The organism is Streptomyces typhae (genome assembly GCF_009755605.1).
In the GTDB taxonomy this organism is placed as follows: domain Bacteria; phylum Actinomycetota; class Actinomycetes; order Streptomycetales; family Streptomycetaceae; genus Streptomyces; species Streptomyces typhae.
Genome location: NZ_WPNZ01000008.1, coordinates 57672 through 114011 on the forward strand (window position 1 = coordinate 57672; position 56340 = coordinate 114011).

Below are 56340 nucleotides of genomic sequence, written 5' to 3' on the forward strand. Positions count from 1 at the left end.
CGCACGGGGTATCACGGACGCTTTCCGGCAGGTCCAGTTGCTCGTCGACTGCGTCGGCGACGGACTGCACGACCCGCGGCTGCTCGGCGGTGCGCTCGACAGCTTCGCCGTGCTCCGCGACGACATGCTGATCACCGACTACCGCAACACGCTCACCACCGCCGCGCTCGCCGCGAGCAGACATCAGATCGATCTGCTCCGGGTGATCGCCGGCAGCGCCGAACTCACCGACCGCTACTTCTCGGCGATGTCCGGGGCCTGCCCGGCGGACGAGTTCGTCACGCCCGAGCTGCTCGACCTGCTGGCATCGGGGTGAGAAGGGGCCCGGCCCTCCGGGAGCCGGGCCCCTCCTGCCGCAGGAGGCAGGAGGGGCGCGGGGAGCAGCGCCCCTGTCGGCGCCAACGGCCCGGACCGGCGTCCCCGACACCCTTTTTTGGAGCGGACGGACCTTGATCCATAGGATCCGCTGATGATCACCAGAAAACGGTTCGCGGTGGGGCTCAGTGCCCTCGTCGCGGCCCTGAGCATGGGGCTCGCGCCCGCGGCGGCGTACGCGGCCGACACCCCCGACGACTCCGAGACCGCCGAGGGCGGGGCGAAGCCCAAGGTCGAGCTCGTGCTCGACGTGAGCGGTTCGATGCGGGCCCGCGACATCGACGGCAAGAGCCGGATGGCCGCGGCGAAGCAGGCCTTCAACGAGGTGCTCGACGCCACCCCCGAGGACGTCGATCTTGGCATCCGCACCCTCGGCGCCAACTACCGCGGCGAGGACCGCAGGACCGGCTGCAAGGACACCGAGCAGCTCTACCCGGTGGGCCCGCTGGACCGCGGGGACGCCAAGACGGCCGTGGCCACGCTGTCGCCCACCGGCTTCACGCCGATCGGCCCGGCGCTGCTGAAGGCCGCCGACGACCTGAAGGGCGGCGAGGGCTCCCGCCGCATCGTCCTCATCAGCGACGGCGAGGACACCTGCCAGCCCCTCGACCCGTGCGAGGTGGCGCGGGAGATCGCCGCCAAGGGCATCAACCTCACCATCGACACCCTCGGCCTGGTCCCGAACACCAAGATGCGCGCCCAGCTGAGCTGCATCGCCGAGGCCACCGGCGGCACCTACACCTCCGTCCGGCACACCGACGAACTCACCGACCGGGTGGGCCAGTTGGTGGACCGGGCGGCCGACCCGGCCGTCAACCCCGTCGCCGTGACGGGCGCCGACCGGTGCTCCGCGGCTCCGCAGCTGAAGCCGGGCCTGTACACCGACCGCGCCGGGTTCGGCGAGCACCGCTGGTACCGCGTGGACGTGGCGCCCGGCGAGGAGCTGCGTGCCTCGGTCAGCGTCGGCGCCGACCGGGCCGTGAACAACGACTACGGCGTGCTGTTGCGCGCGGTCACCCGGCACGACCGCGAGATCGTACGCGGCTCCGCGGCGGGCGACGGCCGGACGGACGTCCTCTCGACGGGCCTGCGCTACCCGAAGCCGGAGCGCGACGACGACAACGACTCGGGCGGCTCGGGCGACGACAAGGAGATCGTCTGCCTCCAGGTGTCCCACTCCTACTCGCCCGCCGCGGGAGCCGCCGCCAAGGGCAAGCCCGGCCTCCCCGTCGAGCTGGCCGTCGACATCGTGGACGCCCCCGACGGCCCCTCCGACGTGGCGGCCTTCGGCCTCGGCCGCGGCTGGTGGCTGCTCGGCGCCCTGGTGCTCACCGGTTTCGTGGGCGGTCTGCTGTGGGGCTGGCTCTCGCGCTGGCGCTTCGCTGTCTGGAGGACGAACTGATGCGTACCACACGTCTCGCGGCGCTGGCCGGGCTGCTCGGCCTCGGCGCGCTGCTCACCTCCGGTGCGGCGTTCGCGGCCCCCGGCGACGGGGACGGCAAGGACGGCAAGCGCGCCGACGCGGGCACGTCCTTCCGTACGGCGACCGGCATCGAGCAGGGCCAGAAGGGCACGGCGAGCGCCTCCACCGGCGACTACCTGTACTGGTCCTTCCCCGCGGACGCCGGCCGGCGGCCCACCGTCGAGGCGACGGTGAAGCTCCCCGAGTCCGCGTCGGGCGCGTCCGGCGCGAAGTGGCGGATCGACGTGTACGACGGCCTGAGGCGCCGTCAGCCCTGCATGTACGGCATGCAGGCGCGCACGGCCACCGGCTCGGGACCGGTGGAGCTGGCCTGCACCCTGCGCACGGTGCGCGCCTGGTCGGACACGTGGGCCGACGACCCGCTGCCCGGCACGTACTACATCCGCCTGACGGCGACCGGTCTGCGCACCGCGGACCTCGGCCAGCCGGTCACCGCCGAGGTCGAGGCGACGTCCAAGGACATCGGCGGCTCGGCGGCGGTGGACGGCACCCTGGGCGCCCCGCTCGTGCCGGGCTCCCAGCCGTCGGCCGGTGAGCCCGAGGACGGCTGGGCCTCCGGCTGGTGGACGGACCGCTGGATCTGGACGGGAGCCGGCGGCGTACTCGCCGCCCTGGCGGGCGTCGGGGGCTACACCCTGACCCGGGGCAGGGGCCAGGTCTCCAGCCCGTCCGGCGCTTGAGGCCGAGCGGGACAGGCCGCCGCTCCGCGGCGGTCTTTCCCCACCCACCCACCCTTCTCTCCCGCCCGTCGAAATCCCAGCCTGTCCGGCGCTTGAGGACGAGCGCGAAGCGCAATTCCAGCCCGTCCGGCGCCTGAGGACGAGGCGCGGAGCGCCGACAAGAGCGGGGGTCCAGGGGGCGCGGCGCCCCTGGTTACGGTGAAGGGGTGGGCCCGGGGCGCCCCGCGAGGGCACAGGCCCACCCCTTCACCCCGCCCGCAGCACCTTGGCCAACGCACTGTCCCCGCTGACAGCGATCCGCCCGCCGCGAACCCCCTCGGCCACCCCCAGAACGCCACGCCCGAGCTCGACGGCGGTCCCCGCGTCCAGGACCATCCGCGCGTCGGGCACCTCGGGCGCGGGCCCGTCCCCGTACGAGACGGCCCCGTCGCCCCCCACCCGCACATGGAACTCCCCCTCCGGCAGGTGCACCTCCAGCACACCGGCCTCCAGGCCGACGACGCCGAGGAGCGGCAGCGCGAACCAGTGCGCCCGCACCGCGTCCGTAGGGGTGCGCTCCCCGAGACCCTCGGCCCCCCACTCGGCGAGCGCCCGCAGCACGGGCAGCAACTCCCGCCCGCGCGGGGTGAGTTCGTACACGTACGCGGAGACGGGCGCGGGCATGCGCCGCCGCTCGGCGAGACCCCCCTGCTCCATGTCCTTGAGCCGCGAGGCGAGCACGTCCGTGCTGACGCCGGGCAGATCGGCGTGCAGATCCGAGTAGCGGCGCGGCCCGGCGAGCAGCTCCCGGACGATCAGCAGGGTCCAGCGGTCGCCGACGGCGTCGAGGGCGCGGGCGGCGGCGCAGTACTGGTCGTAGCTTCGGCGCTGTCGAGGTGGCATGCGTCGCAGTCTAGACAAGTTGTTGGACTTTCCAAGCGGCAGCTTGGTAAAACCAAGTAACGCACGCCACGGGAGGCACACCGCATGGAGTTCCGGCAGTCGAGCAAGCTCAGCGAGGTCTGTTACGAGATCCGGGGCCCGGTCATCGAGCACGCGGACGCCCTGGAGGAGGCGGGCCACAGCGTCCTGCGCCTCAACACGGGCAACCCCGCGCTCTTCGGCTTCGAGGCGCCCGAGGAGATCGTCCAGGACATGATCCGGATGCTGCCGGGCGCGCACGGCTACACGGACTCGCGCGGCGTCCTCTCCGCCCGCCGCGCCGTCGCCCAGCGCTATCAGGCGCTCGGCATCGAGGACGTCTCCGTGGACGACGTCTTCCTCGGCAACGGCGTGTCCGAGCTGGTCACGATGGCCGTGCAGGCGCTCCTCGAAGACGGTGACGAAGTCCTGATCCCGGCGCCGGACTTCCCGCTGTGGACGGCCGTGACGACCCTCTCCGGAGGGAAGGCCGTGCACTACCTGTGCGACGAGCAGGCCGACTGGTACCCGGACCTCGACGACATGGCGTCGAAGATCACCGACCGCACCAAGGCCGTCGTGATCATCAACCCGAACAACCCGACCGGCGCGGTCTATCCGCGCGAGATCCTCGAAGGCATCCTCGACCTCGCCCGCAGGCACGGCCTGATGGTGTTCGCCGACGAGATCTACGACCAGATCCTGTACGACGACGCGGTGCACCACAGCGTCGCCTCGCTGGCGCCGGACCTGGTGGTCCTGACCTTCTGCGGCCTCTCCAAGACGTACCGGGTCGCGGGCTTCCGCTCCGGCTGGCTGGTGGTCACGGGCCCCAAGCAGCACGCGCGCGACTATCTGGAGGGCCTGACGATGCTGGCCTCCATGCGCCTGTGCCCCAACGCGCCCGCCCAGTACGCGATCCAGGCGGCCCTCGGCGGCCGCCAGTCCATCCACGAGCTGACGGCCCCCGGCGGCCGCCTGTACGAGCAGCGCGACCGCGCCTGGCAGAAGCTCAACGAGATCCCGGGCGTCTCCTGCGTGAAGCCGCGGGGCGCGCTCTACGCCTTCGCGCGCCTGGACCCGAAGGTGCACCCGATCCACGACGACGAGAAGTTCGTCCTCGACCTCCTGCTCCGGGAGAAGATCCAGGTCGTCCAGGGCACGGGCTTCAACTGGCCGCGCCCCGACCACTTCCGCATCCTCACCCTCCCGTACGCTGACGACCTGGACGCGGCGATCAGCCGCATCGGCCGCTTCCTGAGCGGATACCGCCAGTAGCCCGGCCCACGGTCCGGCCGGTGGCGCCGCCCGCCGGTCCCGGCCGTCACGTCGGCAGTCGAGGAGTGCGCGAGTGACCCCCTGCACCACCTGTCACGCCCCGTCCCTGACCCAGTTCGCCTCGCCGGACCTGGTCGGGAGGATCGTGTACGAGGGCCACGACCCGGCCGACGACCCGGCCTGGCGGGAGTCGGGCGCGGCCACTTCGGAGGACTACGCGCGCTGGTGCAGCCATCTGTGCGGACTCACCTGTCTGCGGATGGCGCTCGGCCCGTCGGCGCCCTCGCTGTTCGAGCTGCGGGACGGCGCCCTGAAGTACGGGGCCTACACCGAAGACGCAGCGGACACCGCGGACGCCGGGGGCACGATCCGCGGGCTGATCTACGCGCCGTTCGCCGAGTACGTGCGCGAGGTGCACGCCGTGGACGCGACCGTGCACCGCCACCTCACCGTCGAGGAGATCGCCGAACTCCTGGACGCGGGCCGGACGGTGATCGCGTCCGTGCACTTCGAGATCCGCCGCCCTGAGCACCCCGCGCCCGGCAGGGGCGGGCACCTGGTCCTCCTCACGGGGCGCACGGCGGACGGCGCCCTGCACTTCCACAACCCCTCGGGCATCGATGCGCGCTCCCGCACGGCGGACCTCTCCCCGGCCGCCTTCGAGCCGTTCTTCGCCGGTCGGGGCGTGTCCATGGCGGTCGGGGGCGCACCGGGCACGCGCTGAAATGTGCTCATGACAGAACGTCACCGGTCCTGTCAGGATGGCGCGATGATGCATTCGGGCAGGGTCGCCGTCGTCGGCGGCAGCGTCGCGGGCTGCGCCATGGCGCTGGCGGCGCACCGCGGCGGCGCGGACGAGATCACGGTGTACGAGCGGGCCTCGGGCCGCCTCACGGAACGCGGCGTCGGCCTCGGGGTGCACAACTCCCGCTACGCGGAGCTGGAGTCGGCGGGGTACATGGACGCGGACATGCCGTGGGTGCAGCTCGTCAGACGCCGCTGGTACGTCCGCGACGAGCGCGCCGCGGGCCCGCTGGGACGCGAGATCGGCACGCTGCCGTTCCCGTTCCGCACCTACAACTGGGGGCCGCTCTGGGGCGAGCTGCGGCGCCGGTTGCCGGAGTCCGTGGAGTTCCGCACCGGCACCTGTGTCGAGGCCGTGCGCGCCGGGGCCGCGGGCGCGGAGGTGGACACCGCCGCGGGCACCGAGCGGTACGACGTCGTGATCGGCGCGGACGGCTACCGCTCCGTGGTCCGCGCCGCCGCCCACCCAGGCCTCGACGCGCGGTACGCGGGCTATCTGGCCTGGCGCGGCGCGTATCCGCACGACCGGCTCGCCGATCCGCACCTGTGGGCCGAGGAGGACTGCGTGTACGTCGTCTTCGACGGCGGGCACGCGGTCGTGTACCGCATCCCGGACGGCGCGGGCGGCCACCGCGTGAACTGGATCCTGTACACCGCGCCGCCCGAGGGCCCGGACGCGGGCCTCGGCTTCACAAGACCCACGAGCCTGCCCCCGGGCGGTCTCACGGACGCCCTCGCCGCCCACCTCGCCCATGTCGCCGACGCCCTGATGCCGCCCTACTGGGGCGCCCTGGTGCGCGCGACCCGGCCGGAGGAGCTGTTCCTCCAGCCGATGTACGACTTCACGGCGCCGCGGTACGCCCGGGACCGGGTGCTGCTCGCGGGCGACGCGGCGACCGTCGCGCGGCCGCACACCGGTGCGGGCGCGGTGAAGGCCCTCCAGGACGCCACGGTCCTGGAGTCCGCCATCGTCACGGCGACGACCTGGCCCGAGGCCCTCCAGGCCTACGACACCGACCGCACGGTGGCCGGACGCGCCATGGTCGACCTGGGCCGCCGCCTCGGCCACGCCCTGGTCGAGGACACCCCGCGCTGGCGCGGCCTGGACCAGGCGGGCCTGGAGTCCTGGTGGAAGCAGGCGGACGGTACGGGCGCGTTCGGGGGCCGGGAACTGCGGCCGGCCTGAGGGGTGCGGGGCGGCCGGAGCGCCGAGGCTGTCGGCGCCGCCCCGGCGCTCCGGCCGGCCGTCAGGCGGTACCGCCGCCCCGGCGGTAGTGGAGGATGCCCCACGTGATGTGCCCGTCGCGTCCGGCGGCGACCCAGCGGGCGAGGCCGAGCTTCATCTGGGTGAGGTAGTCGTGGCTGACGAGCCGGGCGAGCCCGTCGGCCTCCTGGCGCTCGGTCTCCTCCAGGACCCGCGCGTAGTGCGTGACCAGCTCCGCGCGGTGCTCCTCGAACCCCTCGCCCGCCGGTGCGAACCCGAGCCGGGCCAGCTCGCGCGCGTAGAACCCCGGTGACCCCATGTCGTCCAGGTGGATGCGGTCGAGGATCGGCTGAAGGACTCCGGGCGGGCAGTCGTCGTCGGCCATCGGGTCGGTGAAGATCACCTGCCCGTCGGGCCGCAGCACCCGGGAGACCTCCTCCAGGACCCGCGCCCGGTTGCCGCTGTGCAGGAACGCGTCCTGCGACCAGACCACGTCGACCGCGGCGTCCGGATAGGGGATGTCCTCGAAGGACCCGTCGACGACCTCGATCAGCCCGGACAGGGACCGGCGCCGGTTCAGCTCCTTGTGCCGCTGGTTCTCCACCTCGCTGAGGTTGAGCGCGAGGACCCGGCAGCCGTACGTCGACGCCAGGTACCGGGCGGAGCCGCCGTACCCGGAGCCGAGGTCGAGGACGACGGAGTCCTCGGTGAGGTTCAGCTTGGCGGCCATCGCCTCGACGGTGCGCCGGCTGGCGTCGGCGATGGGCTCGCCGGGGCGCTCGTACAGGCCGATGTGGATGTCCTCGCCGCCCCACACCTCGGCGTAGAAGGCGTCGGCGTCGGCGGAGTTGTAGTAGGTGCGGGCGACACCGACCGCGCCCGAGTAGCGCTCGTCCTGCTGCTCGTCGTCGCGGTACTCCTTCTCCGCGACGTGGACGAAGAAGTCGGGCTGCTCCCCCCGGTAGGTGTGCTGGAAGTCGCCGTAGGTCTCCACGTTCTGGAAGCCGACCTCGGACATCAGTCTGCGTGTGTAGTCCTTGCGCAGCGGGAACATGTTGAGGTGGTAGACGGAGTCGTCCGGGAAGCTGTACCGCATCCGGACGAGTCCCTCGTCGACGTACTCGGGTTCCACGGAGACGTCTTCGCCGCAGTAGTAGTACGTGTGCTTGCTGGTGTAGCCGTCGTCGAGGATCGCGTCGTAGTTGCGCTGGTCCAGGACGAGGATGCCGTCGTGCTTGAGCATCGCGTAGAACTCGGCGAGCGCCCTGCGGCGGTCGCGCTCCGAGAACAGGTGCGTGAAGGAGTTGCCGAGGCAGACGATGGCGTCGTACTCGCCGTGCACGTCGCGGTTGAGCCAGCGCCAGTCCGCCTGGACGACCCGCATCACGTGGCCGTCCTCCATGCCGTTGGCGAAGGCCGCCGCCAGCATGTCGGCGCTGCCGTCCGCGCTGACGGTGTCGAACCCGGCGGCCAGCAGCCGCACCGAGTGGAACCCGGTGCCGGTCGCGACGTCGAGCACGCTCTTCACGCCCCGCTTGCGCAGCAGGTCGATGAAGAAGTTTCCCTCGCTCTGCGCCCTCCTCTCCCAATCTATGAGTGAGTCCCACTTTTCGACGAAGCTTGGTACGTATTCCTCCGTGTAGTGGCCGGTTTCTCGTACTTCGACAGGGTTGTCGCCGAATTTCTGAGCCGGATGCACGATGAACACCCTTCGACTTCAATGAGGGATGGCCAGAGGTGGCCTGGGCACATCGCTATCCAAAGCCGGGGACCGCCATACATGCGAATCTCGTATACATACGCGGAACTGACGTTCCGCCCGTCAGAACAGGACCGTCGACACCATGGGTGATCTTCTCCTCGTCCGGCACGGCGAGACCGAGTGGTCGCTGTCCGGGCAGCACACCGGCTGGTCGGACATCCCCCTCACCGACCGGGGCCGGGAGCAGGCCCGTTCCATCGCCTCGCTCATCGGGAAGTACCGTGTCGACGCCGCCTTCACCAGTCCGCGGTCGCGGGCGCGGGAGACGGCGGAGCTGGCCGGCTGCGGGGACGCGCGCGTGGACCCCGACCTCGCCGAGTGGGACTACGGGGCGTACGAGGGGGTCACCACCGTGGAGATCCACCGGGCCCGTCCGGACTGGTTCCTGTTCACGGACGGCGTGGCTCCCGGGCCGTCCGAACACCCCGGTGAGTCGCCCGAGCAGGTCGGGGAGCGGGCCGACCGGATGCTCGCCAAGGTCGACGCGGCGCTCGCCAACACCGAGGGCAGCGTCGTCCTCTTCGCCCACGGCCACTTCCTCCGCGTCCTCGCCGCCCGCCGCCTCGGCTTCCCCCCTGCGGCGGGCGCCCACTTCCAACTGGCCACCGGCACGGTGAGCCGCCTCGGCTACGAGCACGGCCGCCCGGTCCTGGCCACGTGGAACCTGCGGCCGTGAGGGCGCTTTTCAGCCCCTCCGGCGTTTGAGGAGCGGGGTCCGGGGCGGAGCCCCGGTTCGGGAAGGGGCGGGACCGGGGCGCACCGCGAGGCACCCCGCCCACCCCCCACCCCCATCCACCCGCTCACCGATCAGGAACACTGACCCGCATGCGATACGGCGTCAACCTCCTGAACTTCGGCCCCGGCACCACCCCGGAAACCCTCACCGCCCAGGCGAGAACGGCCCGCCACCTGGGCTTCACCTTCGCGATGATCAGCGACCACATCGCGGTGACCCCGGACGTCCACGAGGCGTACCCGGCCCCGTTCTACGACCAGTTCCTCCTGGCGGCCCACCTCGCGGGCAGGGTCCCGGGCCTCCGCCTGGGCACCACGGTCACGGTGATCCCGTACCGCCACCCCCTCCAGACGGCCCGCCTCGCGGCGAACATCGACCGGATGCACCCGGAGGGGTTCGTCCTGGGTGCGGGCGTCGGCTGGTCGAGGCCGGAGTACGAGGCGCTGGGCATCCCCTTCGAGGAGCGCGGCGCGATCACGGATGAGTACCTGGCGGCGATACGCGCGGCGTGGACGGACGACCCGACGACGTACCACGGCCGGTACGTGTCGTACGCGGACGTCCGCACGGCCCCCGCCCCGGCGACGAAGCCCCACCCCCCGGTGTGGGTGGGCGGCAACTCCCCGGCGGCGGTGCGCAGGGCGGCCCGCCTCGGCGAGGGCTGGCACCCGTTCATGCCGACGCTCGCGCACCTGCGCAAGGCACTCCCCCACCTCGCCGCCGCGGCCGACGCGGCGGGCCGGGCCGTCCCGGACCTGGTGCCGCGCCTCCAGATCAGGCTCGCCCCGCACCCGGACACTCCCGAGCGTCCGCTCGGCCACGGCGACGCGGACCAGCTCCGCGCCGACCTGAGCGCCCTGGAGGAGCTCGGCGCCACGCACGTGCTGCTCGACACCTACCCGGGTGATCCGGCGGAGCGGCAGGACGCCGACGCGGACCGTGCGGTGCTCGCGCGGATCGCGGAGAAGGTCGTGGACCTGGCGTCGGGCGAGGTCCGCTGACCGACGCCGGACCGACGGCACGGCGGGTTGCCCTCGGGGCACCCCTCGGCTGCCCCGAGGGGTGCCTCAACGGCACTGCCGCTCCCCGCCGGGGGCGGATAGAACGGCTGGAGGCCCGTATCGGGTTCGGGCCCTGCCGACCGGACGGGACGAACCATGCGGGCTCACGAGGAAGCACCCGGCGAGCGGGCCGGGGACGGCGCCGGACGGGTGCCGCGCGCCCTGCGGCCCGCCACCGCGTCGCACGGCGCGGACCGCGCGGCCCTTCCCCCGCGGCCGGTGGCGGGTCCGCGGCCGGGCCCCCTGGCGAGCCCCTCGGCCGTCACCGCGCTCCAGCGTTCCGTCGGCAACCAGGCCGTCGCCCGCTTCCTCAAGGAGGACGGGGGCCCGGACCAGCACGTCCACGGTGCCGGCTGCGGGCACGGCGGCCTCCCGGACACCGCGCCGGAGGCGCGGAGCGCCCTCGTGGCCGACGCCATCGGATCGTCGCACCGTCCGCTGCCGGACTCGATGCGCAAGAAGGCCGAGCCGTTCTACCAGACCAATCTGTCGGCGGGCCGCCTGCACGACGACGCGGTGGCGCAGCGGGCCATGGCGGCGATGGGCGCGGAGGCCATGACGATCGGCCACCACGTCTTCCTGCCGCCGGGCGCGAGCGAGAAACTCATCGGCCACGAACTGGACCATCTCAGGAACAACCTCCAGGGCGTCCCCGAGACGGCCAAGGACAACGGCCCCGGGCCGCGCACGACCGACCCCGGCCAGAAGTCGGAGGTCCAGGCGGGGATCAACGGCGACGCCTACGCCGCGGGGCACGAGCTCGCGCCGTCCATCGTCGCGCAGCGCGCGGCGGCGGGGACGGCCGAGCGCGAGCACGAGGACCGGCCGGAGGGTTCCTGATCCGGACGGCTCCCGATCCGGGCCGCTTCCGATCCGGGCGACACAGTGCCGTTGTCAGTGGCGCGAGGCACTATCGGAGCATGGCGAAGCCGACGACACCCGCGCAGCGGCGGATCATCGCGGCGGCCGACCCGGTCACGGGCCGCCTGGCCGGGACGGAGGCGCAGCTTGCCGCCCTGGTCCGGTTGCGGCTCGCGTTCCGGCACCCGCGCCCGCCGCACGCGTATTTCCTGACCCCGGCGGGACACCGGGTCCGTGACGAGCCCCAGGGGGCCGCTCCGGAGACGGCCCCGGTGGAGCCGGTGCCCGGCGTGTTCGCCGCCCGCACCGGCACCGAGGAGTTCCCGTCCGGCGGTGCGGGGCCCGCGCGGGCGCGGGAGGTGCGGGACGCCTGGCTGGGCCTGGTCGAGATGCGCCGCATGACGAACGCGGACGGCGACCGGGAGCGGCCCTGCGGCTGGGAGCGCACGCATCTGGTGCAGGCGGCGGCGATAGCCCTGGAGGCGGCGGGACGCGTCCCGGCCGAGCCCGGCCGCGAGGGGTATCGCGTGGCCGTGACGCCGCAGCCCGACGCGGTCGAGGTGCGCGAGCCGACGGCCGAGGGCGTGCGTGCCTGCGGCGCGGTCCTGGAGCGCGCCGGCTGGCAGGTCAGTGAGCACGGCGACGCCCGTACGGCCGCGCGGTACGTCCTGGCGTCGCCGCGAAGATCCTGAGGGCTGGAATGCCGTTGATCACCGGACGGTTGAGGGTTGCGGCACCAGTGTGCCGCTGTGCAGCCGCTGTGCAGCGTCGTCGTCGAAAGGGAAACCGTGTCCGAGCCGTTCGCCGTGAGCATCACCGTCCGTGGGTACGAGACGGACACGCAGGGCCATCTCAACCAGGCCGTCTACCTCCAGTACGCGGAGCACGCGCGCTGGTCGATGCTGCGGGCGGCGGGCATCGAGCAGCGCGCCCTGATAGACAGCGGTGTCGGTCCGGTCGCCCTGGAGAACACCCTGCGCTACTTCCGCGAGCTGCACGCGGGCGACGAGGTCACGGTGTCCTGCGCCTTCGTGTGGGGCGAGGGCAAGTCCTTCAAGGTCGAGCAGTCGGTCACGAAGGCGGACGGCACGGTGGCGGCGACGCTCACGGGCGTCGCGGGTCTGCTGGACCTCACGGAGCGCCGGATGGTCGCGGACCCGCGCGAGCGCTTCAAGGCTCTCGCGTCGGAACCGGGTGTGCTGGGCCTCTGACTTCGTCCAGGACATCGTCCGAGACGTCGTCCGGCCGTTCCGGCGGAGCCACCAGCGCCCACACCGTCTTCCCGACCGCCCGCGACTCGACTCCCCACCGTGCCGCCAGCGCCGCCACCAGGACGAGCCCCCGCCCCGACTCGGCCTCGTCCGGGGGCGGTTCGGGGCGCTGCGGCGGCCCGCACTCCGTGCGCGTGTCGCTCACCTCGACCCGCACGCCGTCCGCCCGCAGCAGCAGGCGCAGCTGGAAGTCGCGGCCCGGTACGCGTCCGTGCGTCGCCGCGTTGGCCGCCAGCTCGGCGGCGATCTGGGCGACCGTGTCGGAGAGTTCACTGCCGTACGGGACGCCCCACCCGTCGAGGTGGTACCGCACCAGCCTGCGGGCGAGGCGGGCCCCGCGCGGGGAGGCGCTGATGCGCTGCGTGAACGTGTGTGCTGATGTGGGGGTTTGTACCTGGTGTGGCATGGGCCCCACGGTGACCTGCGGGCCCGCGGGGCGGGAGGGACGAAACTCGTACGCTCGGTAATTGTACGAGTACGAAGTGTGGACGGTACGGGTCACTGTCCGTGAGCATGGGCGCGTGACGTCGTCAAGCGCGCCCGGCACGAACGAGCCGGAGCCGAGCGAGGGCCTCAAAGCCTTCGGTGCGGCTTTGAAGAGCTTCCGCAAGCGGGCCGGGTACACGCAAGAGGCCCTGGCTCCGGAGATCGGCTACTCGACGCATTTCCTCGCGTCGATCGAGCAGGGGAGACGGTTCCCGCCGCCGCGGTTCGTCGACCAGGCGGAGGCCGCGCTCGATGCGTTCGGGACGCTGCGGTTGATTGTGCACCAGGTCTCTCGGCAGCGGGGGTTGGCCACTTGGTTCAAGCGGTGGGCCCAGCTTGAGCGGGAGGCGATCAACCTCTACGCGTATGAGTGCCGGTTGATGCCGGGGCTGTTGCAGACACCCGAGTACGCGCAGGCCGTGTTTGCCAATAGGTTGCCGCCACTGCACGACGATGAGATCCAGGCACGGCTTGCGGCGCGCGTGGAACGCCAGAAGCTGCTCACTGAGCGCCCCAACACGGCGTTCAGCTTCATCCTGGAGGAGCACCTGTTCCTGCGCGGCGTGGGCGGGACGGCAGTCACCCTGGCGGTCATCGACCGGGTTCTCGAACTCGCCGAGCGCCGGAACATCGAGCTGCAAATCATGCCGCTCCAGCGGGAGTCCCACGCCGGACTGGACGGCCCCATAAGGCTGCTGGAGACTCCGAGCAACAAGTGGTTCGCGTACTGCGAAGGGCAGGAGAGCGGTCAGCTCATCTCTGACCCAAAGGTGGTCAGCATGCTCCAGATGCGGTATGCCAGGATGCGCTCACAGGCTCTCTCCTTCGATGAGTCGGTGAGCCTCTTGGAGCGGATGCGAGGAGCATGATGAGCACCCCCGAACTGTCCTGGCACACAAGCCGCTACAGCAGCAGCGGAGACGGCGACTGCGTGGAAGTGGCCCTCTCCTGGCGCAAGTCCAGCTACAGCGGCAGCGCCGGCGACGACTGCGTAGAGGTCGCGTCCGCCTGGCACAAGTCCACCCACAGCAGCGGCACCGACGGCGACTGCGTAGAAGTCTCGCCTGCGTGGAACAAGTCCAGCCACAGCGGCGGGGACGGCGACGACTGCGTGGAAATCGCGTCGGCCTGGCGCAAGTCCGGGCACAGCGGCGGGTCCGGCGACGACTGCGCAGAAGTCGCTTTCACGTGGCACAAGTCCAGCCACAGCAGCGGGAGCGGCGACGACTGCATAGAGGTCGCCCCCGTCCCCGCCGCCATCCACGTCCGCGACTCCAAGCGTCCCGACGGGGCCCGGCTGACTATGAACCCGACCCCCTGGTCAGAATTCCTCACGCTCGTGCGAGCGGCACCGTAATCTCCTTCAGCCACGCGCGGCGAGCGAAGTCCCTGGCCTTGATGACGACCTTGTCCCAGTGGACCTCCACCTGGAGGCCCTGGTTGAAGGAGCCGCCCACGGACACCTCGCCGCCCTTGCCGTCGTCGCGGAAGCCCGTCTGGATGGCGCCGGTGTTGACGACGGTGAAGCCACTCAGGTTCGCCGTGCCGGGGACGACGCGGCGGACCACCCAGTCGGACAGGTCCAGGTCCCAGTGGGTGTGGCCGGAGAAGAGGAAGACGTCGGGGTGGCGGCCGAGGAGAGCGAGGAGCCGGTCGGCCTGGAGGTAGTCGCTCATGTAGAGCTTGTTGCGGGTGCCGGAGACGGTGTTGGGCAGCGGGTGGTGGGTGACGACCATGACCGGCTTGCGGCGGCGCGACCAGTACCGCAGCCGGTCCTCGAGCCAGGTGAACTGGGCGTCGCTGATCCACACTTCGTCCCAGAGCTTCGGGTCGTGGAAGTGGGAGTACCGCTCGGTGCCGAGGGTGAGGACGGGCACGCCGCCGAAGGACGTCTCCGCGTGGACGGAGCCGCGCTTGGCGAAGCGGTAGAAGCTGCGGAAGAGGGAGTCCTCGGTGGTGCCGTTGGGCCAGGTGTCCTGGGCGAGGGTGTCGGGGTCGCGCCACTTCGGGACGTAGAACTCGTGGTTGCCGATGGCCCAGGCGACGTTGCGGGGATGGGTGTGGCGCCGGAGTTCGGTGCTGACCTGCGCGTACTCGAAGTCGTACCCGCGCGGGGTGATGTCGCCGGCGACGGCGAGACCGGTGCTGCGGGGGTTGACGGCCGCCATGTCGTCCAGGGCGCGGCCGAAGTCGGCGAGGTCGCCCTGGATGTCGCTGATGACGTTGAAGCGGTTGACGCCCCACTCGTGGCCGCGCGTGGACGCCTGGTCGGGGGCGGCGTGGGCCTGCGGGGCGGCGGCGACGGCGGCGGTCGCGAGGGCGCCGCCGCTCGCGGCGAGGAGGGATCTGCGGTCCATGGGACGGCTCCGGTACGTGAGGTGCGGGTGCTGCATGGGGTGCCGTCGTGAAGATCGCGGCACCGGGCGGCGTCGGCCCCACCGGGAGCGGGCGCGTATGTGTACACGGCATGAACACGCACGGCTCGCCGGAGAGCCGCCGCGGCGCACCCGTAATGGCCCGTTCGGTCCAGAACTCGTACGATGAGGACATGGCCCGCCCTCGCAAGTTCGACGAAGACCACGTACTGCTCGCCGTTCGCGACGAGTTCTGGGACAAGGGCTACGCGGCGACGTCCCTGGAGGACCTGCTGCGCGTCAGCGGTCTCGGCAAGGGCAGCCTGTACGGCGCGTTCGGGGACAAGCAGAAGCTGTTCCTGCGGGTGCTGCGCGACTACGACGACACGAACCTGCTGATGCTGCGCGAGCGCCTGGAGTCCTCGGCGCGGGGGGCCGACCTGGTACGCGAGTTCGTACTCGGCCCGGCCTCCGACCCGACGGGGGCGGCTGCGCGCCGGGGGTGCCTGCTGGCCAACAGCAACGCCGAACTCGCGATCAGCACCCCGGAGGTGGCCGCCGAGGCGCGCCGCAGCTACGACGCGATCACCGCCATCCTCACCGAGGCACTGGAGCGCGCCCGGCGCGAAGGCGACCTCGCCCCGGACGCGGATCCCGCCGAGACCGCCCGCGCCACCCTCGTCGCCCAGCTCGGCCTCGTCGCCCTCGGGCGCACCGGCGTGGACATCGGCACCCTCACCGCGGCGGCCCAGGCCGTCCTGGCGCGGTTCCTGCCCGCCATCGCGCCGCGGTAACAGCCGCCCGACACAGGCAGCGGAGCCCCTCCCCGACCTAGTTCTTGACTGTACGGTCCATATCGAGGATGGTTATTGACGTAACGGTCCATAATCGTGGAGGGGGACGGCATGCCCGTCTTGGCAGACAAAGTCGCAGTGATCACCGGCGGCAGCAGCGGCATAGGGTTCGCCACGGCCCGCGCGTTCCTTGACGAGGGCGCCCAGGTGTTCATCACCGGTCGCCGCAAGGACGCGCTGGACGCCGCGGTCACCGAACTCGGAAGCGGCGTGACCGGTGTGGTGTGCGACGTTTCGGTGCTCTCGGAGCTCGATGCGCTCTACCAGGCTGTGCGTGCGCAGGCCGGTCGTATCGACGTGCTGGTCGCCAACGCCGGCATCGGCACCGCGGCGCCGCTCGGCGAGGTGACGGAGGAGGTGATCGACTCCCTGTTCGCCACCAACGTCAAGGGAACGATCCTCACGTTCCAGCAGGCGCTGCCGCATCTGAACACCGGTGCGTCGGTGGTCCTGACGGGCTCGACCGCCGCGACGCGGCCCGATGAAGGGCTTGAGGTCTATGGGTCGTCGAAGGCCGCGGTGCGCAGTCTCGCCCGCGGCTGGGCCCGCGGCTCACGCGCGCGCGGCTTCCGGGTCAACGTCGTGTCGCCCGGCGGCACCCGCACTCCGGGCCTGCTGGAGCTGCTCCCGGCCGACGTGCTCAAGCAGGCCGAGGAGGCCATTCCGCTGGGCCGCCTCGCCGAGCCCGCGGAGATCGCCGCGGTGACGACGTTCCTCGCCTCGGACGCCGCGAGCTACGTCAACGGCGCCGAGTTCTTCGCCGACGGCGGATACGCGCAGGTGTGACCGGCTCCTGACGGCACGCTCAACGGGCGAACGTCGCGACGGCCTCCTGTGTGCGCCGACCGTGCCTCCGCCGCGGAGTCGGCCCAGTTCTGAAGCAGTCGATTCAGAACATGCTAACGTCCGCGTTATGAAGCACTCGCTCCAAAACCATGCCCCGGACCCCGCTCCCGCACGCACCGGCACGCCGGGCACACCGGGCACACCGGGCACACCGGGCACCCGCATACCCCTCGCCGTGTACGTCCTGGCGCTCGGCATCTTCACCCAGGGCACCTCGGAGTTCATGCTGTCCGGCCTGCTGCCCGGCATGGCCGACGACCTCGGGGTGTCCGTCCCGGACGCCGGTCTGCTGATCTCGGCCTTCGCGATCGGCATGGTCGTGGGCGCCCCGCTGCTCGCCGTCGCCACCCTGAACTGGCCACGCCGGACCGCGCTCGTCGGCCTCCAGGCCGTCTTCGTCGCCGGACACGTGGTGGGCGCGCTCGCGCCGGGCTACGCCGTCCTGTTCGTCACCCGGGTGCTCAGCGCGCTCGCGTACGCCGGGTTCTGGGGCGTCGCCGTGGCCACGGCCGTGGCGCTCGTGCCCGCCGACGCCAAGAGCAGGGCCGTCGCCCTCGTCGCGGGCGGCCTGACCCTGGCCACCATCGTCGGCGTACCGGCGGGCACCGTGCTCAGCCAGTCGGCGGGCTGGCGGGCCGCGTTCTGGGCCGTGGCCGCCGCGACCGCCGTCAGCCTGGTGTGCACCGCCTGGGCCGTGCCCGCGGGCGGGGACGGCGGCGATGAGCCGCGTTCGGTGCGCGCCGAACTGCGCGGCATGAGGCGCCCGCAGCTCTGGCTCTCGTACGCCGTCACGGCCTTCGCCTTCGGCGCGGTGATCGTCACCTTCAGCTATCTCGCGTCCTTCCTGACCGAGGAGAGCGGACTCGCCGAGGGCACGGTGCCCGCCGTCCTCGCGCTGTTCGGCGCGGGCGGGACGGCCGGGCTCGTGATCGGCGGGCGCACCGCGCAGTCGCACGCCGTCGGGACGCTCGCGGCGGGGCTCGGCGCGCTCGCCGCCGTCTCCGCGGCGCTCGCGCTCACCGCGCACACCGCGCCCGTCGTCATCGGCCTCACCTTCCTGCTCGGCCTCGCCGGGTACGTCACCAACCCCGCGCTCCAGTCGCGCGTGTTCACCCTCGCGCCGGACGCGCCCACCCTGGTCGGCGCCACCAACACCGCCGCCTTCAACGTAGGCAACACCCTGGCCCCGATGCTCGGCGGCCTGACCATCGCGGCCGGACACGGCTACGCCTCCGTCGCCTGGGTCGGTGCCGCCCTCGCCGCCCTCGGGTGCGCGGGCGCGCTGTGGGCGGCCCGCCTGGAGCGCGCGGCGCGACGGCAGCCTCGACCGGGTTTTGAAGAGGTTTTCCAGAACGTTTAGTGTGGGTCCATGGCCAGGCCACGACAGTTCGACGAGGACCGTGTCATCACCGCGGCCATGGACACCTTCTGGCGCCACGGGTACGAGGGCACGTCCACCCGCGACCTGTGCGAGAGCACCGGACTCGGCCCGTCGAGCCTCTACAACACCTTCGGCGGCAAGCGCGAGCTGTATCTGCGCGCCCTTGAGCGCTACTACGAGACGGTCACCGCCGAACAGATCGCGCTCCTGAACGCGCCCGGCTCCGCGAAGGAGCGGCTGCGGGCCATGATGCTGCACTCCCTGGACAGCGACCTCGACGCGGCCGAGGGGCGGCGCGGCTGCTTCGCGATGAACGCCGCCGTCGAGGTCGCCGCACTCGACCCGGACGTCAAGCGCTCCGTGCGGCGCACGTTCGACCGGGTCGAGGACGAGTTGTGCGCGGTCGTGGGGGCGGGCCAGGCGACCGGCGAGATCGCGGCGGGGCGCGACGCCCGCGCCCTGGCCCGGCTTGTGCAGAGCACGTACTACGGGCTGCGCGTACTGAGCCGGGTCCAGGACGACCGGACGGTCCTCCTCTCCACGGTGGACAGCACGCTCGCGGCACTCTGACCCACTCGCCCCTCGGACTCCGCCGGGCTCACGCGTCCGCCGCAGGACCCGAAGAAGCGTCCGCCGCGGAACCCTGAGCGTCCGCCGCGGAACCCGAGCCCGGCGATCCGGCGAGCGCGGAGCCCACGAGCGCGACCACCTCCTCGTCCGACATCCCGGCCCGGCGCGCCTCGGTGACGAGCTGACAGGTCATGGTCCACAGCCCCGCCCGGCGTGGTGCGGCCACCACCACCGCGCCACGCCCGGCCCGCAGGTCGATCAGACCCTCCGCCTTCAGGGCCTGGTAACCCCGCAGCACCGTGTGCATGTTCACCCCGAGGAGCCGCGCGGCCTCCCTGGCGCTCGGCAGCTTGTCGCCGATGCGCAGCGTCCCCTCGCCGAGGGCGCGGCGCACCGACGCGGCGACCTGTTCGGCCAGGGGCTGCGCCGACGAGGGGTCGATGCGGATCAGCATGTCAGCGCTCGCCCTCCGCCGAGGAGGCGACGAGGTCATTGAGCAGCCCCGCGGCCGACTCCGCGTCCTCGACGACGATCAGGAACTCGCGGTCCCCGGTCAGCTCCAGGCACAGCCCCTCGCCCGAGTGGAAGGCGAGCCCCCGGCGGCCGCCCATCGAGCGGTAGCCCCAGCCGCCGAGGTCGCGCACCGGCCTGACGAGGCGCACACGGGCCTGCCTTATGTCCGCCAGCGGGACGCTCACCCGGGGGAACGGCAGCAGCGGCAGCCCGAGAGCGAACCCCTTCGGGCCCGCACTGGCCCGCAGCAGGGACATCACGAGCCCGATCACACCGATCGGCAGCCCCACCCACGCGAGTTCCCCGACGTCGAACAGCAGCCCCGCCGCGCCCGCCGCGATCAGCACGGTGAACACGCCCTTGATCCAGGCGGGCGCCGCGGACCGGCTCCACACCGCGGTCTCCCCCGCCCTCAGGCCCACCGACAGCGGGGCGTCCCCGCCGACCGCCCCGGAGGCCTCGCCCCCGGCCGCGGACGCCGGGGCGAGCAGCGCGCCGACGGCCGCCCCCGCCAGGGCCGCGCCGGCCGGGAAGAGGATCTGCCAATTCGGCAGTTCGGCGTCGTGGGCGTCGGCGACGTCGGCGTTGGCCAGCAGGGTCATCACGAAGGCGCACGCCAGGAGCGCCGGGACCGCGAACGCCGTCGCGTACATCGAACGGGCCGCCGGACACCGCCGGGCGACCGCGGCGAACACGACGGCCGCCAAGGCGCAGATCCCGGCCATGACGAGGACTCCGGTCGTCCGGGACGCGAATCCGTCGGCACTGTCGCCGCCGAAGTGGATCGCCACGGGATCCGGCAGCGCGTCCCACCGCGCCGCGGCGAGCGCCAGCACCCCCGCACAGGCGGCCACCCCGGGCAACGCGGCCAGGACGGCCCGGCCCGTCGGACCGAGCGCCGGGACCGGGCCGTTCGTCGAGGTCGTCGAGGTCATCGAGGTTCCTCCTCCCCTCACGGCAGGTCCATGCACAGCACACGAGTTCGCGTCCGCTCCGACCCAACCGTTCGCATCATGCTAGAACAATGGCGCGCCCGTACGGAAGGGCACATGGCAGGAGCCCAGGACGGGGCGCACGGAAGGGCACCCGGCAGGGCGCACCTCGGCGGCGATCCGTTCCCCTGGGTTCACCAGGCCGAGGGTTACGGGACGGACCCGCGCCGGGCATGACAATCTTCGGTACCGTCGCCGCTGCCGCCCTGCCTCCCCCGGAGCCCCGCATGCCGCATCCGCCCCGCCGCCGCACCGTCCTGACGGCCGCCCTCACCGGCGCGGCCGGTGCCGCCGCGGCCTGTTCGGCCTGTTCGCCCGAGCCGTCGCGCGGCGCGCCGGGGGCGGCGGCCGGGGCGCCGGACCGGGCGCGCACGGGCCACGACGCCGCCGCCGCGGCCACCGCCGCCGCCCGGCGGCTGCTCCCCGACCACGGGGACCAGATCACGTTCAGGACCGTGCGGGGCGAGGGCGACACCTTCCGGGTGTCGGGGCGGGCCGGACGCGTCCTCGTCACGGGCCCCACCGCCGCCGTCCAGCTCACCGGCCTGCGCCACTACCTCAAGCACGCCGCGCACGCCACCCTCACCTGGGCGGGCGACCAGGTGGACCTGCCCGCGGTCCTGCCCGCCCCGGGCCCGCCCGTGCGCAGACGCGCGAACGTCCCGCACCGCTTCGTCCTCAACGACACCAACGACGGCTACACCAACGCGTACGCCGACTGGGACTACTGGGAGCGCGAACTCGACGTCCTCGCGCTGCACGGCTACAACGAGGTCCTCGTGTACGCCGGCGCCGACGCCGTCTACCACCGCCTCTTCCAGGAGTTCGGGTACGGCGACGAGGAACTGCGGGCCTGGGTGCCGGGGCCCGCGCACCAGCCGTGGTGGCTGCTCCAGAACATGCAGAACACGCAGAACTCGCAGGACTTGCAGAACTTGCAGGACTTGTCGGCGTGCCCGCACCCCTTGTCCCGGCAACTGCTCGACAAGCGCGCCCGCCTGGGCCGCCGCATCGCCGACCGGGTGCGCGAGCTGGGCATGACACCTGTGTTCCCGGGCTACTTCGGCACCGTCCCGGACGGTTTCGCGGGGCGCAATCCCGGGGCGCGGACCGTGCCGCAGGGCACCTGGACGGGGCTCGCGCGCCCGGACTGGCTGGACCCGCGAACCGAGGCGTTCGCCCGTGTCGCCGCCGCGTTCTACCGGGTGCAGGACGAGCTGTTCGGGCCCTCGACGATGTACAAGATGGATCTGCTGCACGAGGGCGGCAAGCCCGGTGACGTACCGGTCGGGGACGCGGCGAAAGCCGTCGAGAAGGCCCTGCGGACCGCGCACCCGGACGCCGTCTGGGTGATCCTCGGCTGGCAGCACAATCCTCCGAAGGCCCTCGTCGACGCCGTCGACACCTCCCGCATGCTCGTCGTCGACGGCCTCTCCGACCGCTACCCGACGGTCACCGACCGGGAGTCCGACTGGGGCTCCACGCCGTACGCCTTCGGGTCGATCTGGAACTTCGGCGGGCACACGGCCCTCGGCGCGAACACCCCGGACTGGGCCGATCTGTACGAGAAGTGGCGCACCAAGGACGGCAGCACCCTGCGCGGCGTCGCGCTCATGCCGGAGGCCGCCGACAACAACCCGGCCGCCTTCGCGCTCTTCTCCGAACTGGCCTGGCGCGACGCCGAGTCGGACGGGCACCTCGACCTGAAGGCGTGGTTCGGCGACTGGGCCGTGGTGCGTTACGGCGGGACCGATACGCATGCCGGGGCCGCCTGGGACGTACTGCGCCGCACCGTCTACGGCACCACCCGTGCCGACGAGTGGGCCGAGGGCGCCGACGGGCTCTTCGGTGCCCGGCCGGGGCTCGCCGTGCGGTCGGCCGCGTCCTGGTCGCCGAAGGAGCTGCGCTACGACCCGGCGGACTTCGAGCCCGCCCTCGACCACCTCCTCTCCGTACGGCGACAGCTGCGGAGGTCGTCCGCGTACCGCAGGGACCTGCTCGACGTGGCGCGGCAGGCCCTGTCCAACCGGAGCCGGGTCCTGCTGCCGCGCATCAAGGACGCCTACGACGCCCGGGACACCGGCCGCTTCGACGACCTCACCCGCACCTGGCTGCGCCTGCTCGACCTCCTCGACCGGCTCGTGGCCACCGACGCACGGCATCTGCTCGGCCGCCATCTCGCCGACGCCCGCGCCTGGGGCGCCGACGCCCGCGAACGGGACCGGCTCGGCCACGACCAGCTGTCGCTCCTCACCGTGTGGGGCCCGCGCGCCGGAGCCGAGAAAGGCCTCCGGGACTACGCGAACCGGGAGTGGGCGGGCCTGGTCGGCGGGCTCTACCGGCTGCGCTGGAAGACCTTCTTCGGCGCGCTGCGCGCCGCACTCGACGACAACGACCGCGAGGACGCCGACGTGGACGCCGACGTGGACATCGACTGGTTCGCCCTGGAGGACCGGTGGACGCGGAACCCGGGCCGCCTCGCCGTACGACCCACCGGAGACACGTACGCGATCGCGAAGCAGGTGCGTGACACGCTGGCCGAGAGCGGATGAGGTGCCGGGCCCACGGCAGGACGGCGACGAACCGCCGCGGGCGCGACCCCCTCAGGGCCCGTGGGCCTGGTCAGTCCTCAACGCGACGGATCAGGCCGGGTTCAGCTCGGGTCCTCCCGCGGGCACTCCTTCCACTTCACGCGGTAGATGGTGCTGATGTCCCCGTCGGTGGAGTCCATCGTCATGAAGCTGGTCTTGTTGCGGTCGGAGCTGCCGAGGTCGACGCGCAGCTCGGTGTTGATGTTGAAGTTGCGCTGTTTGCCGCAGGGCGCCCAGACCAGCTGGGTGACCTCGGTCTCGTCGGTGGCCTGCCAGTTGTCGGCCACCGGGCCGCTGAAGACGTGCGACTTGGCGCCCGTGTCCGGGGAGCCCTGGAAGTAGTACGACGCCTTCTCGGTGCCCTTGGCGCCCCGTTCGAGGGAGGCGAAGCCGCGGTAGTCGGCACTCGCGATCGCGTAGGTGAAGCCGTGCGGCACGTACACCTTCAGGCTGAGCTGACAGTTCTTCCGGAACGCGGTGGGCGAGGAGTTGCCGCCCGCCTGTGCCAGATAGTCGCTGTAGGTCACGGTGAAGGCCGTGTTGTCGTCCGAGACGGAGACGGCGGCGGTGCCTCTGGGGCAGCCCGATCCGTTCACGGTGGCAACTTCGATCACAATCTTGTCCGGCGGCGGATCGGCGATCTCCGACGGATCCTGCGCGGGCAGTCCCGCGGCGAGCAGGACGGCGAGCGAGCCGCCTGCCAGGAGTGCAGCGGTCATGGTTCTCCCATTCGTTGCTCGGCTCACGACGGCATCCGCGCAGGGCGGACCGAGGTGAGGTGGGGGATACAGCTGTGCTGGGAGGAACTGACTCAGCCCTCGCCCGCGGTGATGAGCGGGCCCGCGAGCGATGAGCGGAGGCTGAGGGTGCTGGGATAGTACGGACCAGCGTGAGCAGCGACTAGAGCGATGTCCGGCCATGTACGGGCGACGCCGCGCCCCCCGTGGGACCCCCGGGAAAGCCGTCGCGCCGCGGTACCGGTCCGCGCTCGACGGGTGTACGCCATCCCCAATCTCTGGTAGGAAACCTTCCTAACAGACAGCGGAACACAGAACTCCCCCACCTGGAGGACCCGTTGTACGCTCCCCGCACCCCCCGCTCACGCACGTCACGACGTGCGGTCATCGGTCTGGTCGGCGCCGCCCTGATCGCCGGGCCGCTGGTGGTCACCCAGACCGCCGGCGCGGCCCCCGCGCCGAAGCCCGCGAGCGCCGCCCCCGGGCAGCTCGCCGCCGGGCTCGACGACCCGGCGAAGAAGGAGATCGCCATGAAGCTCGTCTCCAGCGCGGAGAACTCCTCATTGGACTGGAAGGCGCAGTACAAGTACATCGAGGACATAGACGACGAGCGCGGCTACACGGCGGGCATCATCGGCTTCTGTTCCGGCACCGGCGACATGCTCGACCTCGTCGAGCTGTACACCGAGCGCAAGCCCGGCAACGTCCTCGCGAAGTACCTGCCCGCGCTGCGCCGCGTCAACGGCACCCCCTCGCACGCGGGTCTCGACCCGAACTTCACCAAGGACTGGGCGAAGGCCGCACGGGACACCGACTTCCAGAAGGCGCAGAACGACGAGCGCGACCGGGTCTACTTCAACCCGGCCGTCAAGCAGGGCAAGGCCGACGGCATCGGCACGCTCGGGCAGTTCACGTACTACGACGCGATCGTCATGCACGGCAACGGCGGCGACAGCACCAGCTTCAAGAACATCCGCAAGCGCGCCCTGACCAAGGCCAAGCCCCCGGCGCAGGGCGGCGACGAGGTCAAGTACCTGCACGCCTTCCTCGACGCCCGGGTGTGGGCGATGAAGCAGGAGGCGGCCCACGAGGACACCAGCCGCGTGGACACCGCGCAGCGCGTGTTCCTCAACAAGAAGAACCTGAACCTGAACCCGCCGCTGGACTGGAAGGTGTACGGGGACTCGTTCCACATCGGGTGACGGCCCGCTCCCCCTGGCCCCCTAGGGGCCGCATCGGGGTGATCCCCGCCTCCGTGCGGCCCGTCGGGAGGATGTGACGGACGGGGCGGCCGAGCCAGGATCTTCGCATGACGAAGCCCAAGCGCCTTACGCCGAAGGCCAAGCGCCATCGCACCGCGCTCCTGCTCGCCGCCTCGGCCGCCGTCCTCGGCGGCCTCGTCCCGCCCGCCACCGCGACGGCCGCGCCCGCCACCGGGACGGCCGCGCTCGACTGGCGGCCGTGCGCCGGAGGGGGCGGCGGCGGGGGCCGGGCGCTCGACGCGCGGCAGGAGTGCGCCACCGTCGAGGTCCCCGTGGACCACGCCGACCCCGGCGGCGCGCGGACCACGATCGCCGTCTCCCGCATCCCCGCCGAGAAGCCCTCGGCCCGCCGGGGCGTGCTGCTCCTGGCCCCCGGCGGCCCCGGCGGTTCAGGTCTGGACAACCCGTCCGGCAAGGGGCAGCGGCTCCCCCAGGAGATCCGCGACCGCTACGACCTCATCGGCATCGACCCGCGCGGCATGGGGCGCTCCGCCCCCGTCGACTGCGGCTTCGACCCCGCCGACCTCGGCACGTCGAAGCAGCGGCCCTGGCCCGCCGCCGACGGATCGGTCACCGCCACCATGGAGACGGCGCGCCGCATGTCCGCCGCCTGCGCCCGCCACGGCGGCGACCTGATCCGCCACATCAGCACCGCGAACAACGCCCGTGACCTCGACCTCGTCCGGGCGGCGCTCGGCGAGCGGAAACTCTCCGTGTGGGCGGTGTCGTACGGGACCTACGCGACCGCCGTCTACGCGCAGTTGTTCCCGCACCGCACCGACCGCGTCGTCCTCGACAGCGTCGACGACCCCGACCCGGAGCGGGTCGGCAGGGGCTGGCTCGCCGCGCACGAGCGGGGCGTGGAGGACGCCTTCCCCGAGTTCGCCGCGTGGGCGTCCGCCCCCGGCACGGCCGATCGCCTCGCCGGGACGCCGGCCGGGGTGCGCGCCCTGGTCCTCGGGCTCGCCGCCCGTCTCGACCGCGCGCCGATCCCGTGGCCGGGCGCGAACCCCGCCGAGCTGAACGGCGACGTCCTGCGCCAGTCCGTGCTGACCGCGCTGTACGACCCCGACGACTTCCCCCGGCTCGCCGAGCTGATCCGGGCCGCCCGGGAGGGCAGGACTCCGCCCGCGCCGCCGTCCCCGCCCGCGGCGGTCCTGCGGAACTCCGTGACCGTCGGCGCCGGGACGCTCTGCAACGACATCGCCTGGCCGAGGTCGGCCGCCGTGTACGCGAAGGGGGTCGCCGCGAGCCGCGCCGCGTTCCCGCTGACCGCGGGCATGCCGCGGAACGCGATGCTGTGCGCGGCCTGGCCCTACCGGCCCCAGGAGGCACCCGTGCGCATCACGGACGACGGTCCCTCCAACGTCCTCCTCGTCCAGAACGAACGCGACCCCGCGACGCCCCTCGCCGGTGCCCGCAGGATGCGCGAGGCGCTCGGCGACCGGGCCAGGATGGTGGTCGTGGACGCCACGGGCCACGACTCCTACCTGGACAACGGCAACGCCTGCGGCGACCGGACGGTCAGCCGCTTCCTGGCGACGGGCGAGCGGCCCGCCGGGGACACGTACTGCGGCTAGAAACCCCGCCGGGGGCGCGCGGCCCCGGACACCTCGGAGGGTGACCGGGGCCGCGGGACGGTGCGTGACCAGGGCCGCGGGACGGTGCGTGGCCGCGGGCCCCGGCCGGAAACCTGTTGCCGCGCCGCCTCCCCGCCCCCTACGTTCGCGGGCATGACCGCCTACGTACTGGTGCACGGCAGTCACGGCTCGGGGGCCTTCTGGGCGCCGATCGCCCGCGAACTGGCCCTGCGTGAACACCACGTCGTCGCGGTGGACCAGCCGTGGCACGGCACGGAGGCCCATCTGCCCACCGCCTACCAGACCCAGGACCTGTACGCGCTCGCGACCGAGCCGTCGCCGCTCGCCGGCATCGGCCTGGACGACTTCGAGCGGCGCGTCACCGGTGCGGTGCGCCGGGTCGCGCGGGCCGCGCCGGACGGGCGTGTGGTGCTCGTCGGCCACAGTATGGGCGGCTGCTCCGTCAGCCGGGTGGCGAACGCCGTGCCCGAACTCCTCGCGCACCTGGTCTATATGACGGCGTGCTGCTTCAGTCCCGGCGTGCCGAGCATCGACGCCGTGATGACCAGGCCCGAGGCCGCCACCGCGGTCGTGCCCGCCGGGCAGGTCGTCGGCGATCCGCGGGAACTCGGGGTGCTGCGCCTCAACTTCCGCAGCGAGGACCCCGAGGACCTCGCGGTGTTCAGGGAGATGTTCTGCGCCGACCACGCGGAACCCGATTTCCTGCGCGTTCTGGCCGGGCTCCAGCCGGACGAGGCCGTCGACGTGAACGGCGACCACGCCGTCGGCGAGATCGCGACCTGGGGCCGGATCCCGCGCACGTATCTGCGCTTCGGCGCGGACCGCCTGCTTCCCCCGGCGCTCCAGGACCTCATGATCCGCCTGGCGGACGAGCGGACCCCCGACAACCCCTTCCGGGTCCGGGACTTCCCCGCGGCGCCCCACATGGGGCCGCGGGACCCGGACCCGGTCGTGGCGGCGCTGACCGGCCTCGACGACGGGCCCTAGTGTGCCGCTGCCTGTTTCGGGACGCGGCTCTCGGAGATCTCCCCGCCCGGTTCCATCGGGGCGGTGACCTCGTCGTCCTCGCGGTGCCTGCCGGTGTGGTTGAACAGCAGATTCAGGACGACCGCGGCGACGCAGCCGGTGGAGATGCCCGAGTCCAGGATGATCTTCGCGGTCTCCGGGAAGGCGTGGTAGAACGCCGGCGCGGAGATGGGGATCAGGCCGACCGCGAGCGAGACGGCCACGATCAGGACGTTGTTGTCCCGGTCGAGTCCCGCCTTGACCAGGGTCTGGATGCCGCTCGCGGCGACCGAGCCGAACAGGACGACGCCCGCGCCGCCGAGCACCGGGCGCGGCACGACCGCGATGAGCGAGGCGGCCATCGGGCACAGGCCCATCAGGACGAGGAAGCCGCCACCGGTGGCGACGACGTACCGGCTGCGGATCCGCGTCATCGCGACGAGGCCGATGTTCTGCGCGAAGGCGCTGCACATGAAGCCGTTGAAGAGCGGGCTGACGGCGGAGCCGAGGGTGTCGGCGCGCAGGCCCGCGGCGATGGTCTTCTCGTCGGCGGGGCGGTCCACGATCTCGCCGAGGGCGAGCATGTCGGCCGTCGACTCGGTCATGGAGACGACCATGACGACGCAGAGGGAGACGATCGCGGCGGCGGCGAACTGCGGTGCGCCGAAGTGGAACGGCGTCGGGAACCCGACCACGTCCGCGTCCGCGACCGGGCCGAAGTCCGTGACGTCGAAGGGGATCGCGACCAGCGTGCCGAGCACCAGGCCGAGCAGTACGGCGATCTGCTTCACGAAGCCGCGCGTGAAGCGGCGGAGCAGCAGCACGATGAGGAGCGTGATGCCCGCGAGGGACAGGTACTTCGTCGAGCCGTAGTCGTCGGCCCCCGGGTTGGGGCCCTGCATCCAGCCGAAGGCGACCGGCATCAGGGATATGCCTATGAGGGTGATGACCGTGCCCGTGACGACGGGCGGGAAGAAGCGGACCATCTTCGAGAAGAACGGGGCCGCGACGAAGCCGAGCAGCCCCGCCACGATCACCGCGCCGAAGATGATCGGCAGCGCGTCGTCCTTGTCCTTGGTGGAGTCGACGACCGCGAGCATGGGCGCGACACCGGCGAAGGTGACACCGTTGACGAACGGGAGCCGGGCGCCGATCTTCCAGACGCCGAGCGTCTGGAGGAAGGTCGCGAGTCCGGCCGTGAACAGACAGGCGCCGGTGAGGAAGGTGAGTTCCTTCGGCGAGAGGCCGACCGCCGCGCCCACGATGAGCGGCGGTGCGACGACGCCCGCGTACATGGCGGCGACGTGCTGGAGGCCGGTGGTGGCCATCTTCAGGGGCGGCAGCTTCTCGTCGACGGGATGCAACGTCCCCTCGCGGTGCGCGGACCCTTCGGGATCGGGGGTGGTGGTGCCTTGCTTGGTGAACCTGGGCTCGGTCGCCACTGCGGCTCCTCCGGTTGTTTTCCTGTGCCGGCCGCTGACCGGCACGCGCTTCTGGGAGGTGGTGCGTGATGCAAGGACTTGCTCGGTATGGAGTTGTTCTGCGCCCAGGTAGTGCTGACCGCCCCGGGCACGTGAGGCTTTGGGCCACGTGCCCGGGGCGGCACCCGAGCAGCCCGCTCGGCTGCTCGGGTCCGGTCGGGGGCCGTCCCCCCCGACCGGACGTCCAGGGGTCAGCTCCCGGCGGCGATGCGCGCGAGTCGCTGTGCCTCGTCCCGCGTGGCGCGGGCGACGGCGTCCTCGTCGACGTGCAGCAGGCGGCCGTTCTCGACGACCGGCTCGCCGTTGACGAGGGAGAGGGTGACCGGTGCCGCGGCGCCGAGGACGAGCGCGGTGACCGGGTCGGCGATCGAGGCGTGTCCGATGCCGTCGACCTTCCAGAGCACCAGGTCGGCGAGCTTGCCCGGCTCCAGGGAGCCGATCTGGCTCGCCCGGCCGAGGACCTGGGCACCGCCGTACGTCCCGAGGCGCAGGGCCTGCCGGGCGTTCAGGGCGGCTTCCTTGTGGGCGCCCAGGCGGTTGATGAGGAGCGCGTTGCGCAGTTCGGTGTGCAGTTCGCCGGACTCGTTGGAGGCGGTTCCGTCCACGCCGAGGCCGACGGGGACGCCCGCGGCGAGCAGGTCGGGCACGCGGGCGATGCCGGCGGCGAGGCGGGCGTTGGAGGACGGGCAGTGGGCGACGCCGGTGCCGGTGCGGGCGAACGCGGCGATGTCGGAGTCGTTCATGTGGACGCAGTGCGCCATCCACACGTCGTCACCGAGCCAGCCGGTGGACTCGAAGTAGTCGGTCGGGCCCATGCCGAACAGCTCGTGGCAGAACTTCTCCTCCTCCACCGTCTCGCTGCCGTGGGTGTGCAGGCGCACCCCGAGGCGGCGGGCGAGTTCGGCGCCCTGCCTCATCAGGTCGGTGGAGACGGAGAACGGCGAGCAGGGGGCGATCGCGACCTGCGTCATCGCGTCGAAGGACGCGTCGTGGTGCTGCTTGACGGTCTCCTCGGTGGCGGCGAGCGCGTCCTCCAGGCTCTCCACGGCGAAGTCCGGGGGCAGCCCGCCGTCCTTCTCGCCGCGGTCCATCGAGCCGCGCGCCAGGGTGAAGCGCACACCCGTCTCGCGGGCCGCGCCGATGACGGCGCCGGACAGGTCGCCGGAGCCCCGGGGGTAGACGTAGTGGTGGTCCATGGCGGTGGTGACACCGCCGCGGGCCATCATGGCGAGGGAGCCCTGCGCGGCGGCGCGGACCATCGGCTCGTCGATGCGCGCCCACGTCGGGTAGAGCGCCACCAGCCAGTCGAAGAGGTTGTGGTCGGTGGCCAGACCCCGGGATATCCACTGGTAGAAGTGGTGATGCGTGTTGATGAGGCCGGGTGTCAGCAGGTGGCCGGTGCCGTCGACGCGGCGCCCGACGTTCTGAAGGCCCTCGGGAGCCTTCCCCGCGCCGACCGACTCGATCCGGTTGCCCGCGACGACGACATGTCCGGACGCGTACTCGGTGTCGTTCGCGTCCACGGTCGCGATGGCGCAGTTCTCGATGACGGTGCGCGTACCGGCGCCGTCGTGGGTTGCCGATGCTGCCATGGTGCTTCCTTACGTGAGTGGCGAGATGCTGGGCACGGCATGACCCTAGGAAGATTTGAGTGCCGCGACGGCTTCTGCGTGCTGCGTGCCGCCGCGGGTGCCGAGGTGGTGGAAGAACAGATTGAGCGTGACCGCGGTGAGCGCGCCGGCGCTGATGCCGGAGCCGAGCACGGTCTGGGCCCACGCGGGGAAGTCCGCGTAGAAGGCGGGCGCGGCGAGCGGGATGATGCCCGCTCCGAGCGACACGGCCACCAGGATGATGTTGGAGCTGTCGTCCAGGCCCGCCTCGGAGAGCGTACGGATGCCGCTGACCGCGATGGACCCGAAGAGGACGATGCCCGCGCCGCCGAGCACCGGCATCGGTACGAGGCTGACGACCGCGCCGAGCACCGGGAAGGCGCCGAGGACAAGCAGCGTCCCGCCCGCGACGGCGACGACATAGCGGCTGCGTACACGTGTCAGGGAGACGACGCCGACGTTCTGCGCGAAGGCGGAGGTCGGGAAGCCGCCGAAGACCGGCCCGATCAGGGTGGCGAGGCCGTCGGTGCGCAGGCCCCGGGTGATGGTCCTGCCGTCGGTGCGGCGCTCGCAGATCTCGCCGAGGGCGAGCATCCCGGCGCTGGACTCGGTCATCAGGACGAGCATCACGATGCACAGGGACAGGATCGCGGCGGGGTGGAACTCGGGGGCGCCGAACGCGAACGGCTCGGGCACGGCGGCCACGGGCGCGGACCTCAGCGCGGCGAAGTCGGCGAGGCCGAACGGTATCGCGGCGAGCGTACCGATGGACAGGCCCATGAGCAGGGCGACTTGCTTGAGGAAGCCGCTGCCGAAGCGCTGGAAGAGCAGGATGACGACGAGCGTGAACGCGGCGAGCGCGAGGTAGCGCATGTCGCCGAAGTCCGCGGCCTCCTTGTCGCCGCCCTGCGCCCAGGCGACGGGGACGGGCATCAGGGTGACGCCGATGAGCGTGATGACGACGCCGGTGACCAGCGGCGGGAAGAAGCGCAGGAGGCGGCCGAAGAAGGGTCCGACGGCCAGGCAGAAGACGCCGGCGACCATCACCGCGCCGTAGATGGCGGGGAGTTGGTGCCCGGTGGCGCTGTTCTCCGCGATGGCGAGGATCGGGGCGATGCCCGCGGAGGAAGCGGCGTTCACGAACGGCAGCCGGTTGCCGACGAACCCTTTGACGCCGAGGGTCTGGAGGATGGTGGCGAGTCCGGCGATGAGCAGGCCGGCCGCGATGAGCCTCGTCTGGGCGGCGGTGTCGAGGCCGACGGCCTGCCCGATGATGAGCGGAGGGGTGACGACGCCCGCGTACATGGCGGCGATGTGCTGGAGCGCGGCGGGGACGAGCCGCGAGGGGTGGAGCTTCTCATCCACTGGATGACACCCGGGATCTGACGTCCCGTCGGGTATTGCGGGCTGTGCCATAGCTGTCGTTCCCTCCGGTGTGGCGCGCCCAGGCGCATCGGCGGCGGGGCGCGCGTCCCGCGTCAGAGGTTGGTCATGTCGACCGGGATCCTCGCCTCGGCGCCGTCGCGCAGGATGGTGGCCTCGATGAGGCCGTAGGGACGGTCGGCGGCGTAGTAGACCGCGCCGTCCTTCGCCTCGTTGTCGAGGCCGCAGAAGGACAGGTCCTGGCGGAAGTGGTGCTTGTTCGGGGCGGAGAAGCGGATCTCGTCTATCTCGCTGCGGTTGTTGATGACCCGCGAACCCATTTGGTACAGCGTCTGCTGGAGGGAGAGGGAGTAGGTCTCCACGAAGGCCTGGAGGATGTGCTTCCTGGACTGCTCGTAGGACTTCTCCCAGCCGGGCATGCGCTGCTCGTCGCTGGTCCAGTTGTGCCGCCACCACGTCGAGAGGGACGTGGCGAGGATGCGGTCGTAGTCTTCCTTGAGCGTCGTGTACTTGTCCTTGATGTAGCCCCAGAACTCGGAGTTCGTGGAGTTCATCACGGTCAGGTCCTTCAGGCCGCTCAGGACCTCGAACTCCGCTCCCCCGTCACCGTCGGCGGAGTAGGTGATCTGGGCGAGCCGGGTCTCCTGGCCCTTGCGCACGAAGGAGTGCTTGACCTCGTCGGCGCCGATGAACCGCGAGTTGGCGTCGGAGGCGGCGATGCGCTCCCAGGCGTACTCCTCGATGCGGATGCGGGCCCGGTGGATGGAGGGCTGGCTGTCCACGAAGTGCCGCGCGAGGTGGATGCCGTACTGCTCCGCGGACTCGATGCCGTACTCCTTGGCGAACGCGAAGCAGGTGTTCTTCGTCGTGTCCGTCGGCAGGCAGTTGGCGTTCGAGCCGTTGTAGTGGACGTCGTCCAGGTCGCCGGAGAGCGCGACGGAGACGTTCAGGTCCTTGATGTGATGGGTGTCGCCGTCCCGCGTGATCTTGACGACCCGGTTCTCAGCCTTGCCGTACTGGTTCTGTCCCAGAATGGTGGGCATCTTCGCTAGCTCCCTCGGTAAACGGAGTAGCCGAACGGGTTGAGCAGCAGCGGTACGTGGTAGTGCTCGCCCGGTACGACGGCGAAGGTGATCGCCACTTCGGGGAAGAACACTCCGTTCGCACCGCTGTCCCGATTCGCGGGGGCGTCCTGCTGTGCCTCGGCTTGCTGGTCCTGCGTCTTCAGGAAGTACGGCTCGACGGCGAAGTCGAGACGTACGTGGGTGGTGCCCTCCGGCAGCGCCGGCAGGTCCTTGCAGCGCCCGTCCGCGTCGGTCCTGCTGCCGCCGAGCGCCTTCCAGTCACCGCCGCCGCGGGCCGACAGGGAGACGGCGACGCCCTCGGCGGGGCGTCCGACGCTGGTGTCCAGGATGTGGGTGGACACGGAAGCCGTGGTTTCGGTGCTCATGCGGTCCCCTCCTCCAACAGGCGGGTCAGACGGATGCGGTTGATCTTGCCGAGTTCGGAGCGGACGGTCTCCCGCTCCTGTTCGGGCGAGTTGCCGATCCGTTCCTCGACCGCGTCCCGCATCTGCTCGCCGGTACGACCGGTGGCGCAGATCAGGAAGACGTGGCCGAACTTCTCCTGGTAGGCCAGGTTCAGTTCGAGCATCTCGGCCTTGAGCTCTTCGGAGGCGCCCGCCATGCCCCGCTGCTCGCGGGCGGAGGTGGGGTCGCCGGGCTTGGGGCGGCCGATCGGCGGGTGCCCCGCCATCGCTTCGGCCAGGTCGCCCGCGGTGAGGTCGGCCATGGCGGCGTCGCTCGCGGCGAAGAGGGCGTCGGCGGTGGCGTACGGGCGCTGGGCGAGCAGCTTGCTCCCCCAGGCCGAGGAGGCGCAGGCCTCGTGGAGCGCGGCGGTGGCCGCGGCCTCCGGCAAGGCGTTGAACCGGGCGATGCCCGGCGTCGTACGGGAAGTCACGGGAGCCTCCGTGGCCTTGTGCTGAACGGGCTGCGGAACAGCTAAGACCGTCAACAACAGCGCGTCAACAGTTTGTTGAAATCATTTGAACAAAGAAGCCGCCACCCCGGGGAACGGGTGACGGCTCGACCGCGCTGTGTGACGCCGCGCACGTTCCGGACGCGTCGCCGCCGCGTCCTGGACGTCGCGCTATTTGCCTTTCGCGGCGTTCTCCCTGTTCAGGTAGTTGTAGACGGTGAAGCGTGACACCCCGAGGGCGCCCGCCACGGTCTCCACGCCATGGCGCACGGAGAACGCGCCCCGGGCCTCCAATATCCGCACGACCTCCTGCTTGGCCTTGCGGTCGAGCTCCGCGAGGGGCTTGCCGCGCTGGCGCTCCAGGCCGAGCAGGATGTGGTCGAGGGAGTCGGCGAGCTGCGGCAGCCGCACCGCGACCACGTCCTCGCCCTCCCAGGCGAGCACGACGTCGTCGGGCCCGGCCTGGTCCGGCGCCACCATCTCGCCGCCCATCGCGTCCACGAGGGGCTTGACCGCGGCCGCGAAGGGGACGTCCCCGAATCCGGTCACCTGGCCACCTCCCCCGGCGCGGTCCGCCCGCCGGGCTCCGCGATCACATTGACCTGGAGCGAGACGCGGGTGGCGCCGGCGCCGAGGGACCGGCGCAGCATGGCGTCGACGGCCGTGAGGACCGCGTCGACGTCCCCCTCGGCGGTGTTTCCGAAGGGCCCCACGTCGACGGCGTCGAGGTCGGCGCCCTGGATGACCTCACGGGCGGCCACGGCGTGCGGCGGGGCCTCGTCGAGGTCGAAGGGCTCGGTCGTGAACTCCACTCTCAATCGCACGGCGCCAACTTAACGCGGCCTCTTGATTTTCCGGCAGCCCCTCTTGACAGCTTCCGCGGATCGGATGCAGTCTTCCATCAAGCAGAAATGAACTTCCGCAATACGGAAGGAGCGCGGAAGCCCCCATGGGATACTCCGACCAGCGCTTCAATGTGAACCTGTCGATCCTCTTCACCGAGCTCCCGCTCCTGGAGCGGCCCGCGGCCGCCGCCGCGGCCGGCTTCGGCGCGGTCGAGCTGTGGTGGCCCTGGGTCGACGCCCCCACCCCCGAGCGGTCCGAGCTCGACGCCTTGAAGAAGGCGATCGAGGACGCGGGCGTGCGGCTCGTGGGCCTGAACTTCTACGCGGGACAGCTGCCGGGCCCCGACCGCGGGGCGCTGTCGATCCCCGGCGAGGAGAGCGCGAGGTTCCGCGCGAACCTCGCGGTGGCGGCGGACTTCGCCGAGTCGCTCGGCTGCAAGGCCCTGAACGCCCTGTACGGCAACCGCGTCGACGGCGTGGACCCGGCCGCGCAGGACGCACTCGCCCTGGAGAACCTGGTGCTTGCGGCCCGCGAGGCCGACCGCGTGGGCGCGGTCCTGCTGATCGAGGCGCTGAACGCCCCCGAGTCGCCCAGGTGCCCGATCGTGAGCGCGCCCAAGGCGATCGAGGTCGTCGACAAGGTGAACGCCGCGACCGGCCTCGGCAACGCGAAGTTCCTCATGGACCTGTACCACCTCTCCATGAACGGCGAGGACCTGCCCGCCGTCATCGAGCGGTACGCGGCTAAGACCGGGCACGTGCAGATCGCCGACAACCCCGGCCGCGGGGCTCCCGGAACCGGGGCCCTGCCTCTTGAGGACCTTCTCGACCAGCTGCGGAAGGCCGGGTACGACGGGTGGGTCGGCCTGGAGTACAAGGCCGGGGACCGGGCTAGCGCAGAGTCGTTCGGCTGGCTGCCGTCTGCGGACTAGACCGCCGCTTCGCGGCGGATGTCTCCCACCCACCCGCCCGTCACCCCGCACCACACAGCCGATGTACCACAACGGCAGTCATCGAGAGAGGTTCCCCATGAGCACCACCCTCCCCAAGGTCGCCTGGATCGGACTCGGGATCATGGGCTCGCCCATGTCCGAGAACCTGATCAAGGCGGGGTACTCCGTCACCGGTTTCACCCTGGAGCAGGACAAGCTGGACCGCCTCGCCGCGGCGGGCGGCACCGCCGCCCGGTCGATCGCCGAGGCCGTCGGGGACGCCGACGTGATCGTCACGATGGTGCCCGCGTCGCCGCACGTCGAGGCCATCGCGTACGGGCCCGACGGCATCCTGGAGAACGCCCGCTCCGGCGCGCTGCTCGTCGACATGTCGTCGATCACCCCGCAGACCTCCGTCGACCTGGCGAAGGCCGCGAAGGCCAAGGGCATCCGCGTCCTCGACGCCCCGGTGTCCGGCGGCGAGGCCGGTGCCGTCGAGGCCGTGCTCTCCATCATGGTCGGCGGCGAGCAGGCCGACTTCGACGCGGCCAAGCCGCTCCTCGACGCGCTCGGCAGGACCATCGTGCTGTGCGGCCCGCACGGCTCCGGTCAGACCGTGAAGGCAGCCAACCAGCTCATCGTCGCCGTGAACATCCAGGCGTGCGCCGAGGCCGTGGTCTTCCTGGAGAAGTCCGGTGTGGACCTCAAGGCCGCCCTGGACGTGCTCAACGGCGGCCTCGCCGGGTCGACCGTCCTGACCCGCAAGAAGGACAACTTCCTGAACCGGGACTTCAAGCCGGGCTTCCGCATCGACCTGCACCACAAGGACATGGGCATCGTCACGGACGCCGCCCGCAACGTCGGCGCGGCCCTGCCCGTCGGCGGCGTGGTCGCCCAGCTCGTCGCCAGCCTGCGCGCCCAGGGCGACGGCGGCCTCGACCACTCGGCGCTGCTCCGCTCCGTCGAGCGCCTGTCGGGCAGCCCGGTCGCCTGACACCCGGCCGCCCGGCACCCCCGGCACCCGAGCCCTTCCGGCCCCGGGTGCCCCGGACTTCCGGGCCGCGGCGTCGCTGACACCTGTCCTGTCGCGCCCAAGCGCCGCCGCGGTCCGGAACCCCACCCCCAACTTCAACAAACTGTTGACGCGGTTGTTCGGAGGTCCTTACGCTCCGGTGCACCGTCAGCAGTCCCAGCAGTCCGTACGGAAGGTCAACCTCGCCACCATGTCGAAGCGTGTGCTCACGACCGAGTCCGGCGCTCCCGTCGCCGACAACCAGAACTCCGCCACCGCCGGCGTCGGCGGCCCGATCCTCCTCCAGGACCAGCACCTGCTGGAGAAGCTGGCCCGCTTCAACCGTGAGCGCATCCCGGAGCGCGTCGTGCACGCCCGCGGCTCGGGCGCCTACGGCTGGTTCGAAGTGACCGACGACGTCACCGCGTACACCTCCGCGGCCTTCCTCGGCGAGGTCGGCAAGCGCACCGAGACCTTCGTGCGCTTCTCCACCGTGGCCGACAGCCTCGGCGGCGCGGACGCCGTGCGCGACCCGCGCGGCTTCGCGGTGAAGTTCTACACCGAGGAGGGCAACTACGACCTCGTCGGCAACAACACCCCGGTCTTCTTCATCAAGGACCCGCTGAAGTTCCCCGACTTCATCCACTCCCAGAAGCGCGACCCGTTCACGGGCAAGCAGGAGCCGGACAACGTCTGGGACTTCTGGGCACACGCCCCCGAGGCCACGCACCAGGTGACATGGCTGATGGGCGACCGCGGCATCCCCGCCTCGTACCGGCACATGAACGGCTACGGCTCGCACACCTACCAGTGGACGAACGCGCAGGGCGAGGCGTTCTTCGTGAAATACCACTTCAAGACGGGCCAGGGTGTGCGCTCCCTCTCCGCCGAGCAGGGCGCCGAACTCGCGGGCAAGGACGCCAACTCGCACCAGACGGACCTGCTCCAGGCCATCGAGCGGGGCGTGAACCCGTCCTGGACCCTGCACGTGCAGATCATGCCCGCGGCCGACGCGGCGAACTACCGCTTCAACCCGTTCGACCTCACCAAGGTGTGGCCGCACGGCGACTACCCGCTGCGGCGCGTGGGCCGCCTCGTCCTCGACCGCAACCCGGACAACGTCTTCGCCGAGGTCGAGCAGGCCGCGTTCTCGCCGAACAACTTCGTGCCCGGCATCGGCCCCTCCCCCGACAAGATGCTCCAGGGCCGCCTGTTCGCCTACGCGGACGCGCACCGCTACCGCCTGGGCGTCAACCACACCCAGCTCGCCGTGAACGCGCCGAAGGCGACCAAGGTGAGCAACTACGGCCGTGACGGCCTGATGGCGTCCCACGCCTACGGCCGCGACCGCAAGAACTACGAGCCGAACTCGTACGACGGCCCCGCCGAGACCGGTGTCCCGCTGTCGGCGCCGCTCGCCGTCAGCGGCCACACCGGCACCCACGAGGCCCCGGCCCACACCAAGGACGACGACTTCTTCCAGGCCGGCGAGCTGTACCGGCTGATGTCGGAGGAGGAGAAGTCCCGCCTGGTGGCGAACATCGCGGGCGGCCTCTCGCAGGTCTCCCGCGACGACGTCATCGAGAAGAACCTCGCCCACTTCCACGCCGCCGACCCCGACTACGGCAAGCGCGTTCAGGAGGCGGTCCGCGCCCTGCGCGAGGACTGAGACCGGCCGAGGCACTCGGCCCACCGACTGCACCAACTGCGCGAGGCATTTGACGGGAGGTCGGTGCCCTCGCGCGAAGACCCGCACCGCCGCGGACCCGGATGAGGGGTGCTCACCCGGCGGGCGGGACGACGAGGACCGCGGCGGCTCGGACGAGCCAGTGCGGTGGTGAAGGTCTCCCGGCCCCCTTTTCGACCTGAGGAAGGGCGGCCGGGGACCGTCGCCCGGCCGCCGCGGTCCCGGTCGTGCCCCACGGATTCCGCCCGGCGGCGCGTACGCATGTTCCGCCAGTCGCGCGCCGTCGGGCGGCAGCAGTCTCCAGGCACCCAGTACGCCGTGCGTACTGGGTGCCTCGGCGTGTACGGGCCCTCCCCCGCACGGCGGAGGCGGTTCACCGTCACGGCTGACGATCCGCGCCCCGGCGCGCGGGAGAGTCGGTGCCGTGACGACGACCTCCGCTCACCGACAAGTCCGTACCCCCGAGGCGAGCGACACGGGCTGGGACACCGGCACCCGCCGCCGGGCGGTGAGGTACGGGACGCCAACCGGCCCCCGCTCCACGAGGAGCGGGGGCCGGGCGAGAGTACGGGGTGGCCGGCTCAGACCTTGAGGGTCTTGATGGAGCTGGGGGCGTGCCAGGGCTCCGTGGCGATCTCCTCGAACTCGGTGACGTCGCTGATGTCCGCCGTACGACTCATGGAGATGTTGGTGACGCGCTCCAGGATCGCCTCGACGACGACCGGCACGCGGTACTCCTGCGCGAGCTTCTTGGCCTGCTCGAAGGCGGCGCCCAGCTCGTTCGGGTCGGTCACGCGGATCGCCTTGCAGCCGAGGCCCTCGGCGACCTTGACGTGGTCGACGCCGTACACGCCGAGCTCCGGCGAGTTGATGTTCTCGAACTCCAGGTTCACCTGGAAGTCGATGTCCAGGCCGAGCTGGGCCTGGCGGATCAGGCCCAGGTAGGAGTTGTTCACGAGGACGTGGACGTAGGGGATGCGGTGCTGGGCGCCGACGGCCAGTTCCTCGATCATGAACTGGAAGTCGTAGTCCCCGGAGAGGGCGACGACCTGGGCGTCCGGGTCGGCCGTGGCGACGCCCAGGGCGGCCGGGACGGTCCAGCCGAGGGGGCCCGCCTGGCCGCAGTTGATCCAGTGCCGCGGCTTGTAGACGTGCAGCATCTGGGCGCCCGCGATCTGGGACAGGCCGATCGTGGAGACGTACCGGGTCTCCGGGCCGAAGGCCTTGTTCATCTCCTCGTACACGCGCTGCGGCTTGATGGGGATGTCGTCGAAGTGCGTGCGGCGCAGGAGCGTGGACCTGTGCTCCTGGCCGCGGGCGATCCACGCGCCGCGGTCGGGCAGGCGGCCCGCCGCCTTCAGCTCCTGCGCGACCTCGACGAAGAGCTCCAGGGCCGCCTTGGCGTCGGACGCGATGCCGTAGTCCGGCGCGAAGATCTTGCCGATCTGGGTGGGCTCGACGTCGACGTGCACGAACGTGCGGCCCTCGCGGTACACGTCCAGCTTGTAGCCGGTGTGGCGGTTGGCCCAGCGGTTGCCGATGCCGAGGACGAAGTCGGACTCCAGGAACGTGGCGTTGCCGTAGCGGTGCGAGGTCTGGAGGCCGACCATCCCGGCGTTCAGCTCGTGGTCGTCGGGCAGGATGCCCCAGCCCATCAGGGTGGGGACGACCGGAGTGCCCGTCAGTTCGGCGAATTCCACGAGCAGTTCGCAGGCGTCGGCGTTGATGATGCCGCCGCCCGCGACGATCAGCGGCCGCTCGGACTCGATGAGCATGCCGACGGCCTTCTCGACCTGCGCGCGGCTCGCGGCTGGCTTGTAGACCGGCAGCGGCTGGTACGTCTCCGGGTCGAACTCGATCTCGGTGAGCTGGACGTCGATGGGCAGGTCGATGAGGACCGGGCCCGGACGGCCGGAGCGCATCAGATGGAAGGCCTGCTGGAAGACGCCGGGGACCTGCGCGGCCTCCAGGACCGTGACGGCCATCTTGGTGACCGGCTTGGCGATGGCGGCGATGTCGACGGCCTGGAAGTCCTCCTTGTGGATCACATGGGTGGGCGCCTGGCCCGTGATGCACAGGATCGGGATCGAGTCGCCGATGGCGGAGTACAGGCCGGTGATCATGTCGGTGCCCGCGGGGCCCGAAGTGCCGATGCAGACACCGATGTTGCCCGCCTCGGTACGCGTGTACCCCTCGGCCATGTGCGAGGCGCCCTCGACGTGGCGGGCGAGCGTGTGGGCGATGCCCCCGCCTTCCTTGAGCGCCTTGTAGAAGGGGTTGATCGCGGCCCCCGGCACGCCGAACGCGTCGGTGACGCCCTCGCGCTTGAGGATCTCGACTGCCGCGCGGGCAGCGGTCATACGAGCCATGGAGTTCTCCTGCTTCGGCCGGCGAATTCGGCTCCCGTCGCGCCCCGCGGTGAGCTGTGAATTCCGCATCTGAGTTCCGCATCTGCGTTCCGCACGTACTTTCCGCATTACGGAAACTATGTTCTGCTATATGGAAGCAATGTAAGGGGGTGCGCCGGGACCGTCAAGGGACTCCGGGTTCGGCGCAGCTCAAAATGGCGTATCGGCGCGGTTGCGTTCCGTATGACGATGGGCTCCGGCAGGCTGGTGGCCGAAAGTCCGCCCACGGCCGCCATGGACGCGCCGCCCGCGGGGTAGGACACGCGGGCGGCGGAGTACGGACGGCGGGGGTGTGGACGATGGCGGGGTACGACGTCCTGGTGCGGTGCCCGGTGTGCCGGCACGAACAGATCTACGCGCCCCCGGCCTTCCCCTGCGCCTGTGGCGCCCCCGTGGTCCCGCCCGTCACGCACGGCGCCGCCGTCGCGCTGACCCACCGGACCCCGGCCGACGCCTGGGTGACGGTGCGGTGCGCGACCTGCGGGCGCGGCACGGACTGGCCGCGGCCGGAGCTGGGCTGCGCGTGCGGGACGGTGCTGCGGGTTCCGGTGACATCAGAAGAGGGGGCGGAGGGGGCAGAGCGCGCGGAGGGTGCGGGCGCCGGGGGCGGCGCGCGCGAGCCGGACCCCGGGGACGGGACCTGCGCGCTGTGCGCGCCGGAGGGGGACGAGGGGGCCGCGCCCTGCGCGTCGTGCGCGCCGTGCGCGCCGAAGAGCCGTCCCTCCCTCACGCCGCCGCACATCCCCCTGCCGCGGACGGCGCCGACCCCGCGGTACGCCTTCCGTCCGCTGCCCGTCCGCAGCGCACGGGACGCGGTGGCCACCTGCGCCCTGTTCCTGCGCTGGCTCGGCTACGAGGACGTGCGCGAGGCGTACCCCGCCGAGGAGCGGCCCCCGTCGGGCACCCGGCTCACGGCCCTCGGGGTGCTCGCGCAGATCGAGCCGACCGCGCGCCCCGCCTCCCTGCGGGACGTGGAGTGCGCCTGGCTGACGGCGATGACGCACACGGTGACCTGCGCGTGCTTCGCACTGTCCGGCTTCACCCCGGCGGCCCGCTCCCGCGCCGACGAACTGGACGTGGCCCTGTTCCGCATCGAACTCTCGGGCACACCGGAGCCCCTGAACGGCGCGGCGGACGAACTGACGGCGACGGGGGCGTGACGGGGCGCCCGCCACGCCGTGGGGGGCCGGGCGCGACGCCCGCCGCGACACCTGCCCCCTCCCGGACACCCCCCGGACACCGCCCGCCCGGCGAGGGCCCGGCTCAGCCGAACTTCTCCCGCAGCTCCACCTTGCGCACCTTGCCCGACACCGTCATCGGGAAGCTCTCCAGGACGCGCAGGGCCACCGGGACCTTGTAGCGGGCGAGCCGCCCCTCGCAGAACTCCTGGAGTTCCGCGAGCGTCAGGGCGTCCTCGGGGTCGCGCGGGATGACGCAGGCGAGCGGGACCTCCCCGTACCGCTCGTCGGGCACTCCGACCACCTGTACGTCGGCGATCTTCGGATGCCCGTACAGGAACTCCTCGATCTCGCGCGGATAGACGTTCTCGCCACCACGGATGATCATGTCCTTGATGCGGCCGACGATCCGCACGTACCCGTCGTCGCGCATGACGGCGAGGTCCCCGGTGTGCATCCAGCGCCCGGAGTCGATGACCTCGGCGGTCCGTTCGGGGTCGTTCCAGTAGCCGAGCATCACGCTGTACCCGCGGGTGCACAGCTCGCCGGACGCGCCGCGCGGCAGCGTCACCCCGGTCGCCGGGTCGACGACCTTGACCTCGATGTGCGGCAGGACCCGGCCGACGGTCCCGGTGCGCCGCTCCAGGTCGTCGTCCATCCGGGTCTGCAGGGAGACCGGCGAGGTCTCGGTCATGCCGTAGCAGATGGAGACCTCCGCCATGTGCATCTCGGCGACGACGCGCTTCATGACCTCGACGGGACAGGGCGATCCGGCCATGATCCCCGTACGCAGACTGCTCAGGTCGTACGTGGCGAAGTCGGCGAGGTTGCGTTCGGCGATGAACATCGTCGGCACCCCGTACAGCGAGGTGCACTGCTCGCGCTCCACGGCGCGCAGCGTGGCCACCGGGTCGAACGACGGCGCGGGGATGACGACGCACGCGCCGTGCGAGGTGGCGCCGAGGTTCCCCATCACCATGCCGAAGCAGTGGTAGAAGGGCACGGGCAGACACACCCGGTCCTGCTCGGTGTAGCCGATGGTGCGGCCCACCCAGTAGCCGTTGTTGAGGATGTTGTGGTGGGAGAGCGTGGCTCCTTTGGGGAAGCCGGTGGTGCCCGAGGTGTACTGGATGTTGACGGGGTCGTCGCAGCTCAACTCCGCTTCACGGGAGCCGAGTTCGTCGGCCCCGACCGACCGGGCGGCGTCCAGGAGCGCCCCCCACGACACGTCGTTCCCGATGTAGTGGACGGCCCGCAGCTCGGGGCAGGTGCCCCGGACCTCCTCGATCATGGCCCGGTAGTCGCTGGTCCTGTGCCGCTCGGTGGCGACGAGCAGCGAGACGCCCGACTGCCGCAGCACGTAGGCGAGTTCGTGGGAGCGGTAGGCCGGGTTGATGTTCACCATGATCGCGCCGATGCGGGCGGTGGCGTACTGCACGAGCACCCACTCGGCGCAGTTGACGGCCCAGATGCCGACCCGGTCGCCCTTGCCGACCCCGGAGCCGAGCAGCGCGAGCGCCAACCGCTCGACGTCGGCGCCGAACTCGGCGTACGTCCAGCGGGTCCCGGCGGCGACATCGACGAGGGCGTCCCGGTCCGGCCAGGCGGCGACGGCGCGGGCGAGGTTCTGCCCGATGGTGTCGCCGAGCAGCGGGGTCGTGCTGGTGCCGTGCGCGTAGGACAGCTCCGCACGCTCCGCACGCCCGGTCGGCGCCGCGGTCCCGCTCACCGGAAGTCCTCCTCGCGGTACTCGGCGTCGGACCCCTTGGCCGTGGCCTCGCGCAGCTCGACGCGGCGGATCTTGCCGGACACCGTCTTGGGCAGCGCGCCGAACTCCAGACGGCGGACGCGCTTGTACGGGGCGAGCGTCGCCCGTGAGTGCTCGAAGAGCAGCTTCGCCGTGTCGGGGCCCGGTTCGTGGCCCGCGGCGAGCACCACGTACGCCTTGGGGACGGCGAGCCGCACCGGGTCGGGGGCGGGCACGACCGCGGCCTCGGCGACGGCCTCGTGCTCCAGGAGCGCGCTCTCCAGCTCGAACGGCGAGATCTTGTAGTCGGATGCCTTGAAGACGTCGTCGCTCCGGCCGACGTAGGTCAGACAGCCGTCGGCGTCGCGCGCGCCGATGTCACCGGTGCGGTAGTAGCCGCCCGCCGTGGCCTCGGCGGTGCGCTCCGGGTCGCCGTGGTAGCCGGCCATCAGGCCGACGGGACGCGCCGACAGGTCGAGCGCGATCTCGCCCTCCGCGGCCCCCGGCTCGCCTGTCACGGGGTCGAGCAGTTCGACGACGAAGCCGGGCGTGGGCCGCCCCATCGAGCCCGGCTTCAGCTCCTGGCCGGGGCTGTTGGCGACCTGCACGGCGGTCTCGGTCTGCCCGAAACCGTCCCGGATGGTCACTCCCCAGTCGCGCCGGACCTGCTCGATGACCTCCGGGTTCAGGGGTTCGCCCGCCGCGACGACCTCCCGTGGCGGCGTCCGCAGCTGGGTGAGGTCGGCCTGGATGAGCATGCGCCACACGGTGGGCGGCGCACAGAAGCTGGTGACGCCCACCCGGTCCATCTCGGCCATCAGCCGCGCCGCGTCGAACCGGGTGTAGTTGTAGAGGAACACGGTCGCCTCCGCGTTCCACGGCGCGAAGAGGTTGGACCAGGCGTGCTTGGCCCAGCCGGGCGAGGAGATGTTCAGATGCACGTCGCCGGGCTTGAGCCCGATCCAGTACATGGTCGCCAGATGCCCCACCGGATAGGAGACATGGGTGTGCTCCACGAGCTTGGGCCGGGCGGTGGTGCCGGAGGTGAAGTACAGCATCAGCGGGTCGTCGGCGAGGGTGGGGCCGTCGGGGGTGAAGTCGGCCGGGGCGGTGCCGACCCCGCCGACCCCGCCGACACCGTCGTACGCGATCCACTCGGGTCCGGCCGGGGCCTCCGCGCTCGCACGGTCCCCGACCACGATCCGGGTGTACTCCCCCGGCACACCGGCGAACTTGGCGGTGTCCTCGCCGCGCACGACGACGTGCCGCGCCCGGCCGCGCTCGATGCGGTCGCGCAGGTCGGCGGCGCCGAGCAGCGGCGTCGCCGGGATCACCACGGCCCGCAGCTTCATCGCGGCGAGCGCGACCTCCCACAGCTCGGCCTGGTTGCCGAGCATCACGACGAGGCGGTCCCCGGCGCGCACGCCGAGGCCGCGCAGCCAGTTGGCGGCCTGCGCGGAGCGCCGCGACAGGTCGGCGAAGGTCAGCCGGGTCTCGGCCCCGTCCTCCTCCACGATGTGCAGGGCCGTGCGGTCGTTGCCCGCCGCGATGGTGTCGAACCAGTCGAGGGCCCAGTTGAAATGGGTGGGCCGCGGCCAGGCGAAGCCCTCGTACGCGGTCCGGTAGTCCTCCCGGTGGCGCAACAGGAAGTCCCGCGCCTCCCGGAAGCCCTCCGTGCCGCCACCCGCTCCGGTCGCCGTCATCTGCACCCCTCGCATTCCGCGTGCCGCCGCTCGTCCGTACCATCGTGTAATCCGTGACGCAGGTCTCACTACCCCCGTACGGGGGTGGTGTCCCGCTCGGGCGGGGTGACACGGGGCGGTACGGGGCTCGCGTGCCGCGCGGGCGCTGGGCGACACGGGACGATACGGAACTCGTGTCCCACGCGGGCGCTGGGCGACACGGGACGATACGGAACTCGTGTCCCACGCGGGCGCTGGGCGACACGGGACGGCACGGAGCCCGGAGGCGGAAAGGGCGGACGCGTGACGGTTGCGGACGGCGTCGAGGCGGCGGAGGTGCGGGCCGCGCTGCAACGGCTGCGCCGGGGCACGGGCCTGGAGGTGGCCTTCGGCGGCCTGGTCGACGACGCCTCCTGCGTACGGATAGCCGAACTGAACGGCACCGCCACGCGCTCCCTGAGCGGCCTGGCGATCCGCGCGGGCAACGGGCTCGGCGGCAAGGCGGTGGCCCTGGCCCGCCCCTGCACGGTCACGGACTACAGCACGTCGCGGCAGATCAGCCACGAGTACGACGCCGTGGTCGCCCCCGAGGGCCTGCGCGCGGTGCTCGCCGTACCGCTGGTGGTACGCCGCCGGGTGCGCGGCCTGCTGTACGGGGCGCTGCGCACCGCGCTGCCGCTGGGCGACCGGACGCTCGCCGCCGCCGTGGCGGCGGCGCGGGACGTGGAGCAGGCGCTGGTGGTACGGGACGAGGCGGCGGCGCTGGTGGCCGCGGCGCGGGAGGCGGCGTCGGGGCTGCCGCCGAGGCACGGCGCCGGGCTGCCGCCGGGGCACGGCACCGGGCTGCCGCCAGGGCACAGCGGGGCGTGGGAGCAGGTTCGGGAGGCGCGGGAGGCGCTGCGTGCGCTGGCTCCGCGCATCGATGATCCCGCGTTGCGGGAGGAGCTGCTTGCGGAGTGCGCGAGGCTGATGTCCGCGACACCGACGTCCGCGACACCGATGACCGCGATACCGGCTCCCGCCCCGGCCGCGATGTCGGCGGCCCCGCGGCTCGCCCCGCGCGAGCTGGACGTACTGGTCTGCCTGACGGACGGCGTGACCAACGCGGTGGCGGCGGAGCGCCTGGGCCTGCGCCCCGAGACGGTGAAGAGCTATCTGCGGTCGGCGATGCGGAAGCTGGGGGCGCGGACGCGGTGGGAGGCGGTGGTGGTGGCGCGCAGGTCGGGGCTGCTGCCGTAGGCCCACGGGGCGTGGCTGTCTCGCGACGGCCACGGGCGGGGCCTCCACACGGGCAAGGCCTGTCACGGGCGAGGCCCTTGGACCACCGTCCCGAACGCGACATCGCAAGAGCGGGCGTGGTCGCCCATGAGAACCCGGGCCGTGCGCTCGGCCTCGGCGGCGACTTCGGCGCGCTGCCGCCGGGTCAGCTCCACGAACGGCTCGACGACGACCCGCCCGGCACCGTCCGGGGACGCGTCCTCGGCCGCACTCCCGGGCTCCTCGAAACGCCAGACGCCCGCGAGGAAACCGTCCACGAGGAAGGTGCAGTGGGGCTGGTTCCCGGTCCAGGTGCGGTCCTTGTGCGCGGGGGCCACGACGCGGGTGCGGTCGGCGTGGGAGAGGAGCAGGTTGTCGTACTCGGGCAGGAAGCGGGCCGGGGCCGGGGTGTCGGGGTCGGGCCGGGGCGCGCCGGGCAGGTCGAACAGCTCGACGCCGTGCTCGTCGCGGAACGTGAGCAGCCGGGGCCGCAGCCGCTCGAAGGCGTCGCGCAGCCGGGTCAGGCCCGCCCAGGCCTGCATGTCCTTGACGGAGGCGGGCCCGAACGCGCCGAGATAGCGCAGCACGATGTCGTCCGGGGCGGGGTCCTCGGCGCACGGCCGGCCGAGCCAGTGCTCGGCGGTGGTGAGCGCGACCTGCCCGCTGCGGCGCCACAGTCCGCGCGGGGTGACCTGGAGCAGCGGCAGCCGGGCGCGGGCGGCGATGCCGAGGGACTGCGGGTCGGCGTCCGGCCAGTGCCGCCGCAGCTCGGCACGGATCGCGGCGGGCGTACGGGGCGCGTCCTCGACGTGGGCGCGGGCGAGCGCGGCGAGCCGGTCCAGGTCCACCCCGTCGAGGCCGTGCCGGAACATCCGTAGCTCGCGGTCGATCGCGCTCTGGCTGAAGGGCCGCAGGAGGAGGGCGTCGGCGGCGGTGAGAGTGTGCACGGTGGACCGCATGGTGACGATGCGCACCGCCGCACGTGAGTCCATCAGCCCGGACAGCTCCATCGGATCGAACTCCGCGAGACGGGCGGCGAGAGCGAGGTAGGGCGGCTTCACGTTCTGCGCCTGGAGCCCGACGAGGTGGGTGAGGGCCGCTTCGGCGGACATCGCGGCACGCTCCAGGAGGAGTTGCCGGGCGAGGGTGGCGCGGTTGAGTGCGCGGGGGCCGAGGAGCGGGGCGGCCGGGGTGTTCGTCATGTGCCGCACGCTAGCCCCGATCGCGGACAGATCCGGTCCGCGAGGGCGACGCGACCGGTGGCGCGCCGCTGTTCATCAGGCGCATATACCCTGATCCGGGATGTAGGGAACCGAACGACCACGGGAGGGGCACAGGTGACCCCCGAGCGACGCGCACACCGCCCGCAGCAGGCTCGCAAGCACTCATGGCGGCGGGCCGCGTCCCAGTCGACGCAGGACGGAATGCCACCGGCGGACGCGCCGCAGCACCACGAGAAGCTCCGGTCGGAGGACGGGTGGCGGCGGCCCGCGCCGACGGAGGGCGGGAGCGGGAGCAGCGGCGGCGGCGCCAACACCACCACCAGCCCGAGCGTGGTGCAGGCGTCGCTGTACCGCGACGGCGTGCAGGTGGCGTCGCCGGGCTCCCTGGCCGCCACCTTCCGCGCGCTGCGGGCAGAGCCCGACGGCATGGCGTGGATCGGCCTCGCCCGCCCGACGGAACAGGAACTCCTGTCGCTGGCGGCCGAGTTCGACCTGCACGAGCTGGCCGTCGAGGACGCGATGGAGGCGCACCAGCGCCCGAAGCTGGAGCGGTACGGCGAGACCCTCTTCGTGGTCCTCCGCGCGGCGCGCTACCTGGACGCCCCCGAGGAGGTCGACTTCGGTGAGCTGCACATCTTCGTGGGCGCGGACTTCGTGATCACGGTGCGGCACGGCGCGGCCCCCGACCTGTCGGCGGTGCGCCGCCGGATGGAGGAGAGCCCGGAACTGCTGCGCCTCGGCCCGGAGGCGGTCCTGTACGCCATCCTGGACGCGGTGGTCGACGGCTACGCGCCCGTGGTCTCCGGCGTCCAGAACGACATCGACGAGATCGAGACGGAGGTCTTCGGCGGCGACCCGTCCGTCTCCCGCCGCATCTACGAACTCTCCCGCGAAGTGGTGGAGTTCCAGCGGGCCACACGCCCCCTGGTGGGCATGTTGCACGGCCTGATGGCGGGCTTCGCGAAGTACGGCACGGACGAGGAGCTCCAGCGCTACCTCCGCGACGTGGCCGACCACGTGACCCACACCAGCGAACGCGTCGACAGCTTCCGCCAGGCCCTGACCGACATCCTCACCGTCAACGCCACCCTCGTCACCCAGCAGCAGAACGCGGAGATGCGGGCTCTGGCGGAGGCGGGTTTCGAACAGAACGAGGAGATCAAGAAGATCTCCAGCTGGGCCGCCATCCTCTTCGCCCCCACCCTGGTGGGCACGATCTACGGCATGAACTTCGACACCATGCCGGAGCTGAGCTGGACCTTCGGCTATCCGTTCGCGATCGGTCTGATGGGTGTGGTGTGTGTGAGCCTGTACTTCATCTTCAAGAGGCGGGACTGGTTGTAGCGGGAACCGAGGAGCTTGATCTACTTCGCGTACGCGGATGGCTTTGAACTACATCGAGGTCGATACTGCGGTCTCCGGGCCCGCGCTGTCACCGCAGCTCGCGCGTCGCCGCGCCTGTGGGATGCCGTATCGGTGGCGACGGTGCTGATGTCGCGGTTGAACAGTTGGCCGCTGTCAGCGCCCGGGAGCCAGGTCGGCGAAAGATGTCGAAGACGGGCCGACTCCCCAGCTTCAGCGGCCACCGCCCGTCGCACGGACACGGACAGATCCCCACAAGGGATCACGCGAGCCGAGAGAACCGCCGGTAGCTGTGAAGGCGGTCTCGCGCCCCGAGGTGAAGACCCTCCCGAGCGCGGGGAGGAACGACCACGCCTGTTGGTCCCATGCCCCGCCGGCCAGCCCCCGTCATCGGGCCTCGTGCGGGACAGCACGGGCATGGCGCAGCTGACGCACAAGCGCGACGACGGCCCGCTGGAAGCACAGCTCGAAGCCCTGACCACCGAGTCCGCCGTATGCGTCACCGGCCGCGTCGTGGACGCCGCCCAGGTGAAGCTGGGCGGCCTGGAGATCGTCCCGGAGTCGGTCGAGGCCCTCAACCCGGCCGCCACGCCCCTGCCGATCGACGAGCACACCGGCCTGGAACAGCGCCTCGGCTGGCGCTTCCTCGACGTACGCCGACGCCCCGCCACCCAGCTGATGTTCGCCGTGCAGACCACCCTGGAGCCTGGGATGCGCGAGTACGCCTACGCGCAGGGCGCCACCGAGATGCACACGCCCAAGCTCATGGGCACCGCCTCGGAGTCCGGCGCGGAGGTCTTCAAGCACGGGTACTTCGACCGCTCCGCCTACCTGGCACAGTCGCCGCAGTTCTACAAGCAGATGGCGATCGCGGCCGGGATCGACAAGGTCTTCGAGATCGGCCCGGTCTTCCGCGCCGAGCCGTCCTTCACCTCCCGGCACGCCACCGAGTTCACCGGCGTCGACGCGGAGCTGGCCTGGATCGACGGCGTCGAGGACGTGATGGTGTTCGAGGAGCAGATGCTTGCGCACGCCATCGCCAAGGTCGCCGACGCGCACGGTGAGGCGATCGCCGAGCACTTCGGGGTCGAAGTCTCCGTCCCGACCACGCCACCCGGGCGTGACCCTGAGCTTTGACCTGCTGTGGAAGGGGTTGGAGGTCACCACCGGCGCCCAGCGCGAGCACCGGTACGAGGTGCTGCTCAAGCAGGCCGCAGAGAAGGGCATGAGCACCGAGCCGTTGCAGGACTACCTGAACGCATTCCGGTACGGGTGCCCGCCGCACGGTGGTCTCGGCATGGGCCTCGGAAGGGTGCTGATGGTGATGCTCGGCCTGGACTCGATCTGCGAGGCGACCTTCCTCTTCCGCGGGCCCAAACGGCTCACCCCGTGAGAGGTGAGAGCCGCAACCGTCGACCGCGGAGGACCGACAGCGGCCCCGAGCTTGCCGTGAGGTGAGCGTGGCGCAGGCCGTGCGTCTGCGCCACACCGGGGCTTCTGTCCGGGTCCTGCTGTGTTCGCCGAGTCGGCCATGGCGTGAGTTGTGCCGGTGCTACGGTCGCCCGCATGACGCTCTCGGCCCCTTCGGCGCGCGCCGTCGACCTGCGAGTTGAATCGGTGGACATCGTTCTCGATCACGTAGAGCGATGCCTGCAAGTCGAGCTGGACCGGGAGACGGTGCTACGCAAACGCCGCTCGGTCGGCGCGCGTACGGACCGGCGTACATGGATCCGCATCGAGAGGCGCCGGCTCGACAAGATCGGTGTGCAGGGCTGGAACGGCACTGAGTGCGCCGCACGTCTGGAAGGCATTGCCCAGCCCGTCTGGCGTGGGTGCGTGGTCTGGCGGGACGCGGACGAACCCGTGATGTGGCGGGCCGACGAGACCGAGCTCCTGCCGGGTCCCCCCATCGGCAACGCGATCCTCAGCGAGGACCCGAGGCTCCAGGACTCGTGGTGGCAGGCGTTCAACGCCTCGCTCGACGCGCTCTCGGCCCAGGAAACGCGGCGCGTCGCCACCCCGGACACCATCACCGTCACGCAGGCTCTTGTCACTGAAGCCGTCCGCAGCGTCGCCCCCGCCCACGACCTCGACACCACCATCGAGCGCTGGGTGCCCGCCCACGCGGACCTGAACTGGGCCAACATGACCGCACCGACGTTCTCGCTCTTCGACTGGGAGGACTGGGGCAACGCGCCGCGCGGCTTGGATGCCGCTTCGCTGTGGGGCAGCTCGCTCGCCGTCCCTGCCCTGGTCGATCGCGTGTGGCACGAGCGACGCCACGACTTCGAGAGCCGGGACGGCAAGCTGATGACGCTCTTCGCGTGTTCGAAGATCCTTGGGCCGCACGCACACCCACAGGACCCCCGGCTGGAGCCCGCGCGCCGGATGGTGGAGCGGGTCGTCGCGGAGCTTCAAGCAGGCTGATCACGCGACCGTGATCGGATGAGGTCCCGGTACTCGCGAACGGCCCGCTCGTCCACCTTGCTGGCCAGGGCGCCCATCAGTTCGCCCAGGTGAGCGGGCTCATCCGTGCCCACGGCGATGGTGCTGACCTGCGGAAGGTCGTACGCCACCCGGAAGGCCGCCTGCACCCGGGTTACGCGGTCGCCGCTCCGGAGAAAGACACCAGGGTTGATCCGGTCCCACACCGGAGCACGGGTGCTGCCCCCGAAGGGGCTCATCCCCCAGACCCTTTCGCTGCCGAGGCCCCATGCCGCGGCCACGACATCGGCTGCGTCGAGTGTCCTGGTCCCGACCAGGAGACCGGCGCGGACCATGAGGACCGAGGGCCGCGGCAGGGCTACGTCGACCAGGTCCACCAGCGGGGCGGGATCCCAGGACGCGATGCCCCAGGCACCGCACAGCCCCTTCGACGCGGCTACGTCGAGCGCGGCGCACGCTTGGGCCAGTGTGTATCGGTCGCGGGACGCGGCTCCCGTGAGGGTGTGTTCCGGGTTGTGCAGGAAGATCAGGTCCGGCTCCCGCCCGAGGCCCTTGACCGCTTGTTCCACGGCTACGTGCAGCCGCGCCGGGTCGAGGGAGTGCTCCGCCCTGTCTGCCCCCGGGAAATAGCCGACCTTGGTGGAAAGCGTGAATCTCGGCAGCAGATCCCCGGCCACGCGCGCCAGAACCTCGTGCGAGCGAAAGCCGAGGTAATTGGAGCTGGTGTCGAGCGCGGTGACGCCGAGGTCCAGCGCGCCGGTCAGGAGACGGCGTTCGTGACGAGACCGGTGTAACCCGAGGACAACTCGGGGGTCAGCGTCGCGCACATCTCCTCCTTCACCAAGATCTCGGCGACCTCGGCCACTTCGGCTCCGACGGTGGCCGCCGCCTGGTCGAGCGGGACCGGCCGGCCGCTGAGCAGAAGACGCAGCGCGGGCAGGGCCTTGGACGCAAAGGTGAGCTTCTTGCCCGAGGCCAGGACGTCGACGGTGTCGCCGTTCTCCTTGATCTCGGGGCGGAAGCGGGTGGTGCACACCGCGGCCTCCAGGGGGCCGAGGATGTCCAGGTAGGGCACATGGCGGGGCAGCGTCGTCTGCTGCTCGTAGACGGCCAGGAAGTCGGCGGGTGAGCGCTCGCCGATCAGTTGTACGGCGGCCTCGCGCAGGGCTTCGCTGCTGGCTCCGGGACTGCGGTCCAGGTCACGCCGGAAGATCTCCTGCTCGCGGCACCAGTCGGCCATCCATGCCAGCCAGCTCGCCCCCGTGCGCTGGGTGATGCCGAAGGTCACGTGGAGGCTCTTCCCTGAGCCGGTGCCGACCCGGGTCGCCCGGTGCCAATGCCCTCGGGGGATGTGCATGATGTCGCCGGTCCGCATGACGCCGGACCAGACGATCTCCTCGCTCGGGGTGGTGTTGGGGTCGGCGTCCCGGTACAGGGGAGCCGCGCGGGAAGTCCCGCGTACTTCCCACTCCTTCTCGCCCGCGAGCTGGACGATCACCACATCGTGGTCGTCCCAGTGCAGCGGGAAGCCGGAGGCGTCGTTCGTCGTCAGGTAGGCGTTGACCTGTACCCGCTCGTGGGACCACCACTGCAGTGCCCGGCAGGCGACCTCCATGGTCGGGTCGAAGACGTTGAGCTGGTCGAGGATGAGCGTGGCGCCTTCTTCGAGCAGCCTGCCCAGGCTGCGCATGTTGACCGTGGGGATGCTCTGGCCACGGGGGCTGACAACGTCGGTGTAGTAGATGGCTGGGTGGACTTCCTCGCCCTTCTGGAAGCACCGGAACTGCGGGCGGTTCAGGCTCCTGCGCATCGCGACGTCGAGCAGGCGGTTCGGCGTCAAGATGCGAGCGGCGAGGCCCACGTCGCCCATGCGTCCCCGGGCGAATCCCTTGCCGAGTTCACCGGGCCCGTTCCACCCGAGCGCCGCCTCGATGGCATTGATCAACTGGTGTTCCATTACTGCCTCCTCATGCGTTCTTCCATGTGGTGCAGATGCGGCAGGGCGAGCACGAAGCACCGAGCTCGCCCTGCCGCCTGGCGCTATGCGACCTCGGTCAAATTGCCGTCACCGCCGGGCCACGGGGCGTCTCCGGAGCTCCCCTGGTTGTCGGACCGGAGGCTGTCGTACCGGTCGTGGACGGCGGTCAGCTCCTCGACCGCCACCAGAAGGCCGCTCCTCGTGGGAAGCGGTGCAATGGTCTGTGCCACCTCTTGCTCCTTCCTGTTCGGATCCCTCGCCAGGACACCGGCGAGGGTTCAAAGGCCGCTCCCACGCCCGTGGGAGATGTTGGTTACGTGAGAGCGGCGGTCAGTGGGCAGCCTGAAGCTGGCAGAGCGCAACGCGGCGCTCACATACAGACCCGGCTGCTCTGCTGTGGGGCCTGATAGGTCTGGGGCGCATGAATGGGAGGTTGCTCAGGCCGCCGTTCGGGCCAGTGGCTGGAGTACAGGTCCGGTCCCACTCCGTAGTCGGGCCGCGAAGCAGTCCACCAATGCGAGTCCACGCCCGCACGAGTCAAGAGCCCTGTGACGGGCGGGAGATGCCTCGTTCTCCGCACCAGTGAGGGCGAAGCATGCGACGAGCACAGGCATGGCGGACGGCCGCTGGACGGGTGGGGAGCGGCTCCATCTCCGACGGGGGACGGTGATGGAGCCGCCTTGCGTGATGGTCGTACAGGAGCGGCACCTTCTCGCTGCTCCGGTGGGGCTCTCACAGTCAACTGCCGCGGCGTGCAGACCCGGAACGTTTCTTGGGGGTTTCTCTCGGGGACACCCTTCCGCGGGCCTGTACGCGCAGTAGCCTCCGGACCACGCTGTGAGGGGATGACGGGAGTGATGACGTGCCCGGTGAACCGTTAGCAGTTCACCCGCTGACCTTCGTGCGCCAGTCGCATGGATGGGGAAAGGCCGAGTTCGCCCGCCGCATGCGGTCACATGGCACGCTGCTCGGCATCTCCCTGGCGACCAACCGGACGACGGTGTGGAAGTGGGAGCAGGGACAAGAGCCGGACGGGGATGCTCAGCGCGTGCTCGCCGATCTCCTCCGTGTCCCCTACACGCGGATCCAGGCGGAGCAATGGCCACAGTGGCTGCCCGTATGGGAAGTGACAGGGCTTACTGCCCCATGGACGGAGGCGGGAACCGTCGAGGCGTTGGCTGACCTGGTGGGCAGCGGTCGTTTGGACCGCCGGGGCTTCCTCACCATCACCGGAGCCGCCCTGACAGGGCTCGCGGCGAGCTGGGTCGAGGCACCGCCGGCGTTCGCCTCTGCGCTCAACGGCGATCAAGTCACCGACAAGATGGTCTCGACGCTCGAGCAACGGATCAGCACGCTCCGCACGCTCGACGACCAGCTCGGCGGCGCCCGGCTTCTGGAGCAAGCACGCGGTGACTTCAGCCTGATCAGCGGTCTCCTCAGCGCCGGCCGGTACACAGACAGCGTCCGCCTCCGGCTGTACGCGCTCGCGGCCCGGGTGTCGCACCTGTCCGGCTGGATGGCCTACGACTCAGGGCTGCGGTCGGCCGGGCAGCAGTACTACGTCGGAGCCCTGCGTAGCGCCCGTACGGCCGGTGACGATGCCTTCGGCGCCTTCGTCCTGGCGGAGATGGGCGTGCACGTCTCCGAGGCCGGCCGCACCGCCGAGCGGGTCGACCTCATCTCAACCGCCCTGGACAACGCACCTCGAACGCTCTCGCCCTACACCCAGTCCTTCCTCTACCTGCACAAGGCCGAAGCGCTGTCCCGCGACGGCGATCACCAAAGGGCCGGTACGGCGCTGAATCGTGCCGCTTCCCTCTGGGAGCGCCACACGGTGGAGGACACCCCGGACTGGCTCGCCTGGTTCGGCGAGGCACAGCTGAGGTCGACCGAGGGCAAGGTCCTGCTGCGCTCGGGCCAAGTGGAGCGCGCTACGCGCTCCCTGGAAGACTCCATCAACAAGGCGGCTCCCCGGGACAAAGCCGTGCGCTCCAGCCGTCTGGCCGAGGCCCGCCTTGCCGGTGGCGATCTCGACGGAGCGCTCGACGCAGCGAACTACGGCGCCGGGCTCCTCGAAGACAAGGTCACCTCCGTCCGGGCCCTGGACCGGCTGAAGGAGTTCTCCGCGCGGCTCGAACCACGCAAGTCAGATCCCGCTATCCGCGAGTTCCGCGAGCGGCTCCAGGCGCTGCCTGTTACAGCGTGACCGAGAACACCGCATGCTCCGAGTGCGGTGCGGGCGGAGCCCTTCGCCCAGGCGGCCGGAGTGCCACGATGGTCCGTATGACGACGATCAACGGTGAAGTCGCGGCCGAATTCGAGCCCGTACGCGCGGCGTTCGCGGCCAACTTCGCGCACCACGGGGACATCGGCGCGGCGGTGTGCGTGTACCAGCACGGCCGGCCAGTGGTGGACCTGTGGGGTGGGGTCGCCGATCCCGACACCGGCCGCCCGTGGCAACGCGACACTCTTCAACTGGTCTACTCGGCAACCAAAGGGGCAACTGCGAGCGCCGCGCATCTGCTG

Annotated in this window: 52 protein-coding genes and 1 pseudogene (2 of these 53 running past the window's edge); 31 read left to right on the forward strand and 22 right to left on the reverse strand. The window is 71.6% G+C overall.

Annotated features, from left to right (window positions below; all coding sequences use genetic code 11):
• The 3 genes from GPA10_RS15925 to GPA10_RS15935 form a co-directional block, all read left to right on the forward strand.
• A protein-coding gene (locus GPA10_RS15925; protein WP_157166113.1) for an NAD(P)/FAD-dependent oxidoreductase crosses the window boundary here: on the forward strand, positions 1-316 show its 3' portion. Its footprint begins 881 nt before the window's first position; the window shows 316 of its 1197 coding nt (coding positions 882-1197); its start codon lies beyond the left edge, outside the window; the stop codon is at positions 314-316.
• Between the two features lie 153 nt (positions 317-469).
• Positions 470-1777, forward strand: coding sequence for a VWA domain-containing protein (locus GPA10_RS15930; RefSeq protein WP_157166114.1), 1308 nt, complete (start codon positions 470-472; stop codon positions 1775-1777).
• Positions 1777-2538 carry a hypothetical protein gene (locus tag GPA10_RS15935; RefSeq protein ID WP_058849242.1) on the forward strand — a complete coding sequence of 254 codons (762 nt, stop codon included), beginning with the start codon at positions 1777-1779 and terminating at the stop codon, positions 2536-2538. The genes GPA10_RS15930 and GPA10_RS15935 overlap by 1 nt, the downstream gene beginning before the upstream one ends.
• Positions 2539-2784: 246 nt before the next feature.
• Here GPA10_RS15935 and GPA10_RS15940 read toward each other — a convergent pair whose 3' ends face one another.
• The gene (locus GPA10_RS15940) at positions 2785-3420 is read right to left on the reverse strand and encodes a winged helix-turn-helix transcriptional regulator (protein ID WP_157166115.1); all 636 of its coding nucleotides are present in this window, start codon (positions 3418-3420) and stop codon (positions 2785-2787) included.
• Between the two features lie 84 nt (positions 3421-3504).
• Here GPA10_RS15940 and GPA10_RS15945 point away from each other — a divergent pair, with 84 nt between their 5' ends.
• The 3 genes from GPA10_RS15945 (at position 3505) to GPA10_RS15955 (ending at position 6706) form a co-directional block, all read left to right on the forward strand.
• Entirely contained in the window at positions 3505-4716 is a 1212-nt protein-coding gene (locus GPA10_RS15945; protein WP_058849244.1) for a pyridoxal phosphate-dependent aminotransferase, read from the forward strand.
• A gap of 73 nt (positions 4717-4789) precedes the next feature.
• Positions 4790-5440, forward strand: a complete 651-nt coding sequence (locus tag GPA10_RS15950) for a C39 family peptidase (RefSeq protein ID WP_343040937.1) — start codon at positions 4790-4792, stop codon at positions 5438-5440.
• Between the two features lie 48 nt (positions 5441-5488).
• Positions 5489-6706, forward strand: a complete 1218-nt coding sequence (locus GPA10_RS15955; RefSeq protein ID WP_157166275.1) for an FAD-dependent monooxygenase — start codon at positions 5489-5491, stop codon at positions 6704-6706.
• 61 nt (positions 6707-6767) lie between these two features.
• On the opposite strand, the gene GPA10_RS15960 is transcribed toward GPA10_RS15955, so the two are convergent.
• On the reverse strand, positions 6768-8423 hold the full coding sequence (locus GPA10_RS15960; RefSeq protein WP_343040938.1) for a glycine/sarcosine N-methyltransferase: 1656 nt from the start codon (positions 8421-8423) through the stop codon (positions 6768-6770).
• Positions 8424-8568: 145 nt separating this feature from the next.
• Here GPA10_RS15960 and GPA10_RS15965 point away from each other — a divergent pair, with 145 nt between their 5' ends.
• The 5 genes from GPA10_RS15965 (at position 8569) to GPA10_RS15985 (ending at position 12355) form a co-directional block, all read left to right on the forward strand.
• The gene (locus tag GPA10_RS15965; RefSeq protein WP_157166116.1) at positions 8569-9162 is read left to right on the forward strand and encodes a histidine phosphatase family protein; all 594 of its coding nucleotides are present in this window, start codon (positions 8569-8571) and stop codon (positions 9160-9162) included.
• Between the two features lie 149 nt (positions 9163-9311).
• Positions 9312-10223: a TIGR03619 family F420-dependent LLM class oxidoreductase gene (locus tag GPA10_RS15970; RefSeq protein WP_157166117.1), complete on the forward strand. Its 912-nt coding sequence runs from the start codon at positions 9312-9314 to the stop codon at positions 10221-10223.
• Positions 10224-10379: 156 nt separating this feature from the next.
• Positions 10380-11123, forward strand: coding sequence for an eCIS core domain-containing protein (locus GPA10_RS15975; protein WP_157166118.1), 744 nt, complete (start codon positions 10380-10382; stop codon positions 11121-11123).
• Positions 11124-11203: 80 nt separating this feature from the next.
• Positions 11204-11836: a hypothetical protein gene (locus GPA10_RS15980; protein WP_157166119.1), complete on the forward strand. Its 633-nt coding sequence runs from the start codon at positions 11204-11206 to the stop codon at positions 11834-11836.
• 96 nt (positions 11837-11932) lie between these two features.
• Entirely contained in the window at positions 11933-12355 is a 423-nt protein-coding gene (locus GPA10_RS15985) for an acyl-CoA thioesterase (protein ID WP_058849453.1), read from the forward strand.
• Here GPA10_RS15985 and GPA10_RS15990 read toward each other — a convergent pair.
• The gene (locus GPA10_RS15990; RefSeq protein ID WP_157166120.1) at positions 12315-12821 is read right to left on the reverse strand and encodes an ATP-binding protein; all 507 of its coding nucleotides are present in this window, start codon (positions 12819-12821) and stop codon (positions 12315-12317) included. The two genes, GPA10_RS15985 and GPA10_RS15990, sit on opposite strands and share 41 nt — an antisense overlap.
• A gap of 115 nt (positions 12822-12936) precedes the next feature.
• Here GPA10_RS15990 and GPA10_RS15995 point away from each other — a divergent pair, with 115 nt between their 5' ends.
• Both GPA10_RS15995 and GPA10_RS42480 read left to right on the forward strand, forming a co-directional pair.
• Entirely contained in the window at positions 12937-13770 is an 834-nt protein-coding gene (locus GPA10_RS15995; RefSeq protein WP_343040997.1) for a helix-turn-helix domain-containing protein, read from the forward strand.
• Positions 13767-14258, forward strand: a complete 492-nt coding sequence (locus GPA10_RS42480) for a DUF397 domain-containing protein (RefSeq protein WP_157166122.1) — start codon at positions 13767-13769, stop codon at positions 14256-14258. Before GPA10_RS15995 ends, GPA10_RS42480 begins: the two co-directional genes overlap by 4 nt.
• On the opposite strand, the gene GPA10_RS16005 is transcribed toward GPA10_RS42480, so the two are convergent.
• Complete coding sequence (locus tag GPA10_RS16005; RefSeq protein WP_157166123.1) at positions 14233-15258, reverse strand: metallophosphoesterase family protein; 1026 nt, start codon at positions 15256-15258, stop codon at positions 14233-14235. The genes GPA10_RS42480 and GPA10_RS16005 overlap by 26 nt on opposite strands.
• A 191-nt stretch (positions 15259-15449) precedes the next feature.
• Between GPA10_RS16005 and GPA10_RS16010 the strand changes: the two genes are divergently transcribed.
• The 4 genes from GPA10_RS16010 (at position 15450) to GPA10_RS16025 (ending at position 18906) form a co-directional block, all read left to right on the forward strand.
• Positions 15450-16049: a TetR/AcrR family transcriptional regulator gene (locus tag GPA10_RS16010; protein WP_058849455.1), complete on the forward strand. Its 600-nt coding sequence runs from the start codon at positions 15450-15452 to the stop codon at positions 16047-16049.
• 111 nt (positions 16050-16160) lie between these two features.
• Complete coding sequence (locus tag GPA10_RS16015; protein WP_157166277.1) at positions 16161-16895, forward strand: SDR family NAD(P)-dependent oxidoreductase; 735 nt, start codon at positions 16161-16163, stop codon at positions 16893-16895.
• Between the two features lie 127 nt (positions 16896-17022).
• Entirely contained in the window at positions 17023-18315 is a 1293-nt protein-coding gene (locus GPA10_RS16020; RefSeq protein ID WP_157166124.1) for a Cmx/CmrA family chloramphenicol efflux MFS transporter, read from the forward strand.
• Positions 18316-18324: 9 nt separating this feature from the next.
• Complete coding sequence (locus GPA10_RS16025) at positions 18325-18906, forward strand: TetR/AcrR family transcriptional regulator (RefSeq protein WP_157166125.1); 582 nt, start codon at positions 18325-18327, stop codon at positions 18904-18906.
• Positions 18907-18934: 28 nt separating this feature from the next.
• Here the strand turns inward: GPA10_RS16025 and GPA10_RS16030 are convergent, their stop codons facing one another.
• Both GPA10_RS16030 and GPA10_RS16035 read right to left on the reverse strand, forming a co-directional pair.
• Positions 18935-19360 (reverse strand): GntR family transcriptional regulator, encoded by a 426-nt coding sequence (locus tag GPA10_RS16030; RefSeq protein WP_157166126.1) that lies wholly within the window; start codon positions 19358-19360, stop codon positions 18935-18937.
• Between the two features lies 1 nt (position 19361).
• Positions 19362-20354 carry a DUF1648 domain-containing protein gene (locus GPA10_RS16035; protein ID WP_157166127.1) on the reverse strand — a complete coding sequence of 331 codons (993 nt, stop codon included), beginning with the start codon at positions 20352-20354 and terminating at the stop codon, positions 19362-19364.
• Between the two features lie 284 nt (positions 20355-20638).
• On the opposite strand from GPA10_RS16035, the gene GPA10_RS16040 reads away from it, so the two are divergent.
• Positions 20639-22963 carry an alpha-N-acetylglucosaminidase gene (locus GPA10_RS16040; protein WP_157166278.1) on the forward strand — a complete coding sequence of 775 codons (2325 nt, stop codon included), beginning with the start codon at positions 20639-20641 and terminating at the stop codon, positions 22961-22963.
• A 101-nt stretch (positions 22964-23064) separates the two neighbouring features.
• Here GPA10_RS16040 and GPA10_RS16045 read toward each other — a convergent pair whose 3' ends face one another.
• The gene (locus GPA10_RS16045) at positions 23065-23721 is read right to left on the reverse strand and encodes a DUF4360 domain-containing protein (RefSeq protein WP_157166128.1); all 657 of its coding nucleotides are present in this window, start codon (positions 23719-23721) and stop codon (positions 23065-23067) included.
• 356 nt (positions 23722-24077) lie between these two features.
• Here GPA10_RS16045 and GPA10_RS16050 point away from each other — a divergent pair, with 356 nt between their 5' ends.
• The 3 genes from GPA10_RS16050 to GPA10_RS16060 all read left to right on the forward strand — a co-directional run bounded on the left by GPA10_RS16050 (position 24078) and on the right by GPA10_RS16060 (position 27589).
• Positions 24078-24941 carry a chitosanase gene (locus GPA10_RS16050; RefSeq protein ID WP_058849255.1) on the forward strand — a complete coding sequence of 288 codons (864 nt, stop codon included), beginning with the start codon at positions 24078-24080 and terminating at the stop codon, positions 24939-24941.
• A 107-nt stretch (positions 24942-25048) separates the two neighbouring features.
• A complete protein-coding gene (locus GPA10_RS16055; protein WP_157166129.1) occupies positions 25049-26581 on the forward strand; it encodes an alpha/beta hydrolase in 1533 nt (510 codons plus the stop codon).
• Positions 26582-26734: 153 nt separating this feature from the next.
• On the forward strand, positions 26735-27589 hold the full coding sequence (locus GPA10_RS16060; RefSeq protein WP_198351618.1) for an alpha/beta fold hydrolase: 855 nt from the start codon (positions 26735-26737) through the stop codon (positions 27587-27589).
• Here the strand turns inward: GPA10_RS16060 and GPA10_RS16065 are convergent.
• From GPA10_RS16065 to GPA10_RS16100, 8 genes are all read right to left on the reverse strand, one after another.
• Positions 27586-28935, reverse strand: a complete 1350-nt coding sequence (locus tag GPA10_RS16065) for a nucleobase:cation symporter-2 family protein (RefSeq protein ID WP_157166280.1) — start codon at positions 28933-28935, stop codon at positions 27586-27588. The genes GPA10_RS16060 and GPA10_RS16065 overlap by 4 nt on opposite strands.
• A 344-nt stretch (positions 28936-29279) precedes the next feature.
• Positions 29280-30680: an 8-oxoguanine deaminase gene (locus GPA10_RS16070; protein ID WP_058849258.1), complete on the reverse strand. Its 1401-nt coding sequence runs from the start codon at positions 30678-30680 to the stop codon at positions 29280-29282.
• Positions 30681-30725: 45 nt separating this feature from the next.
• Positions 30726-32114 carry a nucleobase:cation symporter-2 family protein gene (locus GPA10_RS16075; protein ID WP_157166130.1) on the reverse strand — a complete coding sequence of 463 codons (1389 nt, stop codon included), beginning with the start codon at positions 32112-32114 and terminating at the stop codon, positions 30726-30728.
• A 62-nt stretch (positions 32115-32176) separates the two neighbouring features.
• Positions 32177-33124, reverse strand: coding sequence for a factor-independent urate hydroxylase (gene pucL, locus GPA10_RS16080; protein ID WP_058849260.1), 948 nt, complete (start codon positions 33122-33124; stop codon positions 32177-32179).
• A gap of 5 nt (positions 33125-33129) precedes the next feature.
• Positions 33130-33531 (reverse strand): hydroxyisourate hydrolase, encoded by a 402-nt coding sequence (gene uraH / locus GPA10_RS16085; protein ID WP_058849261.1) that lies wholly within the window; start codon positions 33529-33531, stop codon positions 33130-33132.
• Entirely contained in the window at positions 33528-34040 is a 513-nt protein-coding gene (gene uraD / locus GPA10_RS16090) for a 2-oxo-4-hydroxy-4-carboxy-5-ureidoimidazoline decarboxylase (protein ID WP_343040939.1), read from the reverse strand. Before uraD ends, uraH begins: the two co-directional genes overlap by 4 nt.
• Positions 34041-34229: 189 nt before the next feature.
• Positions 34230-34607 (reverse strand): helix-turn-helix domain-containing protein, encoded by a 378-nt coding sequence (locus GPA10_RS16095; protein WP_343040940.1) that lies wholly within the window; start codon positions 34605-34607, stop codon positions 34230-34232.
• The gene (locus GPA10_RS16100) at positions 34604-34882 is read right to left on the reverse strand and encodes a thiamine-binding protein (protein ID WP_079086547.1); all 279 of its coding nucleotides are present in this window, start codon (positions 34880-34882) and stop codon (positions 34604-34606) included. Before GPA10_RS16100 ends, GPA10_RS16095 begins: the two co-directional genes overlap by 4 nt.
• Positions 34883-35007: 125 nt before the next feature.
• Here GPA10_RS16100 and GPA10_RS16105 point away from each other — a divergent pair, with 125 nt between their 5' ends.
• The 3 genes from GPA10_RS16105 (at position 35008) to GPA10_RS16115 (ending at position 38516) form a co-directional block, all read left to right on the forward strand.
• On the forward strand, positions 35008-35835 hold the full coding sequence (locus tag GPA10_RS16105; RefSeq protein ID WP_157166131.1) for a TIM barrel protein: 828 nt from the start codon (positions 35008-35010) through the stop codon (positions 35833-35835).
• Between the two features lie 97 nt (positions 35836-35932).
• Positions 35933-36829, forward strand: coding sequence for a 2-hydroxy-3-oxopropionate reductase (locus GPA10_RS16110; protein ID WP_157166132.1), 897 nt, complete (start codon positions 35933-35935; stop codon positions 36827-36829).
• A gap of 229 nt (positions 36830-37058) precedes the next feature.
• Positions 37059-38516: a catalase gene (locus GPA10_RS16115; RefSeq protein WP_157166284.1), complete on the forward strand. Its 1458-nt coding sequence runs from the start codon at positions 37059-37061 to the stop codon at positions 38514-38516.
• A 599-nt stretch (positions 38517-39115) separates the two neighbouring features.
• On the opposite strand, the gene gcl is transcribed toward GPA10_RS16115, so the two are convergent.
• Positions 39116-40903 (reverse strand): glyoxylate carboligase, encoded by a 1788-nt coding sequence (gene gcl / locus GPA10_RS16120; RefSeq protein WP_157166133.1) that lies wholly within the window; start codon positions 40901-40903, stop codon positions 39116-39118.
• A 338-nt stretch (positions 40904-41241) separates the two neighbouring features.
• Here gcl and GPA10_RS16125 point away from each other — a divergent pair, with 338 nt between their 5' ends.
• The gene (locus GPA10_RS16125) at positions 41242-42102 is read left to right on the forward strand and encodes a hypothetical protein (RefSeq protein ID WP_157166134.1); all 861 of its coding nucleotides are present in this window, start codon (positions 41242-41244) and stop codon (positions 42100-42102) included.
• Positions 42103-42205: 103 nt separating this feature from the next.
• Here GPA10_RS16125 and GPA10_RS16130 read toward each other — a convergent pair whose 3' ends face one another.
• Positions 42206-43849, reverse strand: a complete 1644-nt coding sequence (locus tag GPA10_RS16130; RefSeq protein ID WP_343040941.1) for an AMP-binding protein — start codon at positions 43847-43849, stop codon at positions 42206-42208.
• On the reverse strand, positions 43846-45570 hold the full coding sequence (locus tag GPA10_RS16135; protein ID WP_157166135.1) for an AMP-binding protein: 1725 nt from the start codon (positions 45568-45570) through the stop codon (positions 43846-43848). Before GPA10_RS16135 ends, GPA10_RS16130 begins: the two co-directional genes overlap by 4 nt.
• A 282-nt stretch (positions 45571-45852) precedes the next feature.
• Between GPA10_RS16135 and GPA10_RS16140 the strand changes: the two genes are divergently transcribed.
• Positions 45853-46788, forward strand: coding sequence for a helix-turn-helix transcriptional regulator (locus tag GPA10_RS16140; protein ID WP_343040942.1), 936 nt, complete (start codon positions 45853-45855; stop codon positions 46786-46788).
• Between the two features lie 62 nt (positions 46789-46850).
• Here the strand turns inward: GPA10_RS16140 and GPA10_RS16145 are convergent, their stop codons facing one another.
• Entirely contained in the window at positions 46851-48008 is a 1158-nt protein-coding gene (locus tag GPA10_RS16145) for a winged helix DNA-binding domain-containing protein (RefSeq protein ID WP_157166136.1), read from the reverse strand.
• Between the two features lie 222 nt (positions 48009-48230).
• Here GPA10_RS16145 and GPA10_RS16150 point away from each other — a divergent pair, with 222 nt between their 5' ends.
• The 3 genes and pseudogenes from GPA10_RS16150 to GPA10_RS16160 all read left to right on the forward strand — a co-directional run bounded on the left by GPA10_RS16150 (position 48231) and on the right by GPA10_RS16160 (position 51818).
• Positions 48231-49373: a magnesium and cobalt transport protein CorA gene (locus GPA10_RS16150; RefSeq protein ID WP_157166287.1), complete on the forward strand. Its 1143-nt coding sequence runs from the start codon at positions 48231-48233 to the stop codon at positions 49371-49373.
• Positions 49374-49787: 414 nt separating this feature from the next.
• Positions 49788-50784 (forward strand): annotated as a pseudogene (locus GPA10_RS16155) (amino acid--tRNA ligase-related protein); the annotation flags it as partial.
• Between the two features lie 173 nt (positions 50785-50957).
• Positions 50958-51818: a hypothetical protein gene (locus tag GPA10_RS16160; protein WP_157166137.1), complete on the forward strand. Its 861-nt coding sequence runs from the start codon at positions 50958-50960 to the stop codon at positions 51816-51818.
• Here the strand turns inward: GPA10_RS16160 and GPA10_RS16165 are convergent.
• The 3 genes from GPA10_RS16165 to GPA10_RS16175 all read right to left on the reverse strand — a co-directional run bounded on the left by GPA10_RS16165 (position 51806) and on the right by GPA10_RS16175 (position 54044).
• Entirely contained in the window at positions 51806-52663 is an 858-nt protein-coding gene (locus GPA10_RS16165) for an aldo/keto reductase (RefSeq protein WP_343040943.1), read from the reverse strand. The two genes, GPA10_RS16160 and GPA10_RS16165, sit on opposite strands and share 13 nt — an antisense overlap.
• Positions 52597-53793: a JmjC domain-containing protein gene (locus GPA10_RS16170; protein WP_157166138.1), complete on the reverse strand. Its 1197-nt coding sequence runs from the start codon at positions 53791-53793 to the stop codon at positions 52597-52599. Before GPA10_RS16170 ends, GPA10_RS16165 begins: the two co-directional genes overlap by 67 nt.
• A gap of 83 nt (positions 53794-53876) precedes the next feature.
• Entirely contained in the window at positions 53877-54044 is a 168-nt protein-coding gene (locus GPA10_RS16175) for a hypothetical protein (RefSeq protein WP_157166139.1), read from the reverse strand.
• Between the two features lie 632 nt (positions 54045-54676).
• On the opposite strand from GPA10_RS16175, the gene GPA10_RS16180 reads away from it, so the two are divergent.
• On the forward strand, positions 54677-56020 hold the full coding sequence (locus GPA10_RS16180) for an NsdA family TPR-like regulatory protein (RefSeq protein ID WP_343040945.1): 1344 nt from the start codon (positions 54677-54679) through the stop codon (positions 56018-56020).
• 77 nt (positions 56021-56097) lie between these two features.
• On the forward strand, positions 56098-56340 hold the start of the coding sequence (locus GPA10_RS16185; protein ID WP_157166140.1) for a serine hydrolase domain-containing protein. 930 nt of this gene lie beyond the right edge of the window; only the first 243 of its 1173 coding nucleotides appear in the window; its start codon is at positions 56098-56100; the stop codon falls past the right edge of the window.

Excerpts from the sequence above, each read along its gene's own strand:
- GPA10_RS16110 (WP_157166132.1), top strand. The coding sequence starts at position 35,933 with ATGAGCACCACCCTCCCCAAGGTCGCCTGGATCGGACTCGGGATCATG.
- GPA10_RS15935 (WP_058849242.1), top strand. The coding sequence starts at position 1,777 with ATGCGTACCACACGTCTCGCGGCGCTGGCCGGGCTGCTCGGCCTCGGC.
- GPA10_RS16125 (WP_157166134.1), top strand. The coding sequence starts at position 41,242 with ATGGCGGGGTACGACGTCCTGGTGCGGTGCCCGGTGTGCCGGCACGAA.
- GPA10_RS16045 (WP_157166128.1), bottom strand. The coding sequence starts at position 23,721 with ATGACCGCTGCACTCCTGGCAGGCGGCTCGCTCGCCGTCCTGCTCGCC.
- GPA10_RS15975 (WP_157166118.1), top strand. The coding sequence starts at position 10,380 with ATGCGGGCTCACGAGGAAGCACCCGGCGAGCGGGCCGGGGACGGCGCC.
- GPA10_RS15965 (WP_157166116.1), top strand. The coding sequence starts at position 8,569 with ATGGGTGATCTTCTCCTCGTCCGGCACGGCGAGACCGAGTGGTCGCTG.
- GPA10_RS16075 (WP_157166130.1), bottom strand. The coding sequence starts at position 32,114 with ATGGCACAGCCCGCAATACCCGACGGGACGTCAGATCCCGGGTGTCAT.
- GPA10_RS16060 (WP_198351618.1), top strand. The coding sequence starts at position 26,735 with ATGACCGCCTACGTACTGGTGCACGGCAGTCACGGCTCGGGGGCCTTC.
- GPA10_RS15980 (WP_157166119.1), top strand. The coding sequence starts at position 11,204 with ATGGCGAAGCCGACGACACCCGCGCAGCGGCGGATCATCGCGGCGGCC.
- GPA10_RS15990 (WP_157166120.1), bottom strand. The coding sequence starts at position 12,821 with ATGCCACACCAGGTACAAACCCCCACATCAGCACACACGTTCACGCAG.
- GPA10_RS16015 (WP_157166277.1), top strand. The coding sequence starts at position 16,161 with ATGCCCGTCTTGGCAGACAAAGTCGCAGTGATCACCGGCGGCAGCAGC.
- GPA10_RS16040 (WP_157166278.1), top strand. The coding sequence starts at position 20,639 with ATGCCGCATCCGCCCCGCCGCCGCACCGTCCTGACGGCCGCCCTCACC.
- GPA10_RS16105 (WP_157166131.1), top strand. The coding sequence starts at position 35,008 with ATGGGATACTCCGACCAGCGCTTCAATGTGAACCTGTCGATCCTCTTC.
- GPA10_RS16025 (WP_157166125.1), top strand. The coding sequence starts at position 18,325 with ATGGCCAGGCCACGACAGTTCGACGAGGACCGTGTCATCACCGCGGCC.
- GPA10_RS15930 (WP_157166114.1), top strand. The coding sequence starts at position 470 with ATGATCACCAGAAAACGGTTCGCGGTGGGGCTCAGTGCCCTCGTCGCG.
- GPA10_RS16030 (WP_157166126.1), bottom strand. The coding sequence starts at position 19,360 with ATGCTGATCCGCATCGACCCCTCGTCGGCGCAGCCCCTGGCCGAACAG.
- GPA10_RS16055 (WP_157166129.1), top strand. The coding sequence starts at position 25,049 with ATGACGAAGCCCAAGCGCCTTACGCCGAAGGCCAAGCGCCATCGCACC.
- GPA10_RS42480 (WP_157166122.1), top strand. The coding sequence starts at position 13,767 with ATGATGAGCACCCCCGAACTGTCCTGGCACACAAGCCGCTACAGCAGC.
- GPA10_RS16010 (WP_058849455.1), top strand. The coding sequence starts at position 15,450 with ATGGCCCGCCCTCGCAAGTTCGACGAAGACCACGTACTGCTCGCCGTT.
- GPA10_RS16135 (WP_157166135.1), bottom strand. The coding sequence starts at position 45,570 with ATGACGGCGACCGGAGCGGGTGGCGGCACGGAGGGCTTCCGGGAGGCG.
- GPA10_RS15970 (WP_157166117.1), top strand. The coding sequence starts at position 9,312 with ATGCGATACGGCGTCAACCTCCTGAACTTCGGCCCCGGCACCACCCCG.
- GPA10_RS16065 (WP_157166280.1), bottom strand. The coding sequence starts at position 28,935 with ATGGCCACCACCGGCCTCCAGCACGTCGCCGCCATGTACGCGGGCGTC.
- GPA10_RS16170 (WP_157166138.1), bottom strand. The coding sequence starts at position 53,793 with ATGGAACACCAGTTGATCAATGCCATCGAGGCGGCGCTCGGGTGGAAC.
- GPA10_RS16160 (WP_157166137.1), top strand. The coding sequence starts at position 50,958 with ATGACGCTCTCGGCCCCTTCGGCGCGCGCCGTCGACCTGCGAGTTGAA.
- GPA10_RS16020 (WP_157166124.1), top strand. The coding sequence starts at position 17,023 with ATGAAGCACTCGCTCCAAAACCATGCCCCGGACCCCGCTCCCGCACGC.
- GPA10_RS16145 (WP_157166136.1), bottom strand. The coding sequence starts at position 48,008 with ATGACGAACACCCCGGCCGCCCCGCTCCTCGGCCCCCGCGCACTCAAC.
- GPA10_RS16115 (WP_157166284.1), top strand. The coding sequence starts at position 37,059 with ATGTCGAAGCGTGTGCTCACGACCGAGTCCGGCGCTCCCGTCGCCGAC.
- GPA10_RS16070 (WP_058849258.1), bottom strand. The coding sequence starts at position 30,680 with ATGGCAGCATCGGCAACCCACGACGGCGCCGGTACGCGCACCGTCATC.
- GPA10_RS15940 (WP_157166115.1), bottom strand. The coding sequence starts at position 3,420 with ATGCCACCTCGACAGCGCCGAAGCTACGACCAGTACTGCGCCGCCGCC.
- GPA10_RS16150 (WP_157166287.1), top strand. The coding sequence starts at position 48,231 with ATGCCACCGGCGGACGCGCCGCAGCACCACGAGAAGCTCCGGTCGGAG.
- pucL (WP_058849260.1), bottom strand. The coding sequence starts at position 33,124 with ATGCCCACCATTCTGGGACAGAACCAGTACGGCAAGGCTGAGAACCGG.
- gcl (WP_157166133.1), bottom strand. The coding sequence starts at position 40,903 with ATGGCTCGTATGACCGCTGCCCGCGCGGCAGTCGAGATCCTCAAGCGC.
- GPA10_RS15955 (WP_157166275.1), top strand. The coding sequence starts at position 5,489 with ATGCATTCGGGCAGGGTCGCCGTCGTCGGCGGCAGCGTCGCGGGCTGC.
- uraH (WP_058849261.1), bottom strand. The coding sequence starts at position 33,531 with ATGAGCACCGAAACCACGGCTTCCGTGTCCACCCACATCCTGGACACC.
- GPA10_RS16005 (WP_157166123.1), bottom strand. The coding sequence starts at position 15,258 with ATGGACCGCAGATCCCTCCTCGCCGCGAGCGGCGGCGCCCTCGCGACC.
- GPA10_RS16035 (WP_157166127.1), bottom strand. The coding sequence starts at position 20,354 with ATGACCTCGACGACCTCGACGAACGGCCCGGTCCCGGCGCTCGGTCCG.
- GPA10_RS15945 (WP_058849244.1), top strand. The coding sequence starts at position 3,505 with ATGGAGTTCCGGCAGTCGAGCAAGCTCAGCGAGGTCTGTTACGAGATC.